A 57,671-nucleotide genomic window follows, 5' to 3' on the forward strand; every position below is an offset into this window, starting at 1 on the left:
ATTCGGACCAGTGGTCGATCTCGCCTACACTCGGAGCCGTGCCACGTGGTGACGGTCGACTCAATCACGATCTGCTCCCCGGCGAGAAAGGCCCCCAGGACGCTTGTGGCGTCTTCGGTGTCTGGGCTCCGGGTGAAGAGGTCGCAAAGCTCACGTACTTCGGGCTCTACGCCCTCCAGCATCGGGGTCAGGAATCCGCGGGAATCGCGGTAAGCAACGGCTCCCAGATCCTCGTCTTCAAGGACATGGGCCTCGTGTCCCAGGTCTTCGACGAGACCTCTCTCGGTTCCCTCCAAGGTCATATCGCGGTCGGTCACGCCCGCTACTCGACCACGGGTGCCTCCGTGTGGGAGAACGCGCAGCCGACGTTCCGGGCGACCGCCCACGGCTCGATCGCGCTCGGCCACAACGGCAACCTGGTGAACACGGCTCAGCTGGCCGAGATGGTCGCCGAACTCCCCAAGCGGGAGGGCCGGTCCACTCAGGTCGCCGCGACGAACGACACCGACCTGGTGACGGCGCTGCTCGCGGGCCAGGCGGACGAGGACGGCAAGCCGCTCACCATCGAGCAGGCGGCCGCGAAGGTCCTCCCCGACGTCCGGGGCGCCTTCTCCCTCGTCTTCATGGACGAGCACACGCTCTACGCGGCCCGCGACCCGCAGGGCATCCGCCCGCTGGTCCTCGGCCGGCTGGAGCGCGGCTGGGTCGTCGCCTCGGAGTCCGCCGCCCTCGACATCTGCGGCGCGACCTTCGTCCGCGAGGTCGAGCCGGGCGAGCTCGTGGCCATCGACGAGAACGGCATCCGCACCTCGCGCTTCGCGGAAGCGAAGCCCAAGGGCTGTGTCTTCGAGTACGTGTACCTGGCCCGTCCCGACACGGACATCGCCGGTCGCAACGTGTACCTCTCCCGCGTGGAGATGGGCCGGAAACTGGCCAAGGAAGCGCCCGCCGAGGCCGACCTGGTGATAGCGACGCCGGAGTCCGGCACCCCGGCCGCCATCGGCTACGCGGAGGCCTCGGGCATCCCGTTCGGTGCCGGCCTGGTCAAGAACGCCTACGTGGGCCGGACCTTCATCCAGCCCTCGCAGACCATCCGCCAGCTGGGCATCCGGCTGAAGCTGAACCCCCTCAAGGAAGTCATCAAGGGGAAGAAGCTGGTGGTCGTGGACGACTCGATCGTCCGCGGCAACACCCAGCGCGCCCTGGTGCGCATGCTCCGCGAGGCCGGTGCCGCCGAGGTCCACATCCGGATCTCCTCGCCGCCGGTGAAGTGGCCCTGCTTCTTCGGTATCGACTTCGCCACCCGCGCGGAGCTGATCGCCAACGGCATGACGGTCGACGAGATCGGCAAGTCGCTCGGCGCGGACTCGCTCTCGTACATTTCGCTCGACGGGATGATCGAGGCGACCACCATCCAGAAGCCCAACCTGTGCCGCGCCTGCTTCGACGGCGAGTACCCGATGGAGCTGCCGGACCCCGAGCTGCTCGGCAAGCAGCTCCTGGAGACCGAGCTGGCCGCAGGCCCCGCAGCCACCGCGGCCGCGGACGCCCTGCGCCGCCCGTAAGATCCCGCTGCGCCCGCGCAGTACGACACGAAAGTTCTGAAGCCATGTCTCAGGCCACCGGTGCCAGCTACGCGAGCGCGGGCGTCGACATCGAAGCGGGCGACCGCGCCGTCGAGCTCATGAAGGAGTGGGTGAAGAAGACCCAGCGCCCCGAGGTCCTCGGCGGCCTCGGCGGTTTCGCCGGCCTCTTCGACGCCTCCGCCCTCAAGCGGTACGAGCGCCCGCTGCTCGCCTCGGCGACCGACGGCGTCGGCACGAAGGTCGACATCGCCCGCCAGATGGGCGTGTACGACACGATCGGCCACGACCTGGTCGCCATGGTCATGGACGACATCGTCGTCTGCGGCGCCGAGCCGCTCTTCATGACCGACTACATCTGCGTCGGCAAGGTGCACCCCGAGCGGGTCGCGGCCATCGTCAAGGGCATCGCCGAGGGCTGCGTCCTGGCCGGCTGCGCCCTGGTCGGCGGCGAGACGGCGGAGCACCCGGGCCTCCTCGGCCCGGACGACTTCGACGTCGCGGGCGCCGGCACGGGTGTCGTGGAGTACGACCGGCTGCTCGGCGCGGATCGCATCCGTACGGGTGACGCGGTCATCGCCATGGCGTCCTCCGGTCTTCACTCCAACGGGTACTCGCTCGTCCGCCACGTGGTCTTCGACCGCGCCGGCATGACCCTGGACCAGCAGGTCGAGGAGTTCGGCCGGACCCTCGGCGAGGAGCTCCTGGAGCCCACCAAGATCTACTCGCTGGACTGCCTGGCGCTGACCCGGACCACCGACGTCCACGCCTTCAGCCACATCACGGGCGGCGGCCTGGCCGCCAACCTGGCGCGGGTGATCCCGGACGGCCTGCACGCCACCGTGGACCGTTCGACCTGGGCCCCGGGCGCGGTCTTCGACCTGGTCGGCAAGGCCGGACAGGTCGAGCGCCTGGAGCTGGAGAAGACCCTGAACATGGGCGTCGGCATGATGGCCGTGGTCCCCGCCGACTCGGTGGACGCGGCGCTCACCACGCTGGCCGACCGGGGCGTCGAGTCCTGGGTGGCCGGCGAGATCACCGAGCGCGGCGACAAGGCGAGCGGCGCGGAGCTGGTCGGCGACTACGCGAAGTAGCCGCCCCGGACACGTACACGGAAGGGCACCCCTTGACCTCAAGGGGTGCCCTTCCGCGTACGTACGGCAGGAACGGGCGCCCTGGGCGCTACCGTCCTGGAGCAGCGCAGAAACCCGGTCCGGGTACCCCGGACCGGGCTGCGATGTTCAGAAGGTCAAGCGCGACGCTGAGTGGACGCCGGACCGGACTCGTCGTCCTCGTCCTCGTCGTCCGTGTTGTAGAGATCCGCGTACTGCGCGTACGGGTCGTCTTCCTCGTCGTCGTCGTCGTCCTCGAACGGCTCGCCATTCGGCGGCTGATTCGAGGTCGATGCGCCCAGCTCATTGGCCAGACGCGACAGGTCAGTCCCGCCGCTGCTGTACTTCAGCTGGCGGGCGACCTTCGTCTGCTTGGCCTTTGCCCGGCCGCGCCCCATGGCTCGACCCCCTCGGTGACGGGGCTCGACGGCCCCAGAGTCTTGACACGCGTTCATGATCCGGAACGGACTCTCGAATGAGAGACCGGTCCGTAGGGCTTCAACGGTACCTGTTTCCGTCGGTCTACGGTACGCCGCGCGCATCACATACCTCGGTACAGAACCTTCGAGGCGCCCTGTCCTCGCTGGTCAATCGCGATTTTAACCCCTTCTTGAGGGGCGACCCGCCGATCGGCGTGAGCGAAGTCTCCCGATATCCGCCCGGGAAGGCTCTCCGCGGGCGGGCCGCCCCCGTCGAGGGTCAGTCGCGGCGGGCCTCGGCCATCCTCTGCTCGGCGATCCGGTCGGCCGCGGCGGCCGGCGGAATTCCGTCAGACTTTGCGCGAGCGAAGATTTCCAGGGTGGTGTCGAAGATCTTCGTCGCCTTGGCCTTGCAGCGGTCGAAGTCGAAGCCCCGCAGCTCGTCGGCCACCTGGATCACGCCACCGGCGTTGATCACGTAGTCGGGCGCGTAGAGGATGCCGCGCTCCGAGAGGTCCTTCTCGACGCCGGGGTGCGCCAGCTGGTTGTTGGCGGCACCGCAGACGATCTTCGCGGTGAGGACCGGCACGGTGGCGTCGTTCAGCGCCCCGCCGAGGGCGCAGGGGGCGTAGACGTCCAGGCCCTCGGTGCGGATCAGCGCGTCGGTGTCGGCGGCCACGGAGACCTGCGGGAACTTCTCGGTGATCCGGCGCACCGACTCCTCGCGGACATCGGTGATCACGACCTCGGCGCCGTCGGAGATCAGGTGCTCGACCAGGTAGTGGCCGACCTTGCCGACGCCCGCCACGCCGACCTTGCGGCCGCGGAGGGTGGGGTCGCCCCAGAGGAACTGCGCGGAGGCGCGCATGCCCTGGAAGACGCCGAAGGCGGTGAGGACGGAGGAGTCGCCGGCGCCGCCGTTCTCGGGGGAGCGGCCGGTGGTCCACGGGTTGGCGCGGGCCACGACGTCCATGTCGGCGACGTAGGTGCCGACGTCGCAGGCCGTCACGTAGCGGCCGCCGAGGGAGGCCACGAAGCGCCCGTAGGCGAGCAGCAGGTCCTCGGTCTTGATCGTCTCGGGGTCGCCGATGATCACGGCCTTGCCGCCGCCGTGGTCGAGTCCGGCCATGGCGTTCTTGTACGACATGCCGCGGGAGAGGTTCAGCGCGTCGGCGACGGCCTCCGCCTCGGTGGCGTACGGGTAGAAGCGGGTGCCGCCGAGGGCGGGGCCCAGGGCGGTGTTGTGGAGGGCGATGACGGCCTTGAGGCCGGTGGCGCGGTCCTGGCACAGCACGACGTGTTCGTGGCCGCCCTGCTCCGAGTGGAACAGGGTGTGCAGTACATCAGGAACGCCGGTCACATCGGTCACGGTGGTGACTCCCAAGTTGATGCGGCGGAAGGTCCCCCCTGCGGGTGGGGGTGGGACCAGGTCGGCACGAGGGTAAGTCCTACCTGGCCGTAGCAGGGACGCAGTGCTGAGGATCACCCCCTCACGGAGTACCCGCGTGGAAGGATTTGCGACATGCCGGACCCGTCCTCCCCCTCTTCGGTGCTCGTTCCGTACGCCTCGTACTTGCGGGTGTACGAGCCGCTGGCCGCCTTCCCGGAGCCGGAGCGGAGCCACTGGGCCCGCTACGCCTGCCGGCCGGACCTTCCGGGGGCCCAGCAGGAACTGCGCGCTTCGCTGGCGGACTTGGTGCGGGTGCCGCCGGTCCCGGTGCCGGCCCGCGAGAGCGGGGACGCGTTCGTGGCGTCGGTGGACGGGGCGGTCCTGGTCTGTCCGTGGCGCACCCGGCTGCGCGGGTGGCTGGCCCTGGAGGAGCTGGTGGGCGGGACGCTGCCGGCGGCGGTCCTGGACGCGATGCTGGCGCCGGAGGCGCGGGCGCGGGTGGCGGCGGAGCACGAGCGGTGGCGGGAGCGGAATCCGGACGCGCGGCCGTGGATCCGCGGCGCGGTGTGGCAGGTGCCGCTGCGGTGGTTCACGCTCTTCTCGGACGAGGAGCGGGAGTACGACCCGGGGGCCGTCGCGGGCGCGCCGGAGGGCGGGGGCGGCGGTGAGGTCCCGGCCCGGCCGCCGGTGCTGCGCTACCGGACGCCGATGGTGCAGGCGCGGCGACGGCTGGCGCGGGCCCTGAAGGCGCTGCGGGAGTCGATCGACGAGGGCCCGATGACGGAGGGTCTGATCGAGGTGGGGCGCTGGCTGGAGGAGTTCCATCCGCGGGCGCTGGTGGAGCTGGACTACGGCGGCCTGGTGCACGCGCTCGGGCCGGAGGCGCTGGCGGCGGACCGGTCGGCGGCCGACATGGCGCTGGGGATCGCGGCGCTGCGGGACGGCGACGAGGAGGCCGCGCAGGCGGCGTACGGGCGGCTGGCGGAGCGGTGGCGGGCGGTCCGCGACCTTCGGTTCGCCAACTGACGGGGGCGGTCCCGGGGGCGGCCCGGGGGCGGCCCGGGGGGTGGTCCCGGGAGCTGGAACCGACCGTCCTCGCGGTTATCACTCGACAGATCAGGTCTATCTGGCTTAAATGATCTTCTCGCTGGACGTCTGTTCGGGTCCTTGGTGTGTTCTCGTGGGGACGTTGGGGCGGGTGTGGCAGGACGTAGGTCCCGATCCGGGCCTTTGGCTCAAGCGTGACGGATAGCACTTACCGCACCCTTGCGCCCATCACCCACCCTCGTGCCAAAATAGGACAAGGAGTCCGGGGAGGGTTCCTTCCGCCCAAGTAAGGGCGGAATGCTCGACATTGCACTCTATGGGGGGTCTGAGGACTCCTGATCGCTCTGTGACTGATCGTCACAGTCGCGTGACTGTCCGTTATGGCATGGTCCATCGACTTCCGCCGCTGATGAACACCTGCGAGGGCAATTCCATCGGTTTGGCCGACGTGGCTGGACGGATGGTGTAGTTGTAGTGCCGAGGACAAGCCGTTCGTCCTATAACCGACTCGGCCCGCTACTGCCATTTCGGGCAACGCGGGTCAAGGTGCAGAATTTAGAGGAAAGAACCGAGAAGGTTCGGTTCTCCCGAGGAGGCCGCTCATGACCGCTCGCACCCCTGATGCCGAGCCGCTGCTGACCCCTGCCGAGGTTGCCACGATGTTCCGCGTGGACCCGAAGACGGTGACCCGTTGGGCGAAGGCGGGCAAGCTCACGTCCATCCGCACCCTGGGTGGGCACCGCCGGTACCGCGAGGCCGAGGTTCGCGCTCTGCTGGCGGGTATTCCGCAGCAGCGTAGCGAGGCCTGAGGCGCTCGCGACTTACGCAACACCCCGTAATACCTGCAACACCGGGCACTTGCCGGGTCCCCCAACCCGGTCCGCCCACCCCAAGCTCTGCTGACGAACGACCTGCCCCAACGGGTCCTCCGTCGTCGATCGCGCTGGACTCCGCCGGGTCCAGCGCGATCTTTTTATGTCCGCCGCCGGCCCCGTCCCTGCGGTGCAATTGCACATATTAAATCGAAGCCATGTAGGAAGGGTGTAAGTGAGGCGCTTCTGGAAACGGATTGAGTGACACCCGTCACATCGTCAGACTCTTGCCATAGAACAGCCTTCCACCCCCCGGAGGCCGGCCAACGCGCCGTTGGTCACCCCTTGCCGGGACCTTGGTCCCTCGGTGGCGGGAACGCAAGAAGGCCCGCACCGAACGGTGCGGGCCTTCTTCGCTTGCGACTCTGACGGGACTTGAACCCGCGACCTCCACCTTGACAGGGTGGCGAGCTAACCAACTGCTCCACAGAGCCTTGCTCGCAGCCGCTGAACCGTGGCTGCGAAGATGACTGTACAGCAGGTCAGCGGTCTGGTCGAACTCGCCCGCCGCGCCCGCCGAACGGGCTACGGCACCGCCGCGTCGATCGCCTTCACGATCCGCTTGTCGGAGACCGGGTGGGCCGTGCCCAGGGCGTGGGCGAAGTAGCTGACCCGCAGTTCCTCGATCATCCAGCGGATGTCCGTGACCTGCGTCGGCACCGGCCGGCCCTTGGGGAGCTGTTCGAGCAGCCAGGCGTACTCGTCCAGCATCTCGTGGACCTTCTCCATCCGGGTGGTGTCCCGCTGCACGCCCGTCGGCATCTGCTGCAGCCGCCGGTCCACCGCCACCAGATAGCGCATCAGGTCCGGCAGCCGCTTCAGGCCCGTACGGGTCACGAAACCGGCCGGCATCAGCCAGGCCAGCTGGTCGCGCACGTCCTTGAGGTTGGGCAGCAGCGCGGGGCTGCCGGTGGCCTTCAGACGCCGCTCACAGGCCTGCCAGGCCGCCAGGACCTGCTGCACCTGCCCCACGGTCCGCACGGTCAGCTCCACGAGGTCCGCGCGGACCTTGTCGTACAGCTTCCGGAAGGACTCCTCGTCCCACGCCGGGCCGCCGTGGTCCGCGATCAGCCGGTCGGCCGCCGCCGTCGCGCAGTCGTCGAACAGCGCCTGGATCGAGCCGTGCGGGTTCGCCGACAGGGCCAGCTTCTGCTGGTTCGTCAGCCGGTCCGAGGCGAACTTCGCCGGGTTCACCGGGATGTTCAGCAGGATCAGCTTCCGGGTGCCCCGCCACATCGCCAGCTGCTGCTCGGCCTCCGTGTCGAAGAGCCGCACCGCCACGCTGTCGCCCTCGTCGACCAGCGCCGGGTACGCCTTGACCGGCTGGCCGGCCCGCCGGGTCTCGAAGACCCGGGTGAGCGTGCCGATCGTCCAGTCCTTGAGCCCTGAGCGCTCCAGGGAGGGCCCCGAACCGTCCGGGCCGCCCGTTGCCGCCGCGGCGGCCTGGGAGAGCGCCTGACGGGCCTTGGGGCGCATCCGCAGCTTCAGCGCCTCCAGGTCCTTGTCCTCGGCCAGCTTGCGGCGCCGCTCGTCGACGATCCGGAAGGTGATCGTGAGGTGCTCGGGCAGCTTCGCCCAGTCGAAGTCGTCCGCGGTCAGCGGGACGCCGACCATCCGCTGGAGCTCCCGCGCGAGCGCGCCCGTCAGCGGCTCCTGGACGGGCACCACCGCGTCCAGGAAGCGGGCCGCGAAGTTCGGCGCCGGGACGTAGTGGCGGCGGATCGGCTTGGGGAGGGACCGGATCAGCTCCGTGACGACCTCCGCGCGCAGGCCCGGGATCTGCCACTCGAAGCCCTCGTCGGTGACCTGGTTCAGCACCTGGAGCGGGACGTGCACGGTCACGCCGTCCGCGTCCGCGCCCGGCTCGAACTGGTACGTCACCCGGAACTTCAGCGGGCCCTGCCGCCACGAGTCCGGGTAGTCGTCCTTGGTGACCGCACCCGCCCTCTCGTTGATCAGCATCTCGCGCTCGAAGTCGAGGAACTCCGGCTCCTCGTGGCGCTTGTGCTTCCACCACGAGTCGAAGTGCGCGCCCGAGACGACGTGCTCGGGCACCCGCTTCTCGTAGAAGTCGAACAGCGTCTCGTCGTCGACGAGGATGTCCCGGCGCCGGGCCCGGTGCTCCAGCTCCTCGACCTCGGTGAGCAGCTTGCGGTTGTCGGCGAAGAACTTGTGGTGGGTGCGCCAGTCGCCCTCGACGAGCGCGTTGCGGATGAACAGCTCGCGGGAGACCTCGGGGTCGATCCGGCCGTAGTTCACCTTGCGGTCGGCGACGATCGGCACGCCGTACAGCGTCACCTTCTCGAAGGCCATGACCGCGGCCTGGTCCTTCTCCCAGTGCGGCTCGCTGTACGTCTTCTTCACCAGGTGCTGGGCCAGCGGCTCGACCCACTCGGGCTCGATCCGCGCGTTGACCCGCGCCCACAGGCGGGAGGTCTCCACCAGCTCGGCGGACATGACGAGCCGCGGGGGCTTCTTGAAGAGCGCGGAGCCGGGGAAGATCGCGAACTTGGCGTTGCGGGCGCCGAGGTACTCGTTGCGGGTGCTCTCCCGCTTGCCGTCCCGGCCGCCGCCCCCGTCCTTGGACTCCTTGACGTCCTTCAGGCCGATGTGGCTGAGGAGCCCGGAGAGCAGGGACACGTGGACGGACTGCTCGGGCGCGTCCTCCTCGTTGAGGTGGATCCCCATCTGCTTCGCGACCGTGCGCAGCTGGGAGTAGATGTCCTGCCACTCCCGGATCCGCAGGAAGTTCAGGTACTCCTGCTTGCACATCCGGCGGAACGAGCTGGAGCCGCGCTCCTTCTGCTGCTCGCGGACGTAGCGCCAGAGGTTGAGGTAGGCGAGGAAGTCGCTCGTCTCGTCCTTGAAGCGGGCGTGCTGCTGGTCGGCCTGCGCCTGCTTCTCGGCGGGCCGCTCGCGCGGGTCCTGGATGGAGAGCGCCGCCGCGATCACCATGACCTCGCGGACGCAGCCGTTGCGGTCGGCCTCCAGGACCATCCGGGCGAGCCGCGGGTCGACGGGCAGCTGGGACAGCTTGCGGCCCTGCTCGGTGAGCCGCTGCCCCTTCCTGCCGTCACGGGGGGACTTCTCGGCCAGGTCCAGCGCGCCGAGCTCCTGGAGGAGCTGCACGCCGTCCCGGATGTTGCGGTGGTCCGGCGGGTCGATGAAGGGGAACTTCTCGATGTCGCCGAGGCCGGCCGCGGTCATCTGGAGGATGACGGAGGCCAGGTTGGTCCGCAGGATCTCCGCGTCGGTGAACTCCGGCCGGGTGAGGAAGTCGTCCTCGGAGTACAGCCGGATGCAGATGCCGTCGCTGGTACGGCCGCAGCGGCCCTTGCGCTGGTTGGCGCTGGCCTGGCTGACCGGCTCGATCGGCAGCCGCTGCACCTTGGTGCGGTGCGAGTAGCGGGAGATGCGGGCGGTGCCCGGGTCGATCACGTACTTGATGCCGGGGACGGTGAGCGAGGTCTCGGCCACGTTCGTCGCGAGGACGATCCGGCGGCCGGAGTGCGCCTGGAAGACCCGGTGCTGCTCGGCATGGCTCAGCCGCGCGTACAGCGGCAGCACCTCGGTGCCGCGCAGCTGCTTCTTGATCAGGGCGTCGGCGGTGTCGCGGATCTCGCGCTCGCCGGAGAGGAAGACCAGGACGTCGCCGGGGCCCTCGGCCTGGAGCTCGTCGACGGCGTCGCAGATCGCGGTGATCTGGTCCCGGTCGGCCTCCTCGCCGCCCTCTTCGAGGAGCGGGCGGTAACGCACCTCGACCGGGTACGTGCGGCCGCTGACCTCGACGATCGGCGCCTCGCCGAAGTGGCGGGAGAAGCGCTCCGGGTCGATGGTCGCGGAGGTGATCACGACCTTCAGGTCGGGGCGCTTCGGCAGCAGCTGGGCCAGGTAGCCGAGCAGGAAGTCGATGTTGAGGGACCGCTCGTGGGCCTCGTCGATGATGATCGTGTCGTAGGCGCGCAGCTCGCGGTCGGTCTGGATCTCGGCGAGCAGGATGCCGTCGGTCATCAGCTTCACGAAGGTGCCCTCGGGGTTCACCTGGTCGGTGAAGCGCACCTTCCAGCCGACGGCCTCGCCCAGCGGGGTGCGGAGCTCCTCCGCGACGCGCTCGGCGACCGTGCGGGCGGCGATCCGGCGGGGCTGGGTGTGCCCGATCATGCCGCGGACGCCACGGCCGAGCTCCAGGCAGATCTTCGGGATCTGCGTCGTCTTCCCGGAACCGGTCTCACCGGCGACGATCACGACCTGGTGGTCGCGTATCGCCTCCAGGATCTCGTCCTTCTTCTGGGAGACGGGCAGCTGTTCCGGGTACGTGACCGCGGGCACGCGGGCGGCGCGCGCGTCGACCCGCTCCTTGGCCTTGCCGGCCTCGGCGGCGATCTCGTCCAGGACGGCCTCACGGGCCTCGGGCTTGCGGATGCGGCGGGCGCCTTCGAGACGTCGGCCGAGCCGGTGGGAGTCCCGCAGCGAGACCTCGGCCAGGACGGACTGGAGGGCGGCGAAGGAAGTAGACATACGGCATTCAGGATCGCACCTGCGGCGGAGAAGCGGCGAACCGATTTACCAGGGCCGGACGGACGGGCTGCGTAATATTTCGGGCACACCCGCCAGCACCGTCCCGAAAGGTTTCCGCATGTCCCGCACCGCTCGCGTCCTCGCGGCGTTCGCCGCGCTCGCGGGCCTGGTGCTGGGACTCGTGGTCTGCGGGGCCGCCACGCCCCCGCCCGCGCCCGGACCGGTCGTCGCGGGCGCCCTGGCGCCCGGCTGCGGACAGGGCCATCCGGCCGACGAGGGGGCCGCGGGTCCCGTCGTACCGCCGCGGTCGCACGGCTTCGGGGAGCTGCTGCCCGCGCTCGTGGGGGCGCGGGCGGGCTGCGCGGACTGGGCCGTGGACGAGGGCCCGGCGGAGACCACCCGGGGCCGGGAGCCGCCCGCGCTGGTGCCTCCCTCGCCCGTGGAGCTGTCGATCCTGAGGGTCTAGACGGCCGGCGCCCCTCCTCGCCGCCCGTCCTCTTCGCCTTCCCTCTCCGACCTCAGGAGCGCTTCCGCATGTCCCGGTCCAAGCCCGTCATGATCATCAGTGGTGTGGTGCTCGCCGCCACGCTGCTCGGCGTCGCCTCGTACGCGACCACCAAGCCGTCCGGCCCGTCCTCCTCGCCCGGCGCCGCCGCCGAGGTCTCCGCCGACCCGTCCGCCGGCGTCTACCCCGAGCTGGAGGCGTACGCCCGCCGGGACGCCGCCGACAAGCTGGCCCTCGGCCGGGCCGACGCGCCGGTCGTCCTGATCGAGTACGCCGACTTCAAGTGCGGCTACTGCGGGAAGTTCGCCCGGGACACCGAGCCCGAACTGGTGAAGCGGTACGTCGACGCCGGCACCCTGCGCATCGAGTGGCGGAACTTCCCGATCTTCGGCGAGGAGTCGGAGGCGGCGGCCCGGGCCTCCTGGGCGGCCGGGCAGCAGGGCCGGTTCTGGGAGTTCCACAAGGCGGCGTACGCGCAGGGCGCCAAGGAGAAGGGCTTCGGCAAGGAGCGCCTGACCGCCCTCGCCCGGGAGGCCGGCGTCCCGGACCTGGCCCGCTTCACCCGCGACACGGACGGGGCCGCGGCCCGGGCGGCGGTCGGCAAGGACCAGGAGCAGGGCTACTCGCTGGGCGCCACCTCCACCCCCTCCTTCCTCGTCAACGGGCGCCCGATCGCGGGCGCCCAGCCGATGGAGGCGTTCACCCAGGCGATCGACGCGGCGGCGAAGGCGGCCGCCGCGAAGAAGCCGGGCGCGGGGGCGACGCCGGGGTCCGGCCGGTGACCTCCGGCATCGGCTACTTCGCGGCCTTCCTCGGCGGGCTGCTGGCCCTGCTCAGCCCGTGCAGCGCCCTGCTGCTGCCGGCCTTCTTCGCGTACTCGGTGGACGGCCGGGCCCGCCTGGTCGCCCGTACCGGCGTCTTCTACGCGGGCCTGGCCACCACCCTCGTCCCGCTGGGCGCGGCCGGCTCCTTCGCCGGGCGGCTCTTCTACGGGCACCGGGACCTGCTGGTGGCCGTAGGCGGCTGGCTGATCGTCGGTCTCGGGGTGCTGCAGATCCTCGGTCTGGGCTTCGCGTCCCGCCGGATGAGCGAGGTCAGCGGCCGGATCCGCCCGACGACCGCGTTCTCCGTGTACGCCCTGGGCCTGGTCTACGGTCTCGCCGGGTTCTGCGCGGGCCCCATCCTGGGCAGCGTCCTGACCGTGGCCGCGCTCAGCGGCAGCCCGGTCTACGGCGGCCTGCTCCTCGCCGTGTACGCGCTCGGCATGGCCGTCCCGCTCTTCGTGCTGGCCCTGCTCTGGAACCGCTACGACCTGGGGCGGCGGCGCTGGCTGCGGGGCCGGCCGATCCGGCTCGGCCGTTTCGAGCTGCATTCGACCTCGGTGCTCTCGGGCCTGTTCTTCATCGCCCTCGGCACGCTCTTCCTGGTCTTCGACGGGACGACCGCGCTGCCGGGGCTGCTGTCCGTGGACGACTCGTTCGCCGTGGAGGAGCGGGTGGGCGCCGTGGGCCGTCTGGTCCCGGACTGGGCGCTGCTCCTCGCGGTGCCGGCCGTGGTGGCCGCCGGCTTCGCGGTGCGGGCCCTGCGGGGGCGGCGGCGCGAGGAGGCGTGACGGTACGGGGAGGAGGGCGCCGCCCTCCTCCCCGTACCGTCACCCTCGCGGACGCACGGACGCACGGACGCACGGACGCACGGACGCACGGACGCACGGACGCACGGACGCACGAAGAAGGCCCCGTTCTTTCGAACGGGGCCTTCTCTTTGTGGCTGGGGCCGGGGTCGAACCGGCGACCTATCGCTTTTCAGGCGATCGCTCGTACCAACTGAGCTACCCAGCCACGAGACTGTTTCCAGCCTCAGCGACTCTGACGGGACTTGAACCCGCGACCTCCACCTTGACAGGGTGGCGAGCTAACCAACTGCTCCACAGAGCCATATGTTGTGCGAGAACAAGTCTCGCACAGGATTGTGCGTGCCCCCAACGGGATTCGAACCCGTGCTACCGCCTTGAAAGGGCGGCGTCCTGGGCCACTAGACGATGAGGGCTAAGGGCCCACCTGGGCGCTTTCCAGCGCGTCGGGGACGTGAGAAGCATATGGGATCCCGGCCGGATCGCCAAAACGGTTTCTCCCGGCAGGTGGAGGGGGCTTTCGAGGGAGGGAGAATGGGCCCGTGCTGGAGATGACGCGCGAGGAGTTCGAGGAGCTCGTCGCCGAAGCCCTGGACCGGATCCCGCCGGAGCTGACCCGGCTGATGGACAACGTCGCCGTGTTCGTGGAGGACGAGCCGTCGCCCGACGATCCCGAACTGCTCGGGCTCTACGAGGGGACACCGCTCACCGACCGGGGCGAGTGGTACGCCGGGGTCCTCCCGGACCGGATCACCATCTACCGCGGCCCGACCCTGCGGATGTGCGAGTCCCACGAGGACGTGGTCGCGGAGACCGAGATCACCGTGGTGCACGAGATCGCCCACCACTTCGGCATCGACGACGAGCGGCTGCACGCGCTGGGCTACGGCTGAGGCGGGGCGGGGCGGGGCGGGGTGGGTGCGGGGCTGGGCTGAGCCGGGTGGGTCCGGGCTGAGCCGGGGCGGTCCGGGCGGGTGGTGGCCGGGATCGGGCCGGCGGTTGCTGGGGCGTGTCCCTTGCGGCGCCAAGGGAGTTGGGCAGGGCGACGCGTTCGATCGGCTCGATCGGCGCCCCGTTCCCGCCCGTCATGTCCTGGAGGTGCCCCTGTGCGCCATTTGCCCACACCGGTGCGTTGGGCCGCGACCGCCCTGGCGGTAGCCGCCTGCGCGGGTCTGAGCGGCTGTATGAGTGTCAGCGACGACGGCGCCAAGCCGGCGCCCAGCAATTCCGCCGGGAAGCCGGGTGCGGCGGCCGGTGCCGGGGAGGACGGCGGCCTGTCCGGCGGGAGCGAGGGCGGCGGGTACGACCGTACGGCCCGGAGCGGGCCGGACGCGGACGGCTCCGACAAGGGGGCGCCGGTGCCGAGCGGCTCCCCGACGGCCTCCGCCAAGCCGGCCGGCGGCGCGGGCGCGGCGGGCGCGGGCGGGCTGCCGAAGCCGCCGCAGACGCCGGGCGGGACGGGCGGCCCCGGCGCGGGCACCGGGGGCGGCTCGGGCGCGCCGGGTGGCGAGACCACGCCACCGGTCGATCCGCCGGACCCGACGCCGACCCAGGACCCGACCACGCCGCCGCCGGACCCGACGTCCGAGCCGACGGTCAGCGAGACCCCCTCGACCACCCCCGGGGCGGACACCCACATGGGTGCCATGAGGGCGGCGGAGGGGCCGGGTGCGCTGTCCGAGCCGGAGGCATCACCGCAGGCCAGGCCGGTGTGACGGTGATCGGTTTGCCTTGGGTGGGGGGGAGTGCGTATGGTGGTAGATCGTTTGATCCCATTTGCCCGGCGCCACGACCGAAGAGCGCCGTGACTGGCGCGTACTCTCCCTTGCCGTGGCTGACCGCATTGAGGCGGTCCGTAGTGCGAAACACGGAGTTGACGGGCGCGTGCCGAGACTCCGGAAGGTTTCGCATTTCGCATGTCCATTTTCAGTTCTGATCACGCCGTCCTGCCCGAGAACGAGAACGACGAGACCGTCGAGGCCGTAGTGGCCACCGACGCCGTCGAGACCGTCGAGGCCAAGGACGCCACCGACACCCCCGCCGTCGACGCCGACGACGCCGCCGACACCGACGACGCCGACAACAGCGTCGAGGACGTCGCCGACGACGCCGAGGACGCCGACGAGACCCCCGGGATCACCTTCGGTGACCTGGGCCTCCCCGAGGGCGTCGTGCGCAAGCTGGCGCAGAACGGCGTCACCACCCCGTTCCCGATCCAGGCCGCGACCATCCCGGACGCCCTGGCCGGCAAGGACATCCTCGGCCGCGGTCGCACCGGCTCGGGCAAGACCCTCTCCTTCGGCCTGCCGCTCCTCGCCACCCTGGCGGAGGGCCGCACCGAGAAGAAGAAGCCCCGCGGTGTCATCCTCACCCCGACCCGTGAGCTCGCGATGCAGGTCGCGGACGCCCTCCAGCCGTACGGCGACGTGCTCGGCCTCAAGATGAAGGTCGTCTGCGGCGGTACGTCGATGGGCAACCAGATCTACGCGCTGGAGCGCGGCGTCGACATCCTCGTCGCCACCCCGGGCCGTCTGCGCGACATCATCAACCGTGGCGCGTGCTCCCTGGAGCAGGTCAAGATCGCGGTCCTCGACGAGGCCGACCAGATGGCCGACCTGGGCTTCCTGCCCGAGGTCACCGAGCTGCTCGACCAGGTTCCGGCCGGCGGCCAGCGCCTGCTCTTCTCCGCCACCCTGGAGAACGAGATCGACAGCCTGGTCAAGCGCTACCTGGTGAACCCGATCACGCACGAGGTCGACCCGTCCGCCGGTGCCGTCACGACGATGACCCACCACGTCCTGGTCGTGAAGCCGAAGGACAAGGCCCCGGTCACCGCTGCCATCGCCGCCCGCAAGGGCCGCACGATCATCTTCGTCCGCACCCAGCTGGGCGCCGACCGCATCGCCGAGCAGCTGCGTGACGCCGGTGTGAAGGCCGACGCGCTGCACGGCGGCATGACGCAGGGCGCGCGTACCCGCACCCTCGCCGACTTCAAGGACGGCTACGTCAACGCGCTCGTCGCTACCGACGTCGCCGCCCGAGGCATCCACGTGGACGGCATCGACCTGGTCCTCAACGTGGACCCGGCCGGCGACCACAAGGACTACCTGCACCGCTCGGGCCGTACCGCCCGTGCCGGCCGCTCCGGTGTCGTGGTCTCCCTGGCCCTGCCGCACCAGCGCCGTCAGATCTTCCGCCTGATGGAGGACGCGGGCGTCGACGCCTCGCGCCACATCGTCGGCGGTGCGGGCGTGTTCGAGCCCGAGGTCGCCGAGATCACCGGCGCCCGTTCCCTCACCGAGGTCCAGGCCGACTCCGCGAACAACTCGGCCAAGCAGGCCGAGCGCGAGGTCCTCGACCTGACCAAGCAGCTGGAGCGCCTGCAGCGCCGCGCCGTCGAGCTCCGCGAGGAGGCCGACCGCCTGGTGGCCCGTGCCGCCCGTGAGCGCGGCGAGGACCCGGAGGCCGCGGTCGCCGAGGTGACCGAGGTCGCGGAGGCCGCCGCCGCGGTGGCGGCCGAGCCGGTCCGCGAGGAGCGCCGCGACTTCGACCGCCGCGACGACCGCGGTGGCTACGAGCGTCGTGACAACGACCGTGGCGGCTTCCGCCGCGACAACGACCGCGGTGGCGACCGTGGCGGCTTCCGCCGCGACAACGACCGCCCGTCGTTCAACCGCGACCGTGACGGCGACCGTGGCGGCTTCCGCCGGGACAACGACCGCGGTGGCGACCGTGGTGGCTTCCGCCGTGACAATGACCGTCCGTCCGGTGGTTTCCGCCGTGACAACGACCGTCCGTCGGGTGGCTTCAACCGCGACCGTGACAACGACCGTGGTGGCTTCCGTCGCGACAACGACCGTCCGTCCGGTGGTTTCCGCCGTGACAACGACCGTCCGTCGGGTGGCTTCAACCGCGACCGTGACAACGACCGTGGTGGCTTCCGCCGTGACAACGACCGTCCGTCCGGTGGCTTCAACCGCGACCGTGACGGCGACCGTGGCGGCTTCCGTCGCGACAACGACCGTCCGTCCGGTGGCTTCCGCCGCGACAACGAGCGCCGTGACAACGACCGCCCGGCCGGCGGTGGCTTCCGCCGCGACGACCGCCCCTCCGGCGGCCACCGTGGCAGCGACCGTCCGTTCAACCGCGACCGTCGTGACGACCGCCCGTCCAGCGGCTTCCGCCGCGACGACCACCGCCCCTCCGCGGGCGGCGGCTTCCGCCGTGACGACCACCGCCCGTCCGGTGGTGGCTTCCGCCGCGACGAGAAGCCGCGCTGGAAGCGCAACGGCTGACCTTCCGTAAGGCCTTGAAAGGGCCCGCATCCGCACTTCGGTGCGAGTGCGGGCCCTTTCCCGTGCCGCGCCCGCGACGGACGAGCGCCCCGCACCCGAACCTCACGGCTCCCCGGCGCACCGCCCGGTGCGCCGGGGCCGATACCCGATCGGTTTCGGGGAGGTCTCCGGCTATGCTGCATGGGTGTGCTTGTCCATGGGCCGTTAGCTCAATTGGCAGAGCAGTGGACTTTTAATCCATTGGTTGTGGGTTCGAGTCCCACACGGCCTACGCGAGGCGGGCGAGGGGAGACCCTCTGACCTGCTACGGAGCGCCTCGCCCGGTTTCGACCGGGCGGGGCGCTTCGTCGTTCGAGGGCCCGTGCGTGAGCGATGCGTGAGCGGACGGGCTGGGCAGGAGGCGGATCACGGCGGGCTGAGGGGCAGATGACGGCCTCTCCGGCTACAGGCGAGAGCCGGCATCGGCCCACAGCGGCATGTCGAACTCCTCGTCGACCATGTCCTCCTCGTACCAGCCGGAGCCGGCCAGCCACGTCTCCAGCCACTCGGCCAGGCTGCCCGCGTCGACGAACCAGGCACCGGTGAGGTCCTGGTCGGTGATCGTGTTCGGATCGAAGACCAGGACCGGCCCGTCCTCGCTCAGGCAGTCGACGGCGGCGATCATGGCGCAGCCCCAGTCAAGGATCGGCACGACCCCCTTGGGCCAGGACCACCAGGTATCCGCGTCGGCCGGCGGTACGCGGTCGAGGTAGCCGTCGACCACGGTGTGTTCTTCGGCAGCCGTTGCTCGGGTGAGAGGGAAGAGCGTGTACTCAGGGCCGAAGCCCCCGTCCCCCGCCTGCCGGTAGAGGGCTGCAAGGAGGGGGTGCAAGGGGAACCCAAGGCGTTCCTCGGCTGCGGCGAGGGCGTCTGCGGTCACAGGGGGACGGTGCGGTCTGCTCGCCGCAGCTCTAATGGAGACGCGCTCCAGCAGATCGTCGTACTCGTTCATGCCGGGCATCTTCGCCGACACCTCTGACAGCCGTGGCCGGTGCGGCAGATCGCCGACTACTTGACGACCGTGACCACAACCACGAGGACGGCGCTGATCACCGACAGGGACGTAGCGAACGCTTTGCCGGATGCGGCGATGCACGCAGGGACCGGGCTACCGCCCCAGCGGGCGACGGCGAAGGCCGCGCCGGCTGCAAGCAGCGAGAGGACCACGGCCAGGGTGATCGACAGGACCAGCATCGCAGTGTGGGTGAGGCTCACGGATCCCCTCCGAGTCGGTTCAGCAGGTGACGATGCACTCGCGCACCGCCTTGAATCGACGATCCACCTCCCACCTGCGCCGATAAGCCGGTTGGATGTTGTTTCTGGGACAACGAGGGTTGTTCGAAGAACAACTCGCTGAGGAGAGACTGCGTGGGGACAGCGAAGCGGCCGGGGCGCCCGTGGACGGAGGCGCGCGGGGCGTGCAAGGAGATCAATGGCCTCGTCCGCGTATTGCGGGACTGGCTTGACGCGTCGAATGTGTCGGTGGCCAGACTGCACCGACTCCTGACGCCGGAGCACTTCGGTGGCGATGTACCGGCGTTGTGGCGCCTGCACAAGCAACTCAATGGCGTGGGGCTGACCTGGGAGCTGGCCGAGGCCGTCGCCGATGTGTGTTTCCCACACGAGAGCGGGCAGCAGGCCGCCGACCGATTGGAGCTGATCCGGCCGTTGTGGGTGGCGGCGAACACGACCCCGACTCCGGCCTCGACCGATTCCGCGTACGACCTTGTCGAGGCCCAGAAGGGAACGATCGCGGCACTGGAGGAGCTCAATCGGGTCCGCCAGGCGTTCGAGGTCAGCGAGCAGGCGCGGTTGCAGGCCCTGCAGGTGGCTACGGTCCTGTTTACCCTGCTCGGGCAGGCGCAGGCCCAGGTGGCTCAGCTCACACGACGGCTGGACGCGATGCGCTCCATCGCCGATCCCGAGCCGGCCGAGGTCCAGATGACGTCGGGCCGTCTGGTGCGAGCCCAGATACAGACGGATGACCTCCGCCTGCAACTGATCCGCGCCGAGGCTGAGCGGGACAGAGCGCAGCAAGTCGCCGATCTTGCAGCCCGTCAGATCATGTACTTGGAGGCGGAGCTGCGGGAACGTGGTTGCGACACGGAGGGCGGCGGACGGCTCACGGGGGGCGCGGATGTCCTGTTCGGTGCTTCGGTGGGTGCTGCGGAGGACGACGCCCTTGACCAGGTCGACGCGGTGCTCCGTAAAGCTCGCGACGTACTCGACCGCGAGCACGAGGTTGTTCAGGAGGCGGCCGAGGACATCGGATGGTGGGATGCCGAGGAGCAGCGAGTTGCTGGCAGAGTCATTCCTGGTCAGGCCATCGGCATGGAGGGTCCCGGCCCGGACGACGGGTTGTCTGGAACAACCCCTGACAACCCTCTGGCCAGCGAAGATGCATTGGCTGACGCCATTCCGCTTGCGGCGTTCCCGCTCAGCGACGTCCTGGAAGGAGCCCTCGATCAGATCGATCAAATCGGCTCGGCGGGTTTGACCGGTCTGCCGACTGGCTTCAGGGACCTCGACAGCCTGACGGACGGACTGCACCCGGGGCAGTTGATCGTTCTCGCCGGCGCCCCCTCAATGGGCAAGTCCACCCTCGCCCAGGACATCCTGCGGTCAGTCTCCATCAGCCAGGGGCTTCCGTCGGTCCTCTTCACGCTTGAGCAGGGCAGGAACGAGGTGGTGATGCGGCTGCTGTCAGCCGAATGCCGGGTCGCTCTGCATCACATGCGCTCCGGGAAGATGACCGACGATGACTGGACCCGGCTGGCGCGACGTATGCCGGATGTGAACGCCGCGCCCCTCTACATCCAGGACGGCGGCCTTTCATCCTTCACGGAACTGTGCTCGCACGCCCGTCGCCTGCGTGCCCGGAACGGTATCCGGCTCATTGTCGTGGACGCCCTGCACCTGCTCACCTACGACCCGCGGCCGATGGACTCGCGCTTCGAGGAGATCTCTGAGGTCGTGCGTCAGCTCAAGCTCCTGGCCATCGAGCTCGAAGTGCCGGTGATCGCTGTCTCCCAGCTCAACCGGGGACCCGAGACGCGCACCGACGTGAAGCCGACGCTCGCTGACCTGCATGCGTCCGGCACGCCCGAGAACAACGCAGACCTGGTTGTCCTTCTGCACCGGGAAGATGCTTATGAAAAGGAGTCCCCTCGTGCAGGAGAGGCCGATCTGATCATCGCCAAGCACCGCCAGGGTCCGACCGGTGTCATCACCGTGGCCTTCCAGGGGCACTACTCCCGGTTCGTCGACATGCGCTAGCTGGGCTTATTTCCTTTGGGATTTCAGATTCCGTGGCCAAGTCTCACGAATGATGGTCAACCGACGGCCACTCCCGAGAATTCGCAGGTCAAGGGCTTACCCTCGGTGGCTCTTCCGAGCATTTGACCACGGCTGTGAGAGTGGGCGGTTGGCCAAGCCGTGAACCAGCGAGACAACCACGAGGTGGCAGCGTCAGTGTCGGGCACGAGCGGCGAGACACACCCTGATTCGGTCTTCCGCTCGGGAGCCGCAACATCGACCGAGCTGGGAACGTTGAATCCAGGGGGAGGGGCGATCTGCGCGCCTCCCGGGACAGCCCCAGAGAGGTGATCGTGCACGATCAGTGGAACCCCGAGCTCCAGGCCCGTCTCAACCAGATGGCCAAGGAGCTGCTGCAGATCGGCGGGGACTGCGCGTCTCCTGTTGGCCTCATGCGGCGAGCACAGCCGTGACGCCAAGAAGGTCCTCCAGCTCGGCCACGGCCTCATCCTCGTCCCTGGCGTGGACGGCGGTGATCCCCAGCTCGGCGGCCGGCGGCAGGTTCACCTCGTGATCGTCCACGAACACGCAGCGCTCGGCGGGCAACCCGATGCGCTCCAGGGCCAGGCGGTAGATCGTCGGATCCGGCTTCGCCAGCCCCTCCAGCTCGGACACGACGTGCACGTCGAACAAGTCCCAGATGCCGACATGCTCGTACGGGTTGAACGGGTCGAGCCCGAAGCTGTTGGAAAGCAGCGCGAGCCGGTGACCGGCGGCCCGCGCTGCGCGTGCGAGCGCGATCATCCGGCGAGCCGGAGGCACATCGGCCCAAGCCCGCCCCATCAGGTTCTCCGGATTCACATGCTCTCCGAGCAGAGCGGCTGTCCCCCGGTTCCACTCGGCCTGCCCGATCTCCCCCACCTCCAGCGCCGCGTACAGACGCCGCCCTTCGGGGTGATCGTTGAGAGTGCTCCGCCAGGCCCCCGGCTCCAGCCCCTCGGACACGCACCAGGCACGGTGTGCGGCGATGGGACTGGCGGTGAGCACCCCGGCGAAGTCAAGGATCAGGCCGCGCTGCTCATGCCCGTGCGCCGTGGCAGTGCTGTGCGACATGCGGTTTCCGTCCTTACGCGATTGGTCTCATGGGGGACGCTATCGCGCGTCGGGACGCTGCAGGGGTGTTCTCTCTCGGACCAGGCGACCCGCGTAGCCGAGCAGGAAAGTACGAGATCAACTGAGGACAGGCAGAGCCCTTGCAGGCACGGTCACCTGCCTTCGCCGCGCGGGTCAGCCGCAGGCTGTAGGTGAATCAATGTGATCAGGTTCCAGCCCAGAGGGCACATTCTGATCACAGTCACCCCGCAAGCTGTCATGGTTCGTCAGCTCTTGTGAGCATGGTGTGCGTTTTTCGGAGTCTTAAGTTCCACCTGGTCAAGACCATTTGACGAGGAAGGACTTGAGGTAGATGAAAGCTCGGAGAGTCGCCCAGTTCGGGCGGCACCCGCTGCCTTCGAAGGGCCGCATCAGACGCATAGCCCTGGCTACAGCGCTGGTGATGACGTTCGGCCTGATGGAAGGCGTCGCTTCGGCAGAGCCCCCGGCAGCGGCAGCTACGGAGGAACCGCAGGTTCTCGGCCCGGCAGAGGCGGAGGACGCTGCATCGGCGTTGCTGATGGCGCGGTTGCAGAACCGGCGGATCGAGATCACCGGCGAGCGTACGGATTCCACGACGAGTTGGGCGAATCCGGATGGCACGACATCGGTGGACTCGTTCACCGGCCCGATCCGTGTACAGGACGAGCGCGGCACCTGGCAGCCGCTCGACACCACACTGGTGGACACGGGCGCAGGTGTACAGCCCAAGATGGCCGCCGCCAATGTGACGCTGTCTGACGGCGGTACGGGCGACACCCTGGCGCAGGTCGAGACTGACCAGCACGCGCTGGGTGTCGGCTGGGAGGGGACGCTCCCCAAGCCGGTGCTTGAGGGCTCCACGGCCACGTACCCGAACGCGGTCGAGCGCGGCGACCTGGTCGTCACCGCGCTCAAGGAGGGCTTCCAGCACAACGTCGTCCTGCGGGAGCGCCCGGACGGGCCGGTGGAGTACCGGCTGCCGGTGGACGCGACCGGGTTGACGCTGAAAGAGACCTCGGACAAGCGGCTGGTGTGGCAGGACTCCTCCGGTGAGGAGAAGGCCACCGCGCCGGCGCCGGTGATGTGGGACGCCACGAAGGACCAGGCGTCGGGCGAGCCGGAGAAGATCGCGCCGGTCGACGTCACGATCGAGGCCGGCGCGGGCGGCAAGGGCCAGGTGCTGGTGCTCAAGCCGAGCACCGAGTTCCTCGCCGACCCGGCGGTGACGTACCCGGTCACGATCGACCCGACCGACTCCCTGATGGGTCCGGTCACCGATACGTGGATCCAGTACGACGACTACCTGACCTCGCAGCGCGGCTCGACCGAGCTGAAGGTCGGTACGTACGACGGCGCGGAGAAGGCCCGCTCCTTCCTGAAGTTCAACGTGTCGAAGTACAGCGGCAAGCGCATCCTGGACGCCAAGCTGCGCATGTACTCGTACTACGCCTCGACGTGTAACACGGCGAACTCGGGCATCGAGCTCCGGCGGATCACCGCGGACTGGGATCCTTCGGCGATCACCTGGTCGAACCAGCCAGCCGCTACCTCGACGGGCGCGGTGACGGTCAAGGATGCCAAGGGCTACAGCTCCTCGTGCCCCTCGGGATACAGCACGTGGGACATCGATACGATCGCCCAGGCGTGGGCGGACGGGCAGCCGAACTACGGCGTGCGTCTGGCCGCGGTCAGCGAGTCGGACGTGCTCACGTGGCGCCGCTACTACTCGGCGAACCAGACCGACCCGGGCCACAACGCGACGTACGAGCCGTCTCTGACGGTCACGTATAACACGACTCCGGGTGTGCCGACACTGGTCAGCCCGGCCGAGGGTGCGTCCACGAACGACACTACGCCGGCGCTGTCGGCCAAGGCGGTCGACCCGGACGGCAACCCGGTCATGCTCGACATCGAGATCTGGGCCGAGAACGGAACCGCCTGGCTGCAGGCCGCAGCCTCCGCCTACGTGGCCTCGGGCAGCGTGGTGACCTGGTCGCCGCCGAACGGCCTGGCTCCGGGTAAGTACAAGTGGCGTTCACGCTCCTGGGACGGCGTCGAGCACAGCGCGTTCTCCGCATTCCGAACGCTGACGATCGACACCACCAAGCCGGGTGCGCCGTTCGTGACGTCCACCGACTATCCGCAGGACGGCGCCTGGCACGGCAGTGGCGGAACGCCGGGCCAGTTCACCTTCACCCCGGCCTCAGGCACCACGGACCTGGCCGCCTATATCTACTCGCTGGACGGTGCGGCAGCGACGACCGTGGCGGCGACCGGCTCCACCACGGTGACGGTGACCCCAGCCGCGGACGGCCACCGCTCGCTGAAGGTCCAGACGAAGGACAAGTCCGGCAACGTCTCAACAGCCGCTGTCTACGACTTCCTGGTCGGCAAGGGCGCCATGGCCCAGCCGATGGAGGGCGCGGTAAGCGCGAAGCGCGTGAAGATCGCCGTCGATGCGAAGCCTGAGTACACGCAGGTCACCTACCAGTGGCGACGTGGCCCGGGAGGAACGGTCTACAACGTCCCGCTGGCCAACCTGACCAAGCAGGACAACACCCCGATCACCACGATCAAGACGCCGCTGTCGCAGATCGGCGCGTATGCGAACTGGTCGGTCCTGGAGACCCTCGGTCAGGTCGGCGGTGTCGTCCAGGTCCGCGCCATGCTCTACACGGACAACGTCGCAGACCCCGCGTACATCAGTGAGTGGCGCGGCTTCACCGTAGACCCGAACGCGGATGGCGCCGCCTCTGACGAGATCGGCCCGGGTTCGGTCAACCTGCTCACGGGTGACTACTCGGTCAGCGTCACGGATGCCGATGAGTTCGGCCTGTCGTCTTCCCGTACCTCGTCGTCAAGGCGCACGGACCGTGGCTGGATGCCGCAGGGCGAGCGCCTGACCACCAACCAGCAGGACATCTCCACCGACACCACTGGTTTCTCGGCCACGACGGCGACGATCACTCGGGACACCACGCTCGGGCAGGACGGCTCGACCGACTCGCTCAAGACGGTCCCCACCACCAACGCCAATGGCGACGCCTTCGCCATGGTCGGCGGCGATCAGACCGCGCTGCGCCTGGGCATGAAGCCGGGCAAGACCTACCGGTTCTCCGCCTGGGCCTACGTCCCTGCGGCCACGGGCCTGTCCCCGCAGCACGCGCGGGGCCTGAGCCTGTACGCAGGGTTCAGCACCCCCGCCGGTTACGTTGAGCAGACGTCCCGGAAGGCGCCCTACACCGACGCATGGGCCGAGCTGACCCTCGACTTCACGGCCCCGAAGGACGCGTCCACAGCCTTCCTGCGGCTGTACAACGGCTTCCCCGCGAACTCGGGCAAGGCCGTGTACTTCGACCACCTCTCCCTGCGCGAGCTGGTCGCCCCCTTCGGCCCTGAGTGGGCTGGCGGCGCCGCAGGCGGCGTGACGGACAACGAGCTGCACTCGTTGACCTTCCCAGGCAAGGACGTCGCGGTCATCACTGGCTACGACGACTCCACCATCACGTTCGCCAAGGCGTCCGACGGCTCCTTCACCCCCGAGGCCGGCTCCGAGGGCACGGACCTGGCGGCGTCCGGCAGCGACTACGTCCTGACCGACGACGACGGCACGCTGACCCGCTTCAAGAAGCAGACCGGCTCCGAGATCTACACCGTCGACAGCGTCTCCGGTACGGACGCGGCGTCCACAAGCCGGTACGTGTACGACACGACCGACGGGCGCTCGCTTGTCACACGCGTCATCGGCGAGGTCGAACCGGGCGTCGACGACGCTGGACAGTGCACCGGCAGTATTCCGGCGCGGGGTTGTGAGGTCCTGGAGTACGTCTACGCAACATCCACCACCGCCACGCCCACCACGCCTGGTGACTTCACCGACCGCGTTAAGGCAGTGAAGATCTGGTCCTGGGACCCGGTCGCCGGAGCCGTCACCGCCGTGGACGTCGCCACTTACCGGTACGACTACCTCGGCCGCCTGACCGAGGCGTGGGATCCGCGAAAGGGCTCGGCCAGTGATACCGCGGTCTTCAAGACCGTCTACTCGTACGACAGCGCCAACCGCCTGACCAAGATCGATACTTCGGGCGAGCTGCCCTGGTACTTCGACTACGGCAAGGCTGCGACCGACCAGGACCCCGGTCGCCTGCTCCAGGTCCGCCGGCCCGCACTCGTGCCGGGCTCGAAGGATCAGGTGAATGGCGAGACCGCATCAAGGGTGGTCTACGAAGTGCCGCTGACGCGTGCTTCGGGCGGACCGTATGACCTCGACGGGCTCAGCGCGAGGGAATGGGGGCAGTCGGACGTACCGACGGACGCGACCGCTGTCTTCGATGTGGAGTCCGACCCGGGCGTGAACACGGCCACTGCCACGGCGCCCGGCCCGGACGGCTACCAGCAGGCCACCGTCCACTACCTGAATGCCAACGCGCAGGAGGTGAACACCGCCACCTGGTCCCCGACCGGTTTCGGTGACATCGATACCGCCGAGTTCGACCGCTTCGGCAACACCGTCCGCACCCTCGATGCCACCGGCCGCCTTCTGGCGCTTGGTCTCGGCGCGGACTTCGACGAGAAGGCGCTCGAACTCAACCTTCCCAACGACAAGGCGGCCCGTGCCGCGCTGCTGGACTCCCGCAGCGTCTACAGCCTCGACGGGCAGGACCTGCTTGAGGAGACCGGTCCGGTCTACCGGGCCCTGCTCGACGAGGCGGTACCGGAGCAGGCCAACCCGCCGATGCCCGCACTCGCAGCCGGCACCTCGGTGCTCGTCCGGTCTCACACAGTCCACAAGTACGACGAGGGCAAGCCCGACGGCGCGGCCTACCACCTGGAGACCACCACCCTCGACGGCGCCAAGATCGAGGGCTACACCAACGACGTCGAGGTCCGGGTCACCAAGACCGGGTACGACACCCCGATCGGCGGCACCTCCGGCTGGACCCTGCGCTCCGAGACTTCGGTCACGACGGACGCGGTGACCGGTGGGGAGAACCTCACCGCCACCATCAAGTACGACTCCGCCGGCCGCGCGGTCCAGTCCCGCAGGCCGGGCTCGAACGGGGCGGACACCGGCACGGTGAAGACCGTGTTCTACACGGCCGGAGCCAACCCGGACGACGCCGCCTGCGGCAACCGTCCCGAGTGGGCCGGCAACCCGTGCGTCACGCTCCCCGGTGGCCAGGTCACCGGCGCGGACACCACCCGCATGCCGGACACCATCCCGGTCAAGCGGATCATCCGCTACTCCCGTTTCGGCGAGATGGAGGAGGTCACCGAGACCAACGCGGGCAAGGCCCGTACGACGACCACCGTCTATGACACGGCCGACCGGATCGTCTCCACCCAGATCACCGGTGACCTTGGTCAGGACCTGCCCCAGGTCAGCACCGAGTACGACCCGGTCACCGGAAACGCCGTCAAGACCATGGCCGGCGGAAAGACCATCACCAGGGTCTTCGACGCACTGGACCGCCTGCTGTCCTACACGGACGCCGACGGCGGCACGACCACGACCGAGTTCGACACGTACGGCAAGCCGGTCAAGGTCAGCGACAACACCGGTACCACCACCTACACATACGACCGCAGGCAAGAACCGCGCGGCATGGTCACCTCGGTGACCGACTCCGTCGCCGGCACCTTCACCGCGAAGTACGGCCCGGACGGCCAGCTCACCGAGCAGACCTACCCCGGCGGCTACGTCCGCAAGGACACCTTCAACGCGACCGGCGCCGCCACCGGCCGCACGTACACCCGCGTCTCCGACAGCCAGATCGTCTACGGCCAGCACCTGGAGATGACCGCCCAGGGTGCCATCGCCGCCGACACCAACTCCACCGACAGCAAGGAGTACACCTACGACCGGCTCGGCCGCCTGACCAAGGCCGTCCAGACCACCACCGCCGGCTGCACCACCCGCGCCTACGGCTTCGACGAGGCCGGACGCAGCATCACCGGCCGTATGAACCGAACCTCCAAGACGCTCTACGCGCCCGCGGAGGACGGTTCCTGTACGTCGACCGGCGGCACGGTCACCACCAGCTCCTACGACAGCGCCGACCGGCTGCTGACCGCCGGCTACACGTACGACGCCTTCGGCCGCACCACCGCCACCGGCACCGGCTCGGTCAACACCTACTGGGACAACGACCTCGTCGCCTCCCAGACCGTGGGCGACACACGCCAGTCCTGGAACCTCGATCCGGCCCAGCGCTTCGCAGCCTTCACCACCGAGGTAAAGCAGGCAGACGGCACCTGGGCTAATTCCACCAGCAAGCTCAACCATTACGGAGACGATTCCGACGAGCCTCGCTGGATCGTCGAGGACACCACCCAGCGCACCCTCACCCGCAACGTCTCCGGCCCGGACGGCGACCTGACCGCTACCACGTCCGCCACCGGCGATGTGGAGCTGCAGCTCGCCAACCTTCATGATGACGTCGCAGTCACCCTTGATACGACAACGACAACGCCGAAGGTACTCACCTTCGACGAATTCGGTGTCCCCTCAGAGGGGCAGGGCACGCAGCGTTACGGCTGGCTTGGCGCCAAGCAGCGCTCGTCCGAGGCGCTCGACAACGTCATCCTTATGGGCGCCCGCCTCTACAGCCCCGAACTCGGCCGCTTCCTGCAGGTCGACCCACAGCCCGGAGGCAACGCCAACCCGTACGACTACTGCGCGGGCGACCCGGTCAACTGCACTGACCTCGACGGCAACTGGGGCTTCAGCTTCAAGAAGATGTTCAAGCGCATCGCCCGCGTCGCGGAGGTCGCTTCCTACATCCCCGGCCCCATCGGCAACATCGCCTCCGCCGTCGGAGCCATCTCCTACGCCGCCACCGGCAATTGGCGCAAGGCGGCAGAGATGAGCATCGGCGTAGCCTTTGGATCCGCCGGCCGTCTCGCCGTCAAGGGATTCAAGGCGGCGAGAGCACTGCGCAAGGCAGGGCGCGTCAAGCGGTATTACTCGCGAGCCAAGCGCTTCTTCCGACGTTCACGATGCAACTCCTTCACGCCGGACACGGCCGTACTGATGGCTGATGGAACGTACCTGCCGATCGCCGCCCTACAGATTGGGGATTACGTCGAGGCGACGGACCCTCTTACGGGGGAGGCATCGGCCGAGCCCGTGCTCGACGTGATCACTGGATTCGGCCTGAAGCGGATCATTGAGATCGACACTGACCTCAATGCGTCAACACCGCCGCTCCAGACCACAGCTGAGCACCCCTTCTGGGTCGAGGGTAGAGGCTGGACCAAGGCAGTCGATATCAAGAAGGGAGATCGGCTCAAGTCGCCATCCGGAGATCTGGCGCCGGTTACGGAGGTGCGCAACCTCGGCGAAATCGCGGACCAACTGGTCTTCAACCTTACGGTTGGCGATCTGCACACCTTCACCGTGGAGGTGGGGGGCGTTGGTGCCCTGGTCCACAACGCCAACGGTGAATGCAGGATTCCCAAGCGGCTGCGAAACGGCGATGGAATCTTCATGCCGGGCAAGTATGCCCGTATGGGAATCCTTGCTCCGAGCAGCGCGCAGCGCTTCCGAGTGGCAACACGCCGGGCTGTCAATGCAATCGGAAACCGATTCGGATGTCATCGCTGCGGAACGAAGTCGCCTGGCGCCAGGAACTGGATCCCTGACCATTGGCCAGCGAACGCAGTTCTCAATAAGCTTGGGCTCCTGAACAGGCGACGCCAGCTGCTCCTCCCCCACTGCCTCGCGTGCTCCAACATCCAGAGGAACGCGATGAGTGCACATGCAAGGAGGCGCACCTAGCGCCACCGCGTGATGAGCGATAAACTGCCCCGACATTTTGTCGGGGCAGTTTATCATAGAGGTGGATCATGTTCATCCGAATTACCGCAGACGGCGAGGTCAACGGAGACGGGCTTTCCGAATCGATCGCATCTCTCCTCGGCGTCTTCGATTCCGTGCCCCAGTTCATCGCCAATGATGAGTGGCAGATCGAGATCATGGAGAACGACGAAGAGGACGACGACCTTCCTCAGGGTTGGTTCGTCGACTGCTCCCCGACCGAAGAGGTGCCCTGGGGTGCTGTGTCCAAGGTCGCTGAGGGTGTAACGAAGCTCCTAGTCGAGCACGGCGGATCGAACCCGAACGCGCAGCTGATCGAAGACGAGGGCCAGGTTTAAAGCTTCACGCGCGCCTCAAGACCGCTGAATCCTTGGGTATGACCTCGGACCCTGGCTGGAGAAGTAGATTGCCGTGAGGCGAGATGTGTCGCCCTGGGGTGGCACATCTCGCCTATAGTCAACGATCAGTCGGTTTGACACACAAAACATCTGCGTCTTGACCAGGGAGGGGACTGGGCGCATCCGCTCCGGTTGCGCCTCAGCTGCTGTCGGCCCCCCGAGCGGCCCCTTGCCAGTCGGGGGTGGTACACGGCGGTCAACAGGCGGTACACCCAGGACCAGCATCACTACGCTCGCGGCACCCATTTCCGCACGTCAGGTAACACTCCCGCACGGAAGTGTGGGGTGATTCCGAAGCTCAAAGCTCTTCGTCGTGCAGATACAACTCGGCATCGTCGAGCCGGATCAACCAACTGTGCGTCGACGTGCGGTCCACTGTGACGCCTTCGATGCCAGCGATGGGGTGGGTGAGAGCTGCGGTGAGGTCGGCAGGGAAGGGGTAGCCCCGCCATTCGAGGTCCCATCGTCCCTCGTGTCCCCACAGGCGGCTCGTGGGTGCCCAGCGGGCTCGTTCGGTGGTCCGGTCGAGCGGATCGATGAACCAGCCCCCCAGGTCGAAGGAGCCGGCCGGATCCCGCAGGGACATGCGCACCCAGATGCCGGCCAGGAGCCGTTTCATGGACGGGCTGATCTCGGGTACGGCGGCGAGCTTGTTGTACTCGTCAGCAGTGAGCGGCTCCTCCACGCTAAGCCGTCGACGCAGATTCGGCAGGCGTCGAGCGTGGCCCCGACCTGCGGAAAGGGTGCCTCGCTCGGAGACGTACATCTGAGCACCGCTGGACAGGTGTCGCAGGCGCCACAGGTGGTAGCCCAGGCGCTCCTCGACCCGCATCCCAGGGATGTGCGGGTCGGTCGAGCTGCCGACGAGGCGGAGGGCGACGTTGTCGCAGGCGTTGACGATCAGTACGAGGTGATCGAATCGGGGGGAGATGACCGGGCCGTACGCGCCGATCTGACCAACCCTCCAGCGCAGTCGAGGCGCGGTCAGTGTTCCGTGGTTGAAGCAGGCCAGGGCCAGCAGTGCGCGCAGTTCGGTCTGCTCTGGAGTGCAGTTGTCCAGCCCCAGCCCGCCGGAGCGATCGATTCCCGGGAGGGCGGTAGCAGGGACTTCTCTCGTGAAACCGGCGCGGATGAGGGCGGCAGCTTTGGCCGTGGTGTGTGGCATGGCGCGATGTCCTTTGCCGCTGCCGGGTCAGCAGGGGTTCGCGTCCGTGTTCGCACATCGAGAGGCATATCGGGGGAGTCGCGGAGCGGGCGCGCCGCACCCTGGACGAGCCAGGAACCCCGGGCGACCCGCTGCGTCCTCCGGGCCTCCGCGGACCGGTTGCAGCCGACAGTACCGGCGTGATCGGTGAAATGGCCGGGCTCCACACGCTGGATTCATCCGATGGGGTGCCTCGTGGGATCGATGTCGACGGTGGGTCGCAGCGCCGTCTGTGCGTGAGCGATGCGTGAGCGGATGTTCCGGCACAGCCCGGTTCCGCCTGGATTGCGCGGCACCGTTCGGCCTGTTCGCCTGGGCTGTCCGGGACGGAGCAACACCGTCCGGCATCGCCCACCCGCCCCCGGCCAGGACTTTAAATCCATTGGTTGTGGGTTCGAGTCCCACACGGCCTACCGAACGTAGGGGAGGGGAAACCCTCTGGCCTGCTGTGGAGCGCCCCGACCGGTTTCGGCTGGTCGGGGCGCTTCGTCGTCACGGGGTCGTGGGGACGGAGGCCCACCAGGTCGAGGGGGCCGCGACGGTGTAGCCCAGGGACTCGTACAGCGGCCTGCCCAGCTTCGAGGCGGTGAGCGTGACCGGCAGGTCCGCCAGGGGGGCGAGGGATCCGAGCATGACGGCCCGGCCGACGCCGCGCGAGCGGAAGTCCGGTGACGTGCCGACCCAGTAGTGGCTGCCGATGCCGTCGTCCACGACGCTGACGCAGGCCCCCGCGGGCACGCCCTCGTGCAGGGCGAGGAACACGTCCACGCCCGGCTGCCCGAGCAGCGCCGTCGGGAAGAGCTCGCCGGGGCGGTAGGGCTCGAATCCGGTCAGCTCGAAGCCCGCGATCACGATCCGCTCGGCCGCCTGGAGCTCCTCCGGCTCCCGCACCCGGACCACGTCCAGCGCCGGTTCGGCGACGGGGCCGGGCGGGCGCAGCATCACCGGCATCTGCCAGTGGCGCATGCCCAGGTGGCTCAGGTCGGTCGCGCCGAACGGGTCCTCGGCGTTCACCGGGCCCTTGGCCCCGCGCACCAGCTCGCCCAGCTCGGCCAGTTCGCCCGGGTCGAGGTCGGGCTCCTGGACCAGGATCCGCAGGCCGGCCCGCTCGTCGCCGTCGACCGCCACGAATCCGCGGCGCCGGGTGACCTCGTGCCCCCGGCTCCGGCCGGTCGCGGTCCAGAGGGCGGCGGAGTTGCGGGCCTGACGCAGCGGCGCCTCGGCCAGGGACACGGGCGTCGGCGAGGGCGTGGGTGCGGGTGTGGCTGCGGGCAGGTCCGGCGAAGTGGATCTTGTTGTCATTTCGCCTACGGTAGTGGGCAGTTGGCCCGCCCGGCAGGACAATTCCCTGCCCGTCGGCTGGGCCACCTGACGCCCCGACCGGCTTCCGCCGGGCGGGGCGTCCCGTCGTGACGGGCGGTCAGCCGGTCACGCCCAGGGTGGCCAGGCGCTCCGGGTCCGCCACGATGTCGATGCCGACGATGCGGTCCGCGACGATCGTGAAGGCCATCAGGCCGACCGGCCGCCCGTCGGCGAGCGAGACCAGGCCGGCCGCGCCGTTGACCACGACCGGGCGCGCCGCGTGCCGGAACTTGGCGAAGGCGAGCGCCTGGCTCGTGACCGCCTCGGCGCCGCGGACCAGCTTGGAGGCGGCCCTCAGCAGCGTCCCGCCGTCGGCGCGGAGGACCACGTCCGGGTCGAGGACCGTCAGCAGGCCCTGGAAGTCGCCCGCCCGGGACGCGGCCAGGAACGCGTCCACGACCTTCCGCTGGCGGGCCAGGTCGGGCGCGGGGGCCGGGGCGGCGCCCTGGACGCGGCGGCGGGCGCGGCTGGCGAGCTGGCGGGTGGCGGCGGGGCTGCGGTCGACGATGGGCGCGATCTCGTCGAAGGAGACCGCGAACAGGTCGTGCAGCACGAACGCGAGGCGCTCGGCCGGGGCCAGCGTCTCCAGGACGACGAGCAGGGCGATCCCGACCGAGTCGGCGCGCAGCGCCTCCCGCTCGGGGTCGGCGACGCCCTCCTCCCGGACCACGGGGTCGGGCACGTGGTACTCCAGCGGGTCCTCGCGGCGGGCGGTGCGGGAGCGCAGCATGTCGAGGCAGACCCGGCCGACGACGGTGGTCAGCCAGCCGCTGAGGTTCCGCACCTCGCTGACATCGGAGCGGTTCAGCTTGAACCATGCCTCCTGGACGGCGTCCTCCGCCTCGCTGAGCGAGCCGAGCATCCGGTAGGCTACCGCCCGCAGATGGCCGCGGTCCGCGTCGAAGCGTGCGGCCAGGAGGTCCTTGTCCATCGGTGCTTGTTCCCCTTCGCGTCCGGTCACAGGGTCGTACGACCGTGAGTACGGCCGTAAGCGAGTACGACCGTAAGGCTGTACGGGTATGACGGATGGGGTTCCGGGGATGTGACAGGTGCCGGTGTGCCGGTCCGCTGGGGGCTTCGGATCCCGGTACGTGAGATCCCCGCCCGCTCGCCGCGAACGGCCGGGATTCCCCGGGCGAAGCCCGTGTGCGCCGTGGATCGGCCCTTCAGGGTGCTGATCATCCTTCATAGATTTATGGCCATGACGACGACATCGACGCAGGTCAGCCCCGTGAACTCGGTCCTCCGCACCCCGCCGGCCGCCCCCGCCGCGGCGGTCGCCTACTTCTCCGCCAGCCTCGCCTTCCACGCCGACGTCTCCGATGTGGCCTCCGCCCTCGCCGACGCCCGGGCCACCGGCGGCGACCCCGGGTTCGTCGTGCTCGACTCCCGCTCCACCGCCTCCTGGGACCAGGGGCGCGTGCCGGGCGCGGTCCACCTGCCGACCGCCCTCATCGCCGAGCAGGCCGAGCAGCTCCTCGACAAGGACGTCCCGGTCGTCACGTACTGCTGGGGCCCCGGCTGCAACGGCGCCACGCGCGCCGCGCTCGCCCTCGCGCAGCTGGGCTTCCAGGTGAAGGAGATGCTGGGCGGCTTCGAGTACTGGGTGCGCGAGGGCTTCGGCTTCGAGACCTGGGAGGGCGCCGAGCGGAAGGCCGCCGACCCGCTCACCGCGCCGGTCGACTCGGACGACTGCGGCTGCTGAGGGAGGCCCGGCGGAGACCCCGGCGGCGGCCTCGTGGCGGCCCGGCGGCAACGGATTAGGTGACCTGGGCTTTCATGCCGTAGAGTCGTGTTTACCGACGCGGGGTGGAGCAGCTCGGTAGCTCGCTGGGCTCATAACCCAGAGGTCGCAGGTTCAAATCCTGTCCCCGCTACTCAGTAGCCCGAAGGCCCGGATCCGATCATGGATCCGGGCCTTCGGCGTTTCCGTGCGCTGGAATCCGTAGCCGCGGGCAACCGGGAAGGCAATACGCCCGCAAGTAAACGCTGGCCAAAACCGGGCCCGCCTTTTTGCGCGCCGCGCGTGCGCCACGTAGCCTTCCGCGCACGATGAGTGACCAGAACGTGACGGAACTGCGGCAGGCGGGGCGGCGGGCGCCCGCCGTCCTGCTGCTGTTCGCGCTCGTCGCACTGATCGCGGGCGTCTGCCACGGCGCGCACGGGCACTCGCTGGCGGCACCCGAGGCGGTGACGGCCGGTGCGGCGATGCCCCACAGCCCCGTGGCCCCCGGCGCGGTGACGTCCCCCGGCGCGGTGACGTCCGGCGCGGTGGCCCCCGGCTCCGGTGTCACGGACTCCGGCGCCGCCGTGGTCTCCGGTGCCGCCGCCTTCTCCGCCCCCGGGTTCCCGCACGGCTGCGAGCGGCCCGGGGAGGGGTGGTCCTTCGACGCGCACCTGCCCGCGCAGTCCGCCGGCGCGCAGGTCCCGGCGCCGGACGCCGGGGGTGCCGTCCTCGCGTACGACGCGGTGTTCCCCGAGGCCCCGCACACGCGCTGCGTCCGTGGCCGGGCCGGGCCCGGGCCCGAGCCGGGCCGGCTGCTGATCGCCCTCGGGGTGGACCGGAACTGAGCCGGGTCGCGCACCTTCGCGACCTCGTTCCTTCCGCACGCCCCGGACACCGGGGCTGCCCCACCCCAAGGACACCCCCCATGAGCAATCCCGCCAACCTGCTCTCCGTGGCTCGGCAGACCGTCGGCAACACCCCCGTCCTGTGGATGGACGACGGGTACTGGGCCAAGCTGGAGGGCTTCAACTTCGGCGGCATCAAGGACCGCGCCGCCCTCCACATGGTCGAGCAGGCCCGCCGCCGCGGGGAGCTGCGGCCGGGCGCCCCCATCGTCGAGTCCACCTCCGGGACCCTCGGGCTCGGGCTCGCGCTCGCCGGGATCCTGCACGGGCACCCCGTCCACGTCGTCACCGACCCCGGCCTCGAACCGATCGTCGAGCGGATGCTCACCGCCCACGGCGCCCACGTGCACGTGGTGCCCGAGCCCAGCCCGGACGGCGGCTGGCAGCAGGCCCGGATGGACCGGGTCGCCGAACTGCTGATCGCCCTCGACGGGGCCTGGTGGCCCAACCAGTACGGGAACCCCGACAACCCGCAGGCGTACGGCGGGCTCGCCGCCGAGCTCGGCGAGCAGCTGGACCGGGTCGACGTGCTGGTCTGCGCGGTCGGCACCGGCGGCCACTCGTCCGGCATCTCCCGCGCGCTGCGCGCCACCACCAGCCCCGCCCTCGAACTCGTCGGGGTGGATTCCGTGAACTCCACGGTCTTCGGCCTCCCGGCCGGCGAGCGCCTGATGCGCGGGCTCGGCTCCTCCATCCACCCGGGCAACGTCGACCACGCCGCCTTCGACGAGATCCACTGGGTGGCCCCCGCCGAGGCGGTGCGGGCCGCCCGGCGGCTCGCGTCCCGGCAGTTCGCCACCGGCGGCTGGAGCGTGGGCGCGGTCGCGCTGGTCGCGGGCTGGCTGGCCCGTACCCGGCCGCGCGGCACCCGGATCGCGGCGGTCTTCCCCGACGGGCCGCAGCGCTACTTCGACACCGTCTTCAACGACGAGTTCTGCGCGAAGCACGGGCTGCTCGACGGTCCCGTACGGGAGGACCCGGCCGGGTACGCGGAGGGCGAGCCGGTCCACGGCTGGACCCGCCGGGTGCTGGACCGGGCGGAGCGGGTCCGTTGAGCACGACGACCGCGCCCTCCCCGGGAGGGATCTGGAAGCAGAGCCGCACCTTCGACCCGGCCGTGCGGCTGCTCTTCCTGAACCAGCTCACCATCAACCTCGGCTTCTACATGCTGATGCCGTACCTGGCCGCCCACCTGGCCGACGGCCTCGGCATGGCGGCCTGGGCGGTCGGCCTCGTCCTCGGCGCGCGGAACCTGTCCCAGCAGGGCATGTTCCTCGTCGGCGGCGCGCTCGCCGACCGGCTCGGCTACAAGCCGCTGATCGTCGCCGGGTGCGCGCTGCGGACGGCCGGCTTCGGGGCGCTCGCCTTCGCGCAGTCGCTGCCGATGCTGATCGGCGCCTCCCTGGCGACGGGCCTGGCGGGGGCGCTGTTCAACCCGGCGGTGCGGGCCTATCTGGCGGCGGAGGCGGGGGAGCGGCGCGTGGAGGCATTCGCGCTGTTCAACACGTACTACCAGGCGGGCATCCTGCTCGGGCCGCTCGTCGGGGTGGCGCTGACCGGGGTGTCGTTCCGGCTGACGTGCGTGGTGGCGGCGGTGCTGTTCGCCGGGCTCACCCTCGTACAGCTGCGGCACCTGCCCGTGCGGAAGGAGCGGCCGGCGGCGGACGGGCGGGAGCGGGGGCAGTTCGGGACGGTGCTCGCCAACCGGGTGTTCTGGCTGTTCTCGCTGGCGATGACCGGCTCGTACGTGCTGTCCTTCCAGGTCTATCTGGCGCTGCCGCTCGCCGCGGACAGCACGGCGGTGACGACGGCGCTGTTCGTGGTGTCGGCGGTGGTGGCGCTCGTCGGGCAGCTGCGGATCACCGCCTGGTGCAAGCGGCGGCTCAGCCGGGAGCGGTGTCTGGTGCTCGGGCTCGGGCTGATGGGCGTGGCGTTCCTGCCGCCGGCGCTGCTGGGCGGCGGCCGTTCGCTGCCGGGGCTGCTGCTGTGCGCGGCGCTCCTGGCGACGGCGAACGCGGTGCTCTACCCGTACGAGATGGACACCGTCGTCGCGCTCGCCGAGAACCGCTGGGTCGCCACCCACTACGGGCTCTACAACACCGTCTGCGGGATCGGCATCACCCTGGGGAACCTGGGCACGGGCGCCCTGCTCGACCTCACCGGCTGGTCGGCGGTGCCCTGGCTGACGCTGTGCGCGGTCGGGCTCGGCTGCGCGGCGGCCATGGCGGCGCTGTCCCGGGGCGGGCGGCTCGCCGTCCGGCCGGCCGTACGCCAGTCGGCCGCGCGGGAGTCGCCGACGGGCACCGGCTGACCGCACCCTGGGGAGGGCGCGGGTCCTCCCGTCGCCCTCGGGTCGGGCCCAGGTCCAGGCGGGAGAGCAGAGGTGGCGCGAGCAGCGGTGCGGCACGGGGCCCCCGGCAGGCCCGGTGACGGAGAGGGCGACGAGGGCCGGCTCCCGTTCCCGGTCGCCCGTCGCTTCATCCGTGCCCTTCCCCCGCTGATCGTCGTGGGCGGTGTCTGCTTCGACCTGGCGACACCGCCCGAGTACACCGCGGCGCCGCTGTTCTCGGCGGCGCCGCTGATCGCCGCCCCCTTCTTCTCCACGCTGACGACCTTCCTGACGGGCACCGCCGTCGTCCTCGCCACCATCGGCCTGCACATCCACAACGGCACGGCCCGCCATGTCGCCTCGCTCACCGAGACGCTGACCATCCTCACCGTCGCGGCGCTCGCCATGCTGATCAACCGGGTGGTGCGGCGCAGCGGCGAGCGGCTCGCGTCGGCGCGGGTGATCGCGGCGACGGTGCAGAAGGCGGTGCTGCCGACGCCCGCCGAGCGGATCGGCGGGCTGCGGATCGCGGCCCGGTACGAGGCGGCGCAGGCCGACGCGTTCATCGGCGGCGACCTGTTCGCCGTCCAGGACACGCCCTACGGCGTACGGCTGATCGTCGGCGACGTGCGGGGCAAGGGGCTCGACGCGGTGGAGGCCGTGGCCGTGGTCATCGGCGCCTTCCGGGAGGCGGCCGAGCTGGAGCCCACGCTGGAGGGCGTGGCACAGCGGCTGGAAGGGGCGCTGGACCGCGAGGGCACGCGGCGGGACGGGCTCGACGCCTTCGAGGGGTTCACGACGGCGGTCCTCGCGGAGATCCCGCGCGCCGAGGGTGGTGGCGGCGGTGGCGGCGGTGTCGTGCGGGTCGTGAACCGGGGGCACCCGGAGCCGCTGCTGCTGTACGGGGACGGCGGGGTCGGTCGGCTCCAGCCGACCGAGCCCGCGCTGCCGCTGGGGATGGGAGAGCTGGCGATGTGGCCCGACCGGGCCGACGAGAGGCCGTACCCGGTGGGCGCGACGCTGCTGCTCTACACGGACGGTCTCTCGGAGGCGCGGGACGCGCGCGGGGTCTTCTACGATCCGGCGGAGCGGCTCGCGGGGCGGCTCTTCCCCGGCCCGGAGGAACTCCTGGACGCGCTGGTGGCGGATGTGCGCCGGCACACCGGCGGGGGTTCGAACGACGACATGGCGCTGCTCGCGGTGAGCCGCCCGGCGGCGGGACAGCCGGAACGGCGCCGGACCATGCCGGTGGTGCCGCCGGAGGAGGCCCCGGAGACGTCGGCGGGGGCGCCGTCCGAAGGGGGGCGGGGGGCGCCTCGGGACGGGTCGCGGGAGGTGCCTCGGGACGGGTCGCGGGAAGGGCCTCCGGACGGGCCTCGGAACGGTGGTGACGGGACGTAGTCGAGGGGTGTCGCTCCGATAACAATTGATGCAACGTCAGATTCCCGCTGTGACGCGGATCCTGTCTGACCGGGGGTCAACTCGGGCCATTCCCTCTCAATTCAGCTAATGATCAAGGGGAACGGCTTGGAATCGGGAGGCCGTGTCTATTAACGTTCGATAACGCAGCGCGGTCGTCACAGCCGTCGCAAGAGACGGCACCGTGCGCGTGCGCCGAATCCCGCAAGGGAACCGGGGAACCACCACTTGGGGTGAATCGGGCCACGCCGCACCCGTGCGGCACACCCGTAGGAGACCTTCCTGCTCCGAACCCGTCAGCTAACCCGGTAGGCGAGAAGGAAGGAAAGGAGAGCGCCTCCGTGGCGTCCGACACCCCTGCTCCCGAAGCCCCCTTCGACTCTTTCGGCGCCCATGGCGCCGCGGGCGCGGGCGGGGAGGAATGGAACCCCACCGAGGACTCGCTGCGGGCCCAGAACCGCTCCGGCGGCCGGCACCGGGTCGTCAAGCAGCGCTCCAACTTCGCCCGCTCCTCCACCGTCCTCGGTGTCGGCGTCATCGCCGCCGTCGGCGCGGGCGGCCTGGCCACCGCGCAGGAGAAGCCCCCGGTCGCCATCTCCCTGCCGGACCTCGACCTGCCCGACGCCTCCGCGCTCCCCGGCATCGGCGACCTGATCGGCGGCAAGGACAAGGGCTCCGGCGACAGCGCGCAGGTCGCGAACAACGCGCAGCCGCTCACCGCCCTCACCTACACCGCGCCCGAGGACAGCACCTCCGCCGACGCGCCCGCGGGGTCCAAGCAGCAGGCCGCCGACGCCGGCGAGGCGCTGCGCGCCCGCATCCTCCAGCAGGCCGAGCAGCAGCAGGCCGCCGCCGACACCGCCGAGAAGGAGGCGGCGCAGAAGGCCGCCGCCGAGAAGGCGGCGAAGGAGGCCGAGGCGAAGGCCGAGGCGGCGGAGAAGGCGGCGGCCGAGGCGAAGAAGAAGGCCGAGGCGGAAGCCGCGGCGAAGGCCGAGGCCGAGCGCCTGGCCAAGCTGGCCGCCAGCTACTCGCTGCCCACCTCCTCGTACACGCTGACCTCCACCTACGGCGAGGCCGGCTCGATGTGGTCCTCCGGCTACCACACCGGCCTGGACTTCGCCGCGCCCACCGGCACCCCGGTCAAGGCCGTCCACAGCGGCACCGTGAAGTCGGCCGGCTGGTCCGGCTCGTACGGCTACCGGATCGTCCTCGAACTCGAGGACGGCACCGAGGTCTGGTACTGCCACCTGTCCTCGATGACGGTCGGCGCGGGCCAGTCCGTCGGCACCGCCGACACCATCGGCCGGGTCGGCGCCACCGGCAACGTCACCGGCCCCCACCTCCACCTGGAGGTCCACACCCCGTCCGGCGGCGGCATCGACCCGGCGAGCTGGCTGCGGTCGAAGGGCCTCAGCCTCTGACGTCCGCCGGGGCCCGCGCCCGGACATCCGTCCGGACGTCCTTCGCCGAAGCGGAATAGGCCCGGCCGTGCGGGGGGTTGATCAACCCATGACTTCTCTCCGCAAGCTGGGCTCCTCCGACCTGCACGTCTTCCCGCTCGCCCTCGGCGGCAACGTCTTCGGCTGGAGCGCCGACGAGGCGCAGTCCTTCGCCGTCCTCGACGCGTACACCGCCGCGGGCGGCAACTTCGTCGACACCGCCGACGTCTACTCCGCGTGGGCCGAGGGCCACGAGGGCGGTGAGTCCGAGACCGTCATCGGCCGCTGGCTCGCCTCCCGCGGCAAGCGCGCCGACGTCCTCGTGGCGACCAAGGCCGGTGCCCACCCCCGCTTCAAGGGGCTCGGCGCGGCCACCATCAAGGGCGCCGTCGAGGAGTCGCTGCGCCGCCTCGGCACGGACTACATCGACCTCTTCTACACGCACTTCGACGACGAGTCGGTGCCGGTCGAGGAGATCGTCACCGCGCTCGACCAGCTGGTGAAGGACGGCAAGGTCCGGGCCGTCGCCGCCTCCAACATCTCCCCGGAGCGGCTGCGCGCCTCGCTCGACTTCGCCGAGGCCGAGGGGCTCGCCCGCTACGTCGCCCTCCAGCCGCACTACAACCTGGTCTCCCGCGAGACCTACGAGGGCGCCCTCCTGGAGACCGCCGAGCGGGCCGGCCTCGCCGCCGTGCCGTACTTCGGGCTCGCCTCGGGCTTCCTCACCGGCAAGTACCGCCCCGGCACCACCGTGGCCAGCGTCCGCGCCGAGGGAGCGGCCAAGCACCTGGAGACCGAGCGGGGCCAGAAGGTGCTCGCCGCGCTCGACGCGGTCGCCGAGGCGCACGACGCCGAGCCGGCCACCGTCGCCCTGGCCTGGCTGGCCTCCCGCCCCACCGTCGTCGCTCCGATCGCCTCGGCCCGCACGGTCGAGCAGCTGCCCGCCCTCGTCGCCGTCGCCGACCTGGAGCTGACGCCCGCGGAGCTCGCGGTGCTGGACGAGGCATCGGCGGTCTGACCCGACCGCCCCGCCGCCCGCGCCGGCCGCCGCCGTACTAGCTGCGGTACGGGTTGTAGCCGCCGTAGTCCAGGTACTGCGGCGGCGCCCAGACCCGGCCCGTGGCCCGTGCGGCGTAGGTGAGCGCGGGCGAGGCCACCTGCCTGCGCTGCCACAGGTGGTGCAGCAGCTCCTGCTCGCGGGCCGCGAAGTCCGGGGCCGCCTGGCCGCGTCCGGCCCGGTGGCGCAGGAAGGCCAGCGTGGTGGCGAAGGACTCGTACTCGCCGACCGCCTGCGCGGCCGCCTTCCCGTACGTACGGGCGGCGAAGCCGCGGGCCAGCGCGCGGGCCCGCATCGAGGAGAGCGCGAGCGGTTCGTCGTGCGCGAGCCACCCGGCCGTCGCGTAGGCCGGGAGCTCGCCGGATATCGTGCGCAGCTCCTTCTGCCGGCTCCATATCGCGAGCCAGGTCAGCAGGGCGAAGACCGGGACCATGAACATCCCGTACACGGCGAGGAACGCCAGCGGGTGGAAGGTCGCCGAACCGTTCCACAGGGCGTGCATGCCCATGCCGAGCAGCAGGCCGGTGAGCGGGAACAGCACCAGCCGGGTGCGGCGGAAGCGGGCGCCGGCCGCGAGGGCGGCGGCGAAGCCGAAGCCGAGGCCGGTGAGCGAGGTGAACAGCGGGTGGGCGAACGGCGACATGATGATCCGGACGAGGAAGGTCCCGAAGGTCATGGAGCCGAGCCCGGTGGAGCCGATCTCCTGGTCCTCGCCGAAGGCGTTGCCCAGGTAGAGGATGTTCTCGGTGAACGCGAAGCCGGTGGCCGTGAACCCGGCGTAGACGAGGCCGTCGACCGGGCCCGTGAAGTCCCGGCGGCGGAAGAGGAAGAGCAGCAGAACGGCCGCGCCCTTGGCGGTCTCCTCCACGACCGGGGCGACCGCGGTCGCGCCGAGGGTGTCGGCGGAGCCGGGGTCGGCGGTGGCGCTGCTGATCCACTCCACCGCGAAGGAGTTGGCCAGGATCGCGACCAGCGTGGAGGCGAACGCGCCCCAGGCGAGGGCGAACAGCAGGTTCTTCCAGGGGGCCGGTTCGACCCGGTCGAGCCAGCGGAACGCGGCCATCAGCAGCGGTACGGGCAGGACCGCGAGGCCGAGGCCGACGAGGAAGCCCTCGGTGCCGGTCTCCTCCCGGACCAGGGCCAGGATCGCCAGGGCGCACAGCGCGAGCAGGGTGATCAGCGTGACGGCCCGCAGCACCTTGCTGCGCCAGAAGGCGCGGCGCGGCTTGTACCGCCACTTGGCACGCTCCGGGACCGCCGCGAAGTCCGGCTGGTCGGTCTCCAGGGCGGGCACGGGTGCGGGCGCGGGGATGACCGCCGTGGCCGGGGCCGGGGCGGGGACGGGCTCGGTGGTGGATCCGACGATCGGGTTCGACGACACGGAACGACCCTAACGAGCGGCACCGACACCGGCGAGGGGGTTCCCGCAGCCTGTGGAAAACCCGCCCCTCGCCGCCTCGGGTGAGCTCAGCGCCTGCGGAACAGCAGGTCGTGGACGACGTGCCCCTTGTCGAGGCCCTGCCCCTCGAACCGGGTCAGCGGCCGGTACCCGGGCCGGGGCGCGTAGCCGCCGTCGGCCTGGGTGTTCTCGAAGTCGGGGTGCGCGCTGAGCACTTCCAGCATCTGCTCCGCGTACGGCTCCCAGTCCGTGGCGCAGTGCAGCACGCCGCCGGGCTTGAGGCGGGGCGCGAGCAGCGTGAGGAAGTCGGGCTGGATCAGACGCCGCTTGTGGTGCCGCTTCTTGGGCCAGGGGTCCGGGAAGTACACCCGGCAGCCGTCGAGGGACTCGGGCGTGAGCATCTCGCGCAGCAGGATGATCGCGTCGCCGTTGGCGACCCGGACGTTCTCCAGGCCGTTGCGGTCGGCGAGCCCGAGCAGGTTGCCCTGGCCGGGGGTGTGGACGTCGACCGCGAGGATGCCGGTGCCGGGGTCGGCGGCGGCCATCTGCGCGGTGGCCTCGCCCATGCCGAAGCCGATCTCCATGACGACCGGCAGCCCGCCGAACATCTCGGTCAGGTCGAGCCGGCGCAGGCCGTCGATGTCGAACCCCCAGTCGGGCCACCGCTTCAGCATGGCCTCGGCCTGGCCCGCGGTGACGCGGCTGCGGCGCGGCTGGAAGCTGCGGATCCGCCGCTCGTAGTGCGAGCCGGCCGGGTCGGGCAGGGGCCCCTCGCCCGGCGCGAACATCCGGCTGCCGAGCCGGGCGGCGCGCTGGTCGGCCCGGATGCGGTCGTCGGGGGTGGTGTGCGGGTGGTTCTCTGGCTGCTCAGACACAATGCGCCGATTCTACGGCGCGCCGGGGCGTGCGGCGGGGGAGCCCGGGGGCGGTGGCGATGGCGGTGGCGGGGCGGCTCGGACCGGGCCCGGAGCCCACCGCCCGCTACAGCAGGGCCAGTGCCCGGTTCGCGACCTCGCGGCCGATCGGCAGGGAGGCCGTCGCCGCCGGGGACGGGGCGTTGAGCACGTGGACGGTGCGCACGGACTCGCGGATCAGGAAGTCGTCCACCAGGGTGCCGTCCTTGAGGACCGCCTGGGCCCGGACGCCCGGCTCGGCCCGCCGCAGGTCGCGCTCCTCGACGATCGGGAGCATCCGCCGGACCGCCTCGGTGAAGGCGCGCTTGGACAGGGAGCGGTGCAGCTCGCCCGCCCCGTAGCGCCAGTGCGCCCGGGCGATGGCCCAGCTGCCCGGCCAGGCGAGGGTGCCGGCGAGCTCGCGGGGGCGGACCACCGACCAGCCGTAGCCCTCGCGGGCGAGGGCCGGGACCGCGTTCGGCCCGACGTGGACGCCGCCGTCGATGCCCCGGGTGAGGTGCACCCCGAGGAAGGGGAAGGCCGGATCGGGCACCGGGTAGACCAGGCCGCGCACCAGGGAGGGGTCGGTCAGCTCGTAGTACTCGCCGCGGAAGGGCACGATCCGCATCTCCGGGTCGTCGCCCGCGAGCCGCGCCACCCGGTCGCAGTGCAGTCCCGCGCAGTTGACCAGGACCCGCCCGCGCACGACGCGCCCGGCGGCCGTGCGCACGGCCACGCCCCAGGGGCGCCGGTCGACGGCCGTGACCGCCGACCCGTAGAGGATCCGCGCCCCGGACGCCTCGGCCAGCTTCGCCGCCACCGCCCCGTAGTCGACGATGCCGGTCGTGCCGACGTGGATCGCGGCCACGCCCCGCACCCGGGGCTCGTACTCGCTGATCTGCGCCGGGCCCAGCTCGCGGACCGGGATCCCGTTCTCCCTGCCGCGCTGGACGAGCGCGTGCAGCCGGGGCAGCTCCTCGCGGTCGGTGGCGACGATCAGCTTGCCGGTGACCTGGTGGGGGATGCCGTACTCGGTGCAGAACTTGACCATCTCGGCCGCGCCCTCGACCGCGAACCTGGCCTTGAGGGAGCCCGGCCGGTAGTAGATGCCGCTGTGGATCACGCCGCTGTTGCGCCCGGTCTGGTGGCGGGCCGGGCCGGGCTCCTTCTCCAGGACGGTGACCCGGGTGCCCGGCGCGGCGCGCGTGATCGCGTACGCCGTCGACAGACCGACGATCCCGCCGCCGATCACCAGCACGTCACAGTCGTAGTCATAGCGGACAGACACCAGCGCCACCTCCCACCCCTGATAGTGCACTGGCCCACTGACAATCCCGCTAAACCGTTCCTGTCTGGGACGCGCGTCACGCCGGTGCCACGAGGAGGGGGCGGGCCCGCTCCCGGAGCTCCATGACGCGGGGCTCGTCCCCGTACGGTTCGAGGAGGGTCAGCAGGTCCCGTACGTACTCGGTGGTGCGGGCGGAGGAGATGCGTCCGGCGACCTCCACCGCGCGGGTGCCGGCGGCGCAGGCCGCGTCCAGGTTGCCCGACTCCAGCTCGGCCACCGCCGACACCACGAGCCGCAGCCCGTGCGAGCGCACGAACTCCTCGGTGGGGCGGGACAGGGCCTGCTCGGTGAAGCGGCGCACCTGGCGGGGCAGCTTCAGGTCCCGGTAGCACTCGGCGGCGTCGGCGCAGAACCGGTCGTACGAGTAGAAGCCCAGCCACGTCGGGTCGGCGTCGCCCTCCCGGGAGCGCTCCAGCCAGCCCTCGGCGGCCTTCAGCGCGGCGGCGGCGGCCGCCCCGTCGTTCGCCTTGGCGTGCGCCCGGGCCTCGACGAGCCGGAAGAACGACATGGTGCGGGCGGTGGCGAGGCCCCGGTTGCGCTCCAGCGCCGCCTGGGCCAGGTCGACGCCCTCGTCGGCGAAGCCGCGGTAGGTCGCCTGGAGCGACATGGAGGCCAGGACGTATCCCCCGAGGGGGACGTCGGCCGCCGCGCGGGCGAGCCGCAGCGCCTGGATGTAGTAGCGCTGGGCGGCCTCCTGCTGGCCGGTGTCGAAGGCCATCCAGCCGGCCAGCCGGGTCAGCTCGGCGGTCGCGCCGAACAGGGCGCGCCCCACCTCGTCCGAGTAGGAGCCGAGGAGCAGGGGCGCCGCGTCCACCCTCAGGCATTCGGGCACCATGGAGGAACGCCAGTCGCCGCCGCCGTACTTGGAGTCCCAGCGGCGCGCGTCCTCGGCGGCCTCGCGGAGCTTGGCGACGTCGCTGTGGCCCACCCGGGTGTGGTCGCCGGGCTCGCCCTGCGCCCGCGGGCGCACCGCCTGGCGTTCCACCGACGGGTCGGCGGGCGTGATCAGCCAGCGTGAGGCGGGCGTGGCGTACGCGCTGACGGCGAAGGAGCCGGCGAGCGACTGCCAGATCCCGCCGCCGCCCCGGCGGCCGGCGAGATCCAGCCGGTACAGCTCGGTGGCCGAGCGGACCGCCTCGCCGACGTCGCGCGGGAAGGCGAGGCCGACCTCGGGCGCCGGGTCGGCGTCGGCGAGCCCGATCTCGTGCAGCGGCACGGGCCGGCCCAGCTTCTGGCCGATCGCGGCCGCGATCAGGTGCGGGGCGGCGCCCTGCGGCACCATGCCCTTGGACACCCACCGGGCCACCGACGTCTTGTCGTAACGAAGCGTCAGGCCCCGCTGCGCACCGAGATCGTTGACGCGCCGGGCGAGCCCGGCATTGCTGATTCCCGCGAGGGCGAGAACCGTGCCGAGCTTTTCGTTCGGCCCGCGTTGCTCCCTGGACATGACGCCACCCCTCGACACGACACCCAGACGGCCGCCACGACGCCGGGCATAGGCGTGCGGCATTCGTAAACACAGCGTAGTTCGCCGCATCCCTACCGTTAAGGGGCGGTGTTCCGTATGGCGAGATTGTTGTGTGATGGGCTGAGCGGTCCGGCCGTGGGTGCCGGCCGTGCTCCCGTCGTGTGGCCGTGCGCCCGCTCGTGCGCTCTCGCCGGTCCCCTGGGGGAGCGCTTCCATGAGTGCTGCGTGGGTCGGCCCACTTGGCCGAGGACCGTTGTCCGGGTCGGGTGGGCTGGGGGACACCGCTGCCCCATTCCCCGCGGGCGGCGGACGGCTCCGGGAGGCGACCGCCTCCCGGACTGCCGCGAGCTCCCGCCGCGCCGGGAGCCCTCCCCAGGGGGCGTTCCCGATCCGTTCTCGGGCCTCGGCCGAGTCGAGAATGGCCGAAACCAGACGGTCGTCCACCGGTCGTCGGGTGGCGTTCGGGCCGGGCACAACTGGCCCATGCCAGGGGCGCATTCGCCCCCTCGCGATGCCTCGTGCGCGCCGTCGGCATGGCAGCATGTCCTCCACTCGACCTTTGTGGAGGCGGCGATGCGGTGGCTGGTGGGCTGGAGCAGTGTCGCCGCGCGGTTCGGCGCCCCGCCCGGCTCCGCCGGGACCGTCGGCGACCCCGCCGAAGGGCGCACGGTCCACCCGGTGGGCGCGCAACTCCTGTGGGGCGACCCCGATCCGCTGTGGGCGGTCGGCGACTGGCGGCCCGACGAGGTGCGCCTGGTGAGCGTCGACGAACACACCCGCCTCGCCGTGCTCGGCTGCTGCGCGGCGAGCGACGCCGAACTGCGGCGCGGACTGCTCACCGCGCGTGGGGGCGCACTGCGGCACCTGACCGCGTGGGCGGGTGGTTACACCGCCGTCGTCAAGGTCGGCCGCCGCATCACCGTCACCGGTGACCTCGCGGGCGCCCGGCCGGTCTTCCACACCCCCTGGGCGGGCGGCACGGCGTACGGCACGGCGGCGCTGCCGCTCGCCGACCTCACCGAGGCCCAGCTCGACATCGGACACCTGGCGGCGCTGCTCGCCTGCCCCGAGACCCCCGAGGCGCTGCGCGACTCCACCCCGTACGAAGGGGTCCGCCGGGTGCCGCCCGGGCACGCGCTGATCCTGCGCGAGGGCTCGCGCGAGATCACCGGCTACGACCCGGTCGCCTCCCTCGCCGTGGCTGCGCCCGAGGCCGACCCCCGGCAGGCCGTGGAGGGCGTGCGGGACGCCCTGGTCGAGGCCGTGCGGGCCCGGCTCACCGCGCCCCGGCACGCCCCCGAGGCGCCGCTCCCCGACCCCGGGCCGGTGCCCGGGATGGGGCCCGCCGACCGGCGCGCGGCCCGCGGCGGCGGTCCCGCCCCCGGCATCGGCGCCGACCTGTCCGGCGGCAGCGCCTCCGGCACCCTCGCACTGCTCGCGGCCGGGCTCCCGGGCGTCCCCGGCACCGTCCTCGGGCACGGCACCGGCGCGGGCGAGCGCCTGCTCGCCGTCACCTTCAACGACCTGGCCGGCGCGGGCAGCCGGGAAGAGCTCGCCCGCGCGGGGGAGATCGCGGCCAACCCGCGACTGCACCACGTGGTCGTCGCGGCCGGCGAGGAGGCCCTGCCGTACGCGGAACTCGACGGGCCGCTCACCGACGAACCGGGCCCCTCCCTCGTGTCGGCCGACCGGCACCGCAGGCGGCTCGCGGGCGGCAGCGCCGACCACTTCACCGGCTTCGGCGCCCGCCAGGTCCTGGACGCCCACCCGGCGCGCCTCGCCGACCTGCTGATGGACCGCCGGCGCCGCTCCCTGGTGCGCCCGGTGACGGCGCTCGCCAAGGCGACCGGCCCCTCGGCGGGGGCCCTCCTCGTCCCGCTCCAGGTGTACCGGGCGGCGCGCCGGCTCGCCCGTACGCCCTACCGCACCGGCCTGGAGGCCGCCGCCACCCGCGTCCTGGAGGCCAACCAGGCGCCCAACGGGGCCTACGGCCCCCTGGAGGCGTCGCTCTCCGCCCTCGCCTGGTCCCGGCCGGGCCCCGCCGCGCGCTGGCTGACGGGTGAGGCACTGGCCGAAGTATCGGTTCGCCTGAACCGGGCGGCGACCCTGCCGGCCTCCGTCCAGCGCCCCGGCGAGGCCCGCGCCCGCGCCGCCCTCGCCCGTGCGGCGGCCGACCACCGCGTCCTCGAACAGGCCGCCGAGATCCGCAGCCAGCGCCTGCACGCCCCCTTCCTGGACAACCAGGTCGTACGGGCCTGCCGCGACCTGCCCGAATCGCTGCGGGTCCAGCCCGACGCCCGCGCCACGATCCTCCGCACCGTCCTCGCCGGCGCCGGCATCCGCGAGCTCCCGACCGGCTGGGGCGCGTCCCACTCGGCGGTCCCCGCCGCCACCACCCGCACCGGCCTGCGCGCCGCGCTCCCGCACCTGATCGCCCTCTTCGACGCCCCGCTCCTCGCCGACGCGGGCCTGATCGAGGCCCGCGTCGTCCGCCACGCCCTGCGCGCCGCCGCCGACGGCGAACAGATCCCCCTCGACGGCCTCGCCGACCTCGTCTCCACCGAACTCTGGCTCCGCCGCCTCCTGGCCCGCCGAGGCTCCTGCTGGACCGGCACCGCGGCCCCCCGCCACCGGGCGGTGCCGGGCCCCCTGATCCCCTCGGCGCGGTCCCTGCCGGCGTGAGAGGTGCCTGCCGGCGTGAGCGGCGCGGGCGGTGCGGGCGGCGCGGGGCGTACGGGCGGCGCGGGCGGTGCGGGGCGTGCGGGCGATGCAGGCGTGCGGGCGGTGTGAGCGGCGCGGGGTGTGCGAGCGGCGCGGGGCGTGCGGGAGGTGCGGGGCGTGCGGGAGGTGCAGGCGGCGCGGGCGGGACGCGCGCCGCCGCGATCACCTCGGGCCGCTCCTCGCACCGGCGCGTGCCGACCGCGCCCCCGCGCCCCTCTCCGGGGAAACCCCGAGGCGCCCCACACCCCCAGCCGCGACAATGTTCCGGTGCGGTATCTCATCCTCGGCACCACCGACGCCCTCGACGCCCACGGCGCCCCGCTCCCCCTCGGCGGGGCCCGGCTGCGGGCGCTGCTCGCCGCGCTCGCGTGGCGCGGGGGGCGGGTGGTGTCCGTCGGGGAGCTCGTCGACGACGTGTACGGGGACGAGCCGCCGCACGACGCGCCGGCCGCGCTCCAGGCCCTCGTCGGACGCCTGCGCCGGGTGCTCGGGAAGGACGCCGTCGCCTCCGGGCCCGGCGGGTACCGGCTGGTCGCCGGGGCCGAGGACATCGACCTGTACGTGTTCGAGCGGCACGTGCGGGACGCCACCGCCCGGCTCGACGCGGGGGACGCCGGCGCCGCCGCCGCGCTCCTGCGCACCGCCCTCGCCCTCTTCCGCGGCCCCGCCCTCGCCGACCTCCCCGCGCAGGCGGGCGTGCGCCCCGAGGCGCAGCGGCTCGCCGCGCTCCGGCAGCGCGTCGAGGCCGACCTGCGGCGCGGTGCCACCACGGGGCTCGTCCCGGAGCTGACCGAGCTCACCGCCACGTACCCCTACGACGAGACCTTCCACGCCCAGCGCATCCGCGCCCTGCGCGCCGAGGGCCGCCCGGCCGACGCGCTCGCCGCGTACGAGGAGGCCCGCCGCACCCTCGCGGACGGGCTCGGCACCGACCCGGGCCCGGAGCTCACCGCCCTGCACGCCGAACTCCTCACCGGGGAGGCGCCCCCACCGCCCCGGCCGGCCGCCGCCCCGGCCGCCGAGCCCGGCAACATCCGGCCCCGGCTCACCTCCTTCGTCGGCCGCGAGCCCGAACTCGCCGCGCTCCGCGCCGAGCTCGACCGCTCCCGGCTCGTCACCCTCACCGGACCCGGCGGCTCCGGGAAGACCCGTCTCGCCGAGGAGGCCGCCCTCCAGACCGTCGGCCCCGCCGCGTGGAGCGCCGAGCTCGCCCCGCTCGACGACCCCGGGGCCGTGCCGGGCGCCGTCCTCTCCGCCCTCCGCCTGCGCGAGACCAAGCTGATCGCCCGCGACGGCCAGCCCGTCCACGACGACCCCACCGCCCAGCTCGTCGAGCACCTGGCGCACCGCCCGCTCCTCCTCGTCCTCGACAACTGCGAGCACGTCATCGGCGCCGCCGCCGCCCTCGCCGAGACCCTCCTCACCCACTGCCCCCGGCTGCGCATCCTCGCCACCAGCCGCGAACCCCTCGGCGTCCCCGGCGAGTCGGTCCGCCCCGTCGAGCCGCTCCCGCCGCACCCCGCCCACCGGCTGTTCGCCGAACGCGCCCGCGCGGTGCGGCCCGGGTTCCGCGTGGCGGACGATCTCGCGGCCGTCGACGAGATCTGCCGCCGCCTCGACGGCCTCCCCCTCGCCATCGAGCTCGCCGCCGCCCGGCTGCGGCTGCTCACCCCGCGCCAGATAGCCGACCGACTCGACGACCGCTTCCTCCTCCTCACCTCCGGCTCCCGCACCGTGCTGCCCCGCCAGCAGACGCTGCGGGCCGTCGTCGACTGGTCCTGGGAGCTGCTCGACGCCCAGGAGCGCGCCCTGCTGCGCCAGGCCTCGGTCTTCGCCGGCGGCTGGGACCTGGCCGCCGCCGAGGCGCTGGACCCGGACGCCTCCGCCGACACCCTCTCCGTGCTCGGCGCCCTGGTGGAGAAGTCGCTGGTCGTCGCCACCCCCACGGACGACGGCGAGATGCGCTACCGCTTTCTGGAGACCATCCACGAGTACGCGGTGGAGCGCGCCGCCGAGACCCCGGAGCTCCTCGCCGCCGCCGAGGCCGCGCACACCGCCCACTTCACGGCCCTCGCCGAGACCGCCGAACCCCTGCTGCGGTCGGGGGAGCAGCTGCCCTGGATCACCCGGATCGAGCGCGACCTCGACAACATCCGGGCCGCCCTCCACCGCACCGCCGTGACGGCCCCCGACGAGGCCGCCGCCCACCGGCTGGTCTTCGCCATGGGCTGGTTCTGGTGGCTGCGCAACTACCGCCCCGAAGCCCTCGGCTGGGCCGAGCGGGCGCTCGCGCTGGGCGAGGACCCGGCGGAGCGGACGGACCCGCGCTTCTGGCCCCGGATGCGGCTGCGCCTGCTGCACTTCTTCCTCGGAGTGGAGAGCCAGGCCGTCGTCGACTTCCGGGAGGACCCGGAGGCCGCCGCGCTCGTCGCCCGCGTGCGGGCCGCGTTCGCCACCGACCCCGGGCCCGAGTCCGCCAGCTTCCCCGGGCTGCTGTGGCCGCTCACCGCGTACCTGACCGACCAACCCGTGGACGTCCGCGCCCTCCTCGACATCGGCGTCGCCAACGCGCGCCGTCACGGCGGGGAGTGGGAGATCGGCGTCAGCCTGATGTTCCGCGCCCACATGGCGGTCGACATGCCCGGCGGGATGGCCGGCGTCGACGCGGACCTCGCCGAGCTGCACGTCCTGTCCCGGAAGGTCGGCGACCGCTGGATGCGGGCCCAGGTGGCCGGCGCCGCCGGTGAGGCCAGCATCATGCGGGGCCGGCACGCGCAGGCCCGCGAGGCGTATCGGGAGGGGCTGGCCCTGGCCCGCGAGGTCGGCGCGCACGCCGAGACGCCGTTCCTCATAGCCCGGCTCGCGGAGCTCGACTTCCGCGAGGGCGACCAGGTGGCCGCCGCCCGGGGCCTCGACGAGGCGGAGGCCGAGGCCGAGCGCCTGCACACCGGCGACACCCGGACGTACGTCGGCCTCCTGCGCGCCTTCATCGCCCTGGACCAGGGGGACGTGCCGACCGCCCGCCGCCATGTGGAGAAGGCCGGGGCGCTGGCCGCGGGGGCCGGCCCGCCGCCGCACTTCCTGGCGGTCGTGGCCGGGCTCGCCGCCCGCATCGAGGCCCACGAGGGCGGCGGCCACGCCGCCGTCGGTTCCGCGGCGGCGGCGCTGCGCGGCGCCCGGGACGCGATGTGCTCCGAGTTCATCACCTCGGGCCTCGCCGAGGGCCTGGCCACCGCCCTGGCGCTGGCCGGCGAGAGCGCGGTGGCGGTACGGGTGCTGGGCGCCTGCGACGGGTGGCGTACGGAGACCCCGCGCGCCGTGGCCGAGCTGCGCGAGACCGAGGCCGTCATGGACCGGGCCCGCGCCGAGCTCGGCGACCGGGCCGCCGCGACCCTCCGCGCGTCGGGCCGGGGCCTCGGCATCGACGAGGTGCTGGCCCTGGTGGAGCCGTACGGGACGGGCACGGCCGAGTAGGTCCCGCCCCGAGGGGGGGGCTGGAGCCCGCCCCGGTCTCAGGAGCAGCTGATCTGCGACTGGGCCCAGTCCGCCACGGCCGCCCGGCCGAACGGCGTGTGCTCCTCGACCACCAGGCGGATCTGGCGACGGCCCGCGATGCCCACGTGCACCGGGACCGGCGCGTCACCGGGGCGGATCACCTCGGAGCGCCACAGGCGTTCGCCGTCCCCGTAGACGGCGAAGCGGACGCCGCCGACCTGCTTGAACGGCAGGGTGAGGTCGTCGATGCCGACGACCGCGTCATAGCTGGCGCACTGCCGGTTGAGGTCGATCAGCAGCGAGGACGGGGCGTGCACGCTGACGCCGTGCGCGTAGCGGGTGGCGTCCATGGAGAGGCCCGAGCGCTGCCACATCCAGCTGCTCTCGCTCAGGCTGACCTCCGGCTTGGTGCCGTCGCCGAAGATCCCGTACTCCAGCCGGCTGACCTGGTAGACGGCCGGGGGCACGGGCGGCGGGGGCGGCGACGGCTTCGCCGAGGCCGTCGGCGGGGTGGGCCGGGGCGTCGGCTTCGGCGTGGGAGTGGGCGTGGGGGTGGGCGTCGGCCGGGGGCTCGGCTTCGCCGTCTTCACCGGGGTCGGCTTCGGTGTGGGCTTGGGGGTGGGCTCGGGCGCGGGCGGCGCTGCCGGTCCGGGCGGGGGCGTCGGCTTCGGGGTCGGCCTGGGGGCGGGCGGCGCCGGTTCGACGGGGGCGATCACCGACGGCGTGGCCGTGGGCTGGGCCACCGGTTGCGGCTCGGACCCGGTCAGCGCCCAGACCAGACCGGCGGTCGCGGCGACGGCGGCGACCGCGGCGATGCCCGCCTTCGCGGGGATGCCGAGCCCCTCGGCGGCAGCGGCGGACGAGGCCCCGGCCGTACCGGTGGTGGCCCCCGCGCCGGCGCCGGTGGCCGCCGCCGCGGCCCCGGCCGCGCCCGCACCGGCCACGCCTCCGGCGACGACACCGGCGGCCTTGAGCGAGTACCCGGCGGCGAACCAGCCGATGACGGCGATCGGCAGCAGCGCGGGGATGCCCGCGTTCACGTGCGCCAGTTCACCGGCGGCCAGCCGGCACTTGGCGCACTCGTCGAGGTGCTTGCGCAGCCCCCGCTCGGCCCGCATCCGCAGCCCGCCGCGCGCGAACGCGCCGAGCCGGTCGGCGTAGCGGGCGCAGTCGCCGCCCGCGGTGAGCGACTGGCTGACGTGCGCCTGGAGATAGGCCTGCTTGAGTCCCTCGCGGGCCCGGCTGGCGAGCACGGCGGTCGCGTTGGCGGTCAGGCCGAAGAGTGGGGCGACCTCGCTGGGCGACTCCTCCTCGACCGTGGTGTGCCACAGCACCGCCTGCCAGCGTTCCGGCAGCGACCGGAACGCCTGCATGGCCATCGACTGTTCGGCCTCGTGCATGGCGAGGACGTCGGCGCCGAGATCCAGGCCCGCTCCGAAGGGGGCGACGGGGTCGGCGGCCTCGGAGCCGTGGGCGGCCTCGGTGGCGAACACCGCGAAGTCCTCGACGAGGTGCTCGCGCCGCTGCGTCTTCGTCCAGGTCGCAGCGACCCGTCGGACGGCGGTCAGCAGGTAGGCGCGCACGGCCTGTTCGGGCCCGGCCCCGCCGCGTACCGCCTGAAGGGTGCGGGCGAAGACCTCGGCGGTCAGGTCGTCGGCGGTGTGCGCGTCCCGGCAGCAGGTCCTGGCGTAGCGGCGCACGGCCTCGGAGTGGCGCCGGAACAGCTCCTCGTACGCGGTGTCGTCGCCGTCCCGCATGAGCTGGACGAGCTCGGAGTCGGAGGGCGGCAGGTCGTGCGGCGGCAGTACGGAGTCCTGCTCGTCGGCCGTGGACGGGGCACCCGTACCGGGGTGGACGCCGCCCTCGCGCTGCTGCGGCACGCTCGGTTCGGGGACCGGCCCGGCGGTGGAGCCGGCGCCCGCGCCCGAGGGGCCCGCACCGGCCGGGGCGCCGATCGATCTGCCCTGGCTGGGCACCTGAGCGGAGGACGGGCCTCCGGTCTCCGTGGTGCCACCGGCGCCCGGCGTCTCGTCCCGACTGTCACCGCTCATCGCGGAAGCCCCCGTTTGCACGCTCGGACCCGAACTCCGGTCAAGCCTGCCACAGAGCGCGGGCACGCCGAACCCCCGCGTCCACTTACCACTCGTCCGGGGCGACTTCCCGGCCCCGGGCGTAACCGCTCACCCGTTCGGGTGAGGGTCGGAGGTCACCCGGACCGCCGACCCGTCACCCCGGTGTTCGACGCGGAGCGTGCCCAGCGAGGGCGCGTGCCTACCGCGAACGCAGGCCCTCCAGAAGGATGTCGAGCAGCCGCGACGAGGCCGCCGCCTGCTGCGCCGCGTCCGGCAGCGCGGGCGCCGCGGTGGCTATGACCAACAGCACGTCGGACACCGTCACGTCCGGCCGCAGCTCGCCCGCCTCACGCGCCCGGCCCACCAGCCGGCCCACGACCTCCAGGAGCTCCGCGGCCCCCGCGTCGTCCAGCTCGGCCGGCACCGCGCGCGGCACGGCCACCCGCTGCTCGGCGAGGTCCCCGTACCCGTTCACCGCGGGAGCGCCGGGCGCCACGGAGACCCGCTGCGCCGGAACCCGCGCCGCGTCCTCCGGCGCACCCACAGGAAGCAGCACGTCGTCCACGCCCACCCGCAGCACCTGCGGCGGCAGCAGCCGGCCGGCGCCCGAGGCGACCGAGGTCCGCAGGAACCGGGAGAGCGCCGACCACGGCTCGTCCTCCTGGCCGAGAGCGGTCCGCGCCTGCTCGGTGAGCCGCGCGGTCTCCTCCTCGGCTATCCGCCTGACCAGCACGTCCTTGCTCGGGAAGCGCCGGTAGACCGTGCCGACCCCGACCCGGGCGCGGCGCGCCACGTCCTCCATCGGAGCCCCGTAGCCCAGCTCGCCGAAGACCTCGCGCGCGGCCCGCAGGACGTGCTCCAGATTGCGCTGCGCGTCCACCCGGAGCGGCGCCGACCGCCCGTTCGGCGCGCCCTGCGCCGTACGGAGCTGTCCATACGAATCCTGAATATGCATAAGCGTTCCCCCGCTCATGATGTCTCCCCCCGGAGACTCCCCGCCCTGACACGGAGCTGCGACCGCATCGCGCCCGTGGTCCACGCACGGCGATCCGACACTCCGACGAGGTACGAACATAGTTGAGTCCGGGTCAATTCAGAAGGGGCAGTTCCGTACGGTGCGCCCCCCGATCGGAGCAAGGACCGGAACCCTCCCGATTCCGACCCCACGGCCCACCGGCCTCCCCCACCCTGACCTGCGAAGTTCACCACCGGCCCGGCCCTTTCGCCACCCCACGCCTCCGCCCCGCTCCGGTCACACAATTTGCCGGGCCTGTGGACAAACCCCGAACGGCGTTGCGTCATGGGACAGTGACCGAACCTGTGCGCATTCTCGTTGTCGGCGGTGGCTACGTCGGGATGTACACCGCGCTGCGCCTCCAGCGGCAGCTCAAGGCCGAGCTCAGAAGCCGCACGGCCGAGATCGTCGTGGTCACGCCCGAGCCGTACATGACGTACCAGCCGTTCCTCCCCGAGGCCGCCGCGGGCTCCATCTCCCCGCGCCACGTCGTCGTCCCGCTCCGCCGGGTCCTCGACCGCTGCCGGATCATCATCGGCGAGGTCCACACCGTCGACCACGCCAAGCGCACGGTCACCCTCTCCACCCTCGCCACCGACGAGGAAGGCACCGGGAACGTCCACCTCGGCTACGACGAACTCGTCATCGCCCCCGGCTCCGTCTCCCGCACCCTGCCGATCCCCGGCCTCGCCGACCACGCCATCGGCTTCAAGACCGTGGAGGAGGCCATCGGCCTGCGCAACCACGTCATCGAGCAGATGGACATCGCCTCCTCCACCCGCGACCCCGCGATCCGCGACGCCGCCCTCACCTTCGTCTTCGTCGGCGGCGGCTACGCGGGCGTCGAGGCCCTCGCCGAGCTGGAGGACATGGCCCGCTACACCGCGCGGTACTACCACAACATCAAGCCCGAGGACCTGCGCTGGGTGCTCGTCGAGGCATCCGAACGGATCCTCCCCGAGGTCGGCGAGGAGATGGGCCGCTACGCCGTCCGCGAGCTCCGCGCCCGCAACATCGACGTCCGCCTCGGCACCCGCCTCGACTCCTGCGTGGACCGCGTCGCCGTCCTCAGCGACGGCACCCGCCTGCCCACCCGTACGGTCGTGTGGACCGCCGGCGTCAAACCCGCACCGCTCGTCGCCGCCACCGACCTGCCCCGCAACGAACGCGGACGGCTCCGCTGCACCGCCCGGCTCACCGTCGAGGGCGTCGAACACGCCTGGGCCGCCGGGGACGCCGCCGCCGTCCCCGACGTCACCGCCGCAGAACCCGGACGCGAATGCGCCCCCAACGCCCAGCACGCCGTCCGCCAGACGAAGGTGCTCGCCGAGAACATCGCCGCCTCCCTGCGCGGCACACCGCTCAAGGAATACGCACACAAGTACGCCGGCTCCGTAGCCTCGCTCGGCCTCCACAAAGGAGTCGCCCACGTCTACGGGCGCAAGCTCAAGGGCTACCCGGCCTGGTTCATGCACCGCGCCTACCACCTCAGCCGGGTCCCCACGTTCAACCGCAAGGCCCGCGTCCTGGCCGAATGGACCCTCTCCGGCCTCTTCAAACGCGAGATCGTCTCCCTCGGCTCGCTGGAACACCCGCGCGCCGAATTCGAACTCGCCGCCGCACCCCCGCCCGCGCCCAAGCCGTCCGGCGAGGACGAGCCCTCGGGCTGACATCACTGTCAGTGCACTCGTCCACACTGGACGTGTGACCATAGGTGGGCTCACACCTGCACAGAGTGACTCTGCACGGCAACGACACCACGAGGCATACAGATCCGTGAACTTCACCCGTTGGAGCGCCCGG

General features: G+C 71.6%; 39 protein-coding genes, 6 tRNA genes and 1 riboswitch (1 of these 46 cut by a window edge). Of the genes, 26 read left to right on the forward strand and 19 right to left on the reverse strand.

The genetic code is table 11. The annotated features are described in order from the left end of the window. The first annotated feature begins 38 nt into the window (after positions 1 to 38). Positions 39 to 1,565 carry an amidophosphoribosyltransferase gene (gene purF / locus AB0Q96_RS33080; RefSeq protein ID WP_365331999.1) on the forward strand — a complete coding sequence of 509 codons (1,527 nt, stop codon included), beginning with the start codon at positions 39 to 41 and terminating at the stop codon, positions 1,563 to 1,565. Positions 1,566 to 1,609: 44 nt separating this feature from the next. Next, on the forward strand, positions 1,610 to 2,677 hold the full coding sequence (gene purM, locus AB0Q96_RS33085; RefSeq protein WP_329422501.1) for a phosphoribosylformylglycinamidine cyclo-ligase: 1,068 nt from the start codon (positions 1,610 to 1,612) through the stop codon (positions 2,675 to 2,677). A 155-nt stretch (positions 2,678 to 2,832) separates the two neighbouring features. Here purM and AB0Q96_RS33090 read toward each other — a convergent pair whose 3' ends face one another. Both AB0Q96_RS33090 and AB0Q96_RS33095 read right to left on the reverse strand, forming a co-directional pair. Then, on the reverse strand, positions 2,833 to 3,093 hold the full coding sequence (locus tag AB0Q96_RS33090; protein ID WP_365332001.1) for a DUF3073 domain-containing protein: 261 nt from the start codon (positions 3,091 to 3,093) through the stop codon (positions 2,833 to 2,835). A gap of 301 nt (positions 3,094 to 3,394) precedes the next feature. Beyond that, positions 3,395 to 4,483 carry a Glu/Leu/Phe/Val dehydrogenase dimerization domain-containing protein gene (locus tag AB0Q96_RS33095; RefSeq protein ID WP_365332003.1) on the reverse strand — a complete coding sequence of 363 codons (1,089 nt, stop codon included), beginning with the start codon at positions 4,481 to 4,483 and terminating at the stop codon, positions 3,395 to 3,397. Positions 4,484 to 4,636: 153 nt separating this feature from the next. Between AB0Q96_RS33095 and AB0Q96_RS33100 the strand changes: the two genes are divergently transcribed. After that, on the forward strand, positions 4,637 to 5,530 hold the full coding sequence (locus AB0Q96_RS33100) for a hypothetical protein (protein WP_365332005.1): 894 nt from the start codon (positions 4,637 to 4,639) through the stop codon (positions 5,528 to 5,530). A 623-nt stretch (positions 5,531 to 6,153) separates the two neighbouring features. Next, the gene (gene bldC, locus AB0Q96_RS33105; protein WP_003949541.1) at positions 6,154 to 6,360 is read left to right on the forward strand and encodes a developmental transcriptional regulator BldC; all 207 of its coding nucleotides are present in this window, start codon (positions 6,154 to 6,156) and stop codon (positions 6,358 to 6,360) included. Between the two features lie 423 nt (positions 6,361 to 6,783). Here the strand turns inward: bldC and AB0Q96_RS33110 are convergent. Continuing rightward, a tRNA-Asp gene (locus AB0Q96_RS33110) sits at positions 6,784 to 6,857 on the reverse strand. A gap of 91 nt (positions 6,858 to 6,948) precedes the next feature. After that, complete coding sequence (gene hrpA / locus AB0Q96_RS33115) at positions 6,949 to 10,941, reverse strand: ATP-dependent RNA helicase HrpA (protein ID WP_365332007.1); 3,993 nt, start codon at positions 10,939 to 10,941, stop codon at positions 6,949 to 6,951. Between the two features lie 118 nt (positions 10,942 to 11,059). On the opposite strand from hrpA, the gene AB0Q96_RS33120 reads away from it, so the two are divergent. The 3 genes from AB0Q96_RS33120 (at position 11,060) to AB0Q96_RS33130 (ending at position 13,058) form a co-directional block, all read left to right on the forward strand. Then, complete coding sequence (locus AB0Q96_RS33120; RefSeq protein WP_365332009.1) at positions 11,060 to 11,407, forward strand: hypothetical protein; 348 nt, start codon at positions 11,060 to 11,062, stop codon at positions 11,405 to 11,407. 68 nt (positions 11,408 to 11,475) lie between these two features. Beyond that, complete coding sequence (locus AB0Q96_RS33125) at positions 11,476 to 12,228, forward strand: thioredoxin domain-containing protein (protein ID WP_365332011.1); 753 nt, start codon at positions 11,476 to 11,478, stop codon at positions 12,226 to 12,228. Then, a complete protein-coding gene (locus AB0Q96_RS33130) occupies positions 12,225 to 13,058 on the forward strand; it encodes a cytochrome c biogenesis CcdA family protein (RefSeq protein WP_365332013.1) in 834 nt (277 codons plus the stop codon). The genes AB0Q96_RS33125 and AB0Q96_RS33130 overlap by 4 nt, the downstream gene beginning before the upstream one ends. Before the next feature lie 152 nt (positions 13,059 to 13,210). On the opposite strand, the gene AB0Q96_RS33135 is transcribed toward AB0Q96_RS33130, so the two are convergent. The 3 genes from AB0Q96_RS33135 to AB0Q96_RS33145 all read right to left on the reverse strand — a co-directional run bounded on the left by AB0Q96_RS33135 (position 13,211) and on the right by AB0Q96_RS33145 (position 13,492). Further along, positions 13,211 to 13,284, reverse strand: a tRNA-Phe gene (locus tag AB0Q96_RS33135). A gap of 22 nt (positions 13,285 to 13,306) precedes the next feature. After that, positions 13,307 to 13,380: transfer RNA gene (locus AB0Q96_RS33140), tRNA-Asp, on the reverse strand. 39 nt (positions 13,381 to 13,419) lie between these two features. Further along, positions 13,420 to 13,492: transfer RNA gene (locus AB0Q96_RS33145), tRNA-Glu, on the reverse strand. A 126-nt stretch (positions 13,493 to 13,618) separates the two neighbouring features. Here AB0Q96_RS33145 and AB0Q96_RS33150 point away from each other — a divergent pair. From AB0Q96_RS33150 to AB0Q96_RS33165, 4 genes are all read left to right on the forward strand, one after another. Beyond that, a complete protein-coding gene (locus AB0Q96_RS33150) occupies positions 13,619 to 13,969 on the forward strand; it encodes a metallopeptidase family protein (protein WP_351657827.1) in 351 nt (116 codons plus the stop codon). Positions 13,970 to 14,260: 291 nt separating this feature from the next. Then, positions 14,261 to 14,791, forward strand: a complete 531-nt coding sequence (locus AB0Q96_RS33155) for a hypothetical protein (RefSeq protein WP_365332015.1) — start codon at positions 14,261 to 14,263, stop codon at positions 14,789 to 14,791. Between the two features lie 201 nt (positions 14,792 to 14,992). Next, complete coding sequence (locus AB0Q96_RS33160) at positions 14,993 to 17,371, forward strand: DEAD/DEAH box helicase (RefSeq protein ID WP_365332017.1); 2,379 nt, start codon at positions 14,993 to 14,995, stop codon at positions 17,369 to 17,371. A gap of 198 nt (positions 17,372 to 17,569) precedes the next feature. Beyond that, positions 17,570 to 17,642, forward strand: a tRNA-Lys gene (locus AB0Q96_RS33165). A 171-nt stretch (positions 17,643 to 17,813) separates the two neighbouring features. Here the strand turns inward: AB0Q96_RS33165 and AB0Q96_RS33170 are convergent. Both AB0Q96_RS33170 and AB0Q96_RS33175 read right to left on the reverse strand, forming a co-directional pair. After that, the gene (locus AB0Q96_RS33170; protein WP_365332019.1) at positions 17,814 to 18,290 is read right to left on the reverse strand and encodes an SMI1/KNR4 family protein; all 477 of its coding nucleotides are present in this window, start codon (positions 18,288 to 18,290) and stop codon (positions 17,814 to 17,816) included. 128 nt (positions 18,291 to 18,418) lie between these two features. Next, complete coding sequence (locus AB0Q96_RS33175; protein ID WP_365332021.1) at positions 18,419 to 18,625, reverse strand: hypothetical protein; 207 nt, start codon at positions 18,623 to 18,625, stop codon at positions 18,419 to 18,421. 153 nt (positions 18,626 to 18,778) lie between these two features. On the opposite strand from AB0Q96_RS33175, the gene AB0Q96_RS33180 reads away from it, so the two are divergent. Then, a complete protein-coding gene (locus AB0Q96_RS33180; RefSeq protein WP_365332023.1) occupies positions 18,779 to 20,686 on the forward strand; it encodes a DnaB-like helicase C-terminal domain-containing protein in 1,908 nt (635 codons plus the stop codon). A gap of 429 nt (positions 20,687 to 21,115) precedes the next feature. Here the strand turns inward: AB0Q96_RS33180 and AB0Q96_RS33185 are convergent, their stop codons facing one another. After that, complete coding sequence (locus AB0Q96_RS33185) at positions 21,116 to 21,778, reverse strand: HAD-IA family hydrolase (RefSeq protein WP_365332025.1); 663 nt, start codon at positions 21,776 to 21,778, stop codon at positions 21,116 to 21,118. Between the two features lie 442 nt (positions 21,779 to 22,220). Here AB0Q96_RS33185 and AB0Q96_RS33190 point away from each other — a divergent pair, with 442 nt between their 5' ends. Both AB0Q96_RS33190 and AB0Q96_RS33195 read left to right on the forward strand, forming a co-directional pair. Then, positions 22,221 to 29,579 (forward strand): DNRLRE domain-containing protein, encoded by a 7,359-nt coding sequence (locus AB0Q96_RS33190; protein ID WP_365332026.1) that lies wholly within the window; start codon positions 22,221 to 22,223, stop codon positions 29,577 to 29,579. A gap of 68 nt (positions 29,580 to 29,647) precedes the next feature. Next, a complete protein-coding gene (locus tag AB0Q96_RS33195) occupies positions 29,648 to 29,956 on the forward strand; it encodes a hypothetical protein (RefSeq protein WP_365332028.1) in 309 nt (102 codons plus the stop codon). Between the two features lie 358 nt (positions 29,957 to 30,314). Here AB0Q96_RS33195 and AB0Q96_RS33200 read toward each other — a convergent pair whose 3' ends face one another. The 3 genes from AB0Q96_RS33200 to sigJ all read right to left on the reverse strand — a co-directional run bounded on the left by AB0Q96_RS33200 (position 30,315) and on the right by sigJ (position 33,513). Then, positions 30,315 to 31,181: a hypothetical protein gene (locus AB0Q96_RS33200; RefSeq protein WP_365332030.1), complete on the reverse strand. Its 867-nt coding sequence runs from the start codon at positions 31,179 to 31,181 to the stop codon at positions 30,315 to 30,317. Between the two features lie 531 nt (positions 31,182 to 31,712). Beyond that, on the reverse strand, positions 31,713 to 32,522 hold the full coding sequence (locus AB0Q96_RS33205) for a GNAT family N-acetyltransferase (protein ID WP_365332032.1): 810 nt from the start codon (positions 32,520 to 32,522) through the stop codon (positions 31,713 to 31,715). A gap of 118 nt (positions 32,523 to 32,640) precedes the next feature. Next, positions 32,641 to 33,513 (reverse strand): RNA polymerase sigma factor SigJ, encoded by an 873-nt coding sequence (gene sigJ, locus AB0Q96_RS33210; protein ID WP_365332033.1) that lies wholly within the window; start codon positions 33,511 to 33,513, stop codon positions 32,641 to 32,643. A gap of 264 nt (positions 33,514 to 33,777) precedes the next feature. Here sigJ and AB0Q96_RS33215 point away from each other — a divergent pair, with 264 nt between their 5' ends. The 8 genes from AB0Q96_RS33215 to AB0Q96_RS33250 all read left to right on the forward strand — a co-directional run bounded on the left by AB0Q96_RS33215 (position 33,778) and on the right by AB0Q96_RS33250 (position 41,418). Beyond that, positions 33,778 to 34,287 (forward strand): rhodanese-like domain-containing protein, encoded by a 510-nt coding sequence (locus tag AB0Q96_RS33215; protein ID WP_365332035.1) that lies wholly within the window; start codon positions 33,778 to 33,780, stop codon positions 34,285 to 34,287. 98 nt (positions 34,288 to 34,385) lie between these two features. Beyond that, positions 34,386 to 34,459, forward strand: a tRNA-Met gene (locus AB0Q96_RS33220). A gap of 175 nt (positions 34,460 to 34,634) precedes the next feature. Further along, a complete protein-coding gene (locus AB0Q96_RS33225; protein ID WP_365332037.1) occupies positions 34,635 to 35,153 on the forward strand; it encodes a hypothetical protein in 519 nt (172 codons plus the stop codon). Positions 35,154 to 35,233: 80 nt separating this feature from the next. Continuing rightward, positions 35,234 to 36,268 (forward strand): PLP-dependent cysteine synthase family protein, encoded by a 1,035-nt coding sequence (locus tag AB0Q96_RS33230; protein WP_365332039.1) that lies wholly within the window; start codon positions 35,234 to 35,236, stop codon positions 36,266 to 36,268. Further along, positions 36,265 to 37,524: an MFS transporter gene (locus tag AB0Q96_RS33235; RefSeq protein ID WP_365332041.1), complete on the forward strand. Its 1,260-nt coding sequence runs from the start codon at positions 36,265 to 36,267 to the stop codon at positions 37,522 to 37,524. The genes AB0Q96_RS33230 and AB0Q96_RS33235 overlap by 4 nt, the downstream gene beginning before the upstream one ends. A 168-nt stretch (positions 37,525 to 37,692) precedes the next feature. Continuing rightward, complete coding sequence (locus AB0Q96_RS33240; protein ID WP_365332065.1) at positions 37,693 to 38,943, forward strand: PP2C family protein-serine/threonine phosphatase; 1,251 nt, start codon at positions 37,693 to 37,695, stop codon at positions 38,941 to 38,943. 201 nt (positions 38,944 to 39,144) lie between these two features. After that, positions 39,145 to 39,291: riboswitch (cyclic di-AMP (ydaO/yuaA leader) on the forward strand. Positions 39,292 to 39,302: 11 nt separating this feature from the next. Continuing rightward, complete coding sequence (locus tag AB0Q96_RS33245; RefSeq protein ID WP_365332043.1) at positions 39,303 to 40,382, forward strand: M23 family metallopeptidase; 1,080 nt, start codon at positions 39,303 to 39,305, stop codon at positions 40,380 to 40,382. An 88-nt stretch (positions 40,383 to 40,470) separates the two neighbouring features. Continuing rightward, positions 40,471 to 41,418, forward strand: a complete 948-nt coding sequence (locus AB0Q96_RS33250; protein WP_365332045.1) for an aldo/keto reductase — start codon at positions 40,471 to 40,473, stop codon at positions 41,416 to 41,418. A gap of 37 nt (positions 41,419 to 41,455) precedes the next feature. Here AB0Q96_RS33250 and AB0Q96_RS33255 read toward each other — a convergent pair whose 3' ends face one another. From AB0Q96_RS33255 to AB0Q96_RS33270, 4 genes are all read right to left on the reverse strand, one after another. Then, on the reverse strand, positions 41,456 to 42,751 hold the full coding sequence (locus AB0Q96_RS33255; protein WP_365332067.1) for a PrsW family intramembrane metalloprotease: 1,296 nt from the start codon (positions 42,749 to 42,751) through the stop codon (positions 41,456 to 41,458). Between the two features lie 173 nt (positions 42,752 to 42,924). Next, positions 42,925 to 43,644 (reverse strand): tRNA (guanosine(46)-N7)-methyltransferase TrmB, encoded by a 720-nt coding sequence (gene trmB / locus AB0Q96_RS33260; RefSeq protein WP_365332069.1) that lies wholly within the window; start codon positions 43,642 to 43,644, stop codon positions 42,925 to 42,927. A 193-nt stretch (positions 43,645 to 43,837) separates the two neighbouring features. Further along, a complete protein-coding gene (lhgO, locus tag AB0Q96_RS33265; protein WP_365332071.1) occupies positions 43,838 to 45,040 on the reverse strand; it encodes an L-2-hydroxyglutarate oxidase in 1,203 nt (400 codons plus the stop codon). 73 nt (positions 45,041 to 45,113) lie between these two features. Further along, a complete protein-coding gene (locus AB0Q96_RS33270; protein ID WP_365332047.1) occupies positions 45,114 to 46,544 on the reverse strand; it encodes an MFS transporter in 1,431 nt (476 codons plus the stop codon). 594 nt (positions 46,545 to 47,138) lie between these two features. Here AB0Q96_RS33270 and AB0Q96_RS33275 point away from each other — a divergent pair. Both AB0Q96_RS33275 and AB0Q96_RS33280 read left to right on the forward strand, forming a co-directional pair. After that, positions 47,139 to 49,247, forward strand: coding sequence for an asparagine synthase-related protein (locus AB0Q96_RS33275; protein ID WP_365332049.1), 2,109 nt, complete (start codon positions 47,139 to 47,141; stop codon positions 49,245 to 49,247). A gap of 306 nt (positions 49,248 to 49,553) precedes the next feature. Beyond that, positions 49,554 to 52,760: a BTAD domain-containing putative transcriptional regulator gene (locus AB0Q96_RS33280; RefSeq protein ID WP_365332051.1), complete on the forward strand. Its 3,207-nt coding sequence runs from the start codon at positions 49,554 to 49,556 to the stop codon at positions 52,758 to 52,760. 38 nt (positions 52,761 to 52,798) lie between these two features. On the opposite strand, the gene AB0Q96_RS33285 is transcribed toward AB0Q96_RS33280, so the two are convergent. Both AB0Q96_RS33285 and AB0Q96_RS33290 read right to left on the reverse strand, forming a co-directional pair. Then, positions 52,799 to 54,832 carry a sigma-70 family RNA polymerase sigma factor gene (locus AB0Q96_RS33285; RefSeq protein ID WP_365332053.1) on the reverse strand — a complete coding sequence of 678 codons (2,034 nt, stop codon included), beginning with the start codon at positions 54,830 to 54,832 and terminating at the stop codon, positions 52,799 to 52,801. Between the two features lie 220 nt (positions 54,833 to 55,052). Next, positions 55,053 to 55,808: a helix-turn-helix domain-containing protein gene (locus tag AB0Q96_RS33290; RefSeq protein ID WP_365332055.1), complete on the reverse strand. Its 756-nt coding sequence runs from the start codon at positions 55,806 to 55,808 to the stop codon at positions 55,053 to 55,055. Between the two features lie 353 nt (positions 55,809 to 56,161). On the opposite strand from AB0Q96_RS33290, the gene AB0Q96_RS33295 reads away from it, so the two are divergent. After that, entirely contained in the window at positions 56,162 to 57,538 is a 1,377-nt protein-coding gene (locus AB0Q96_RS33295; RefSeq protein ID WP_365332057.1) for an NAD(P)/FAD-dependent oxidoreductase, read from the forward strand. A gap of 106 nt (positions 57,539 to 57,644) precedes the next feature. Beyond that, positions 57,645 to 57,671: the 5' end (the start) of a SpoIIE family protein phosphatase gene (locus AB0Q96_RS33300; protein ID WP_365332059.1), read on the forward strand. 1,650 nt of this gene lie beyond the right edge of the window; only the first 27 of its 1,677 coding nucleotides appear in the window; the start codon lies at positions 57,645 to 57,647; its stop codon lies off the right edge, out of view.

The sequence above is a fragment of the Streptomyces sp. NPDC093111 genome (assembly GCF_040683955.1).
GTDB lineage: Bacteria > Actinomycetota > Actinomycetes > Streptomycetales > Streptomycetaceae > Streptomyces.

Excerpts from the sequence above, each read along its gene's own strand:
- purM (WP_329422501.1), top strand. The coding sequence starts at position 1,610 with ATGTCTCAGGCCACCGGTGCCAGCTACGCGAGCGCGGGCGTCGACATC.
- AB0Q96_RS33090 (WP_365332001.1), bottom strand. The coding sequence starts at position 3,093 with ATGGGGCGCGGCCGGGCAAAGGCCAAGCAGACGAAGGTCGCCCGCCAG.
- AB0Q96_RS33100 (WP_365332005.1), top strand. The coding sequence starts at position 4,637 with ATGCCGGACCCGTCCTCCCCCTCTTCGGTGCTCGTTCCGTACGCCTCG.
- bldC (WP_003949541.1), top strand. The coding sequence starts at position 6,154 with ATGACCGCTCGCACCCCTGATGCCGAGCCGCTGCTGACCCCTGCCGAG.
- hrpA (WP_365332007.1), bottom strand. The coding sequence starts at position 10,941 with ATGTCTACTTCCTTCGCCGCCCTCCAGTCCGTCCTGGCCGAGGTCTCG.
- AB0Q96_RS33120 (WP_365332009.1), top strand. The coding sequence starts at position 11,060 with ATGTCCCGCACCGCTCGCGTCCTCGCGGCGTTCGCCGCGCTCGCGGGC.
- AB0Q96_RS33125 (WP_365332011.1), top strand. The coding sequence starts at position 11,476 with ATGTCCCGGTCCAAGCCCGTCATGATCATCAGTGGTGTGGTGCTCGCC.
- AB0Q96_RS33155 (WP_365332015.1), top strand. The coding sequence starts at position 14,261 with ATGAGTGTCAGCGACGACGGCGCCAAGCCGGCGCCCAGCAATTCCGCC.
- AB0Q96_RS33160 (WP_365332017.1), top strand. The coding sequence starts at position 14,993 with ATGTCCATTTTCAGTTCTGATCACGCCGTCCTGCCCGAGAACGAGAAC.
- AB0Q96_RS33185 (WP_365332025.1), bottom strand. The coding sequence starts at position 21,778 with ATGTCGCACAGCACTGCCACGGCGCACGGGCATGAGCAGCGCGGCCTG.
- AB0Q96_RS33190 (WP_365332026.1), top strand. The coding sequence starts at position 22,221 with ATGACGTTCGGCCTGATGGAAGGCGTCGCTTCGGCAGAGCCCCCGGCA.
- AB0Q96_RS33195 (WP_365332028.1), top strand. The coding sequence starts at position 29,648 with ATGTTCATCCGAATTACCGCAGACGGCGAGGTCAACGGAGACGGGCTT.
- AB0Q96_RS33200 (WP_365332030.1), bottom strand. The coding sequence starts at position 31,181 with ATGCCACACACCACGGCCAAAGCTGCCGCCCTCATCCGCGCCGGTTTC.
- AB0Q96_RS33205 (WP_365332032.1), bottom strand. The coding sequence starts at position 32,522 with ATGACAACAAGATCCACTTCGCCGGACCTGCCCGCAGCCACACCCGCA.
- sigJ (WP_365332033.1), bottom strand. The coding sequence starts at position 33,513 with ATGGACAAGGACCTCCTGGCCGCACGCTTCGACGCGGACCGCGGCCAT.
- AB0Q96_RS33215 (WP_365332035.1), top strand. The coding sequence starts at position 33,778 with ATGGCCATGACGACGACATCGACGCAGGTCAGCCCCGTGAACTCGGTC.
- AB0Q96_RS33225 (WP_365332037.1), top strand. The coding sequence starts at position 34,635 with ATGAGTGACCAGAACGTGACGGAACTGCGGCAGGCGGGGCGGCGGGCG.
- AB0Q96_RS33230 (WP_365332039.1), top strand. The coding sequence starts at position 35,234 with ATGAGCAATCCCGCCAACCTGCTCTCCGTGGCTCGGCAGACCGTCGGC.
- AB0Q96_RS33250 (WP_365332045.1), top strand. The coding sequence starts at position 40,471 with ATGACTTCTCTCCGCAAGCTGGGCTCCTCCGACCTGCACGTCTTCCCG.
- trmB (WP_365332069.1), bottom strand. The coding sequence starts at position 43,644 with ATGTTCGCGCCGGGCGAGGGGCCCCTGCCCGACCCGGCCGGCTCGCAC.
- AB0Q96_RS33270 (WP_365332047.1), bottom strand. The coding sequence starts at position 46,544 with ATGTCCAGGGAGCAACGCGGGCCGAACGAAAAGCTCGGCACGGTTCTC.
- AB0Q96_RS33275 (WP_365332049.1), top strand. The coding sequence starts at position 47,139 with ATGCGGTGGCTGGTGGGCTGGAGCAGTGTCGCCGCGCGGTTCGGCGCC.
- AB0Q96_RS33285 (WP_365332053.1), bottom strand. The coding sequence starts at position 54,832 with ATGAGCGGTGACAGTCGGGACGAGACGCCGGGCGCCGGTGGCACCACG.
- AB0Q96_RS33290 (WP_365332055.1), bottom strand. The coding sequence starts at position 55,808 with ATGCATATTCAGGATTCGTATGGACAGCTCCGTACGGCGCAGGGCGCG.